Origin of the sequence: Nocardioides ureilyticus (assembly GCF_051280745.1) — a bacterium.
GTDB lineage: Bacteria > Actinomycetota > Actinomycetes > Propionibacteriales > Nocardioidaceae > Nocardioides.
Map to the genome: position 1 here is coordinate 55,409 of NZ_JBNCOG010000012.1, position 52,410 is coordinate 107,818.

General features: G+C 71.6%; 53 protein-coding genes and 1 tRNA gene (1 of these 54 running past the window's edge). 36 read left to right on the plus strand and 18 right to left on the minus strand.

What is annotated here, in order from left to right:
• The 3 genes from ACSMHG_RS08775 to ACSMHG_RS08785 form a co-directional block, all read left to right on the plus strand.
• Positions 1-30 carry the 3' portion of a hypothetical protein gene (locus ACSMHG_RS08775; protein WP_435743781.1) on the plus strand. 1,005 nt of this gene lie to the left of the window's left edge, so 30 of the gene's 1,035 nt are visible here — the last part of the coding sequence; its start codon lies off the left edge, out of view; the stop codon is at positions 28-30.
• A 2-nt stretch (positions 31-32) separates the two neighbouring features.
• Positions 33-206 (plus strand): hypothetical protein, encoded by a 174-nt coding sequence (locus ACSMHG_RS08780; RefSeq protein ID WP_435743783.1) that lies wholly within the window; start codon positions 33-35, stop codon positions 204-206.
• Between the two features lie 115 nt (positions 207-321).
• Positions 322-2,349: a fatty acid desaturase gene (locus tag ACSMHG_RS08785; RefSeq protein ID WP_435743785.1), complete on the plus strand. Its 2,028-nt coding sequence runs from the start codon at positions 322-324 to the stop codon at positions 2,347-2,349.
• Between the two features lie 14 nt (positions 2,350-2,363).
• Here the strand turns inward: ACSMHG_RS08785 and ACSMHG_RS08790 are convergent, their stop codons facing one another.
• Positions 2,364-2,891: a DNA-binding protein gene (locus ACSMHG_RS08790; RefSeq protein ID WP_435743787.1), complete on the minus strand. Its 528-nt coding sequence runs from the start codon at positions 2,889-2,891 to the stop codon at positions 2,364-2,366.
• Positions 2,892-3,011: 120 nt separating this feature from the next.
• Between ACSMHG_RS08790 and ACSMHG_RS08795 the strand changes: the two genes are divergently transcribed.
• A complete protein-coding gene (locus tag ACSMHG_RS08795) occupies positions 3,012-4,952 on the plus strand; it encodes a vWA domain-containing protein (protein WP_435743789.1) in 1,941 nt (646 codons plus the stop codon).
• On the opposite strand, the gene ACSMHG_RS08800 is transcribed toward ACSMHG_RS08795, so the two are convergent.
• The gene (locus tag ACSMHG_RS08800) at positions 4,941-5,552 is read right to left on the minus strand and encodes a hypothetical protein (protein WP_435743791.1); all 612 of its coding nucleotides are present in this window, start codon (positions 5,550-5,552) and stop codon (positions 4,941-4,943) included. The two genes, ACSMHG_RS08795 and ACSMHG_RS08800, sit on opposite strands and share 12 nt — an antisense overlap.
• A gap of 129 nt (positions 5,553-5,681) precedes the next feature.
• Between ACSMHG_RS08800 and ACSMHG_RS08805 the strand changes: the two genes are divergently transcribed.
• The 11 genes from ACSMHG_RS08805 to ACSMHG_RS08855 all read left to right on the plus strand — a co-directional run bounded on the left by ACSMHG_RS08805 (position 5,682) and on the right by ACSMHG_RS08855 (position 15,403).
• Positions 5,682-6,545: a hypothetical protein gene (locus tag ACSMHG_RS08805; protein ID WP_435743793.1), complete on the plus strand. Its 864-nt coding sequence runs from the start codon at positions 5,682-5,684 to the stop codon at positions 6,543-6,545.
• Positions 6,542-7,273, plus strand: coding sequence for a Flp pilus assembly protein CpaB (gene cpaB / locus ACSMHG_RS08810; protein WP_435743795.1), 732 nt, complete (start codon positions 6,542-6,544; stop codon positions 7,271-7,273). The genes ACSMHG_RS08805 and cpaB overlap by 4 nt, the downstream gene beginning before the upstream one ends.
• Complete coding sequence (locus tag ACSMHG_RS08815; protein ID WP_435743797.1) at positions 7,270-8,820, plus strand: CpaE/TadZ family protein; 1,551 nt, start codon at positions 7,270-7,272, stop codon at positions 8,818-8,820. The genes cpaB and ACSMHG_RS08815 overlap by 4 nt, the downstream gene beginning before the upstream one ends.
• Positions 8,817-9,158, plus strand: a complete 342-nt coding sequence (locus tag ACSMHG_RS08820) for a TadE/TadG family type IV pilus assembly protein (RefSeq protein WP_435743799.1) — start codon at positions 8,817-8,819, stop codon at positions 9,156-9,158. The genes ACSMHG_RS08815 and ACSMHG_RS08820 overlap by 4 nt, the downstream gene beginning before the upstream one ends.
• The gene (locus tag ACSMHG_RS08825) at positions 9,155-10,534 is read left to right on the plus strand and encodes a TadA family conjugal transfer-associated ATPase (protein WP_435743801.1); all 1,380 of its coding nucleotides are present in this window, start codon (positions 9,155-9,157) and stop codon (positions 10,532-10,534) included. The genes ACSMHG_RS08820 and ACSMHG_RS08825 overlap by 4 nt, the downstream gene beginning before the upstream one ends.
• Complete coding sequence (locus ACSMHG_RS08830; RefSeq protein ID WP_435743803.1) at positions 10,525-11,445, plus strand: type II secretion system F family protein; 921 nt, start codon at positions 10,525-10,527, stop codon at positions 11,443-11,445. Before ACSMHG_RS08825 ends, ACSMHG_RS08830 begins: the two co-directional genes overlap by 10 nt.
• A complete protein-coding gene (locus ACSMHG_RS08835; RefSeq protein ID WP_435743806.1) occupies positions 11,442-12,353 on the plus strand; it encodes a type II secretion system F family protein in 912 nt (303 codons plus the stop codon). Before ACSMHG_RS08830 ends, ACSMHG_RS08835 begins: the two co-directional genes overlap by 4 nt.
• Positions 12,350-13,531 (plus strand): sensor histidine kinase, encoded by a 1,182-nt coding sequence (locus ACSMHG_RS08840; protein WP_435743808.1) that lies wholly within the window; start codon positions 12,350-12,352, stop codon positions 13,529-13,531. Before ACSMHG_RS08835 ends, ACSMHG_RS08840 begins: the two co-directional genes overlap by 4 nt.
• On the plus strand, positions 13,524-14,213 hold the full coding sequence (locus tag ACSMHG_RS08845; RefSeq protein ID WP_435743810.1) for a response regulator: 690 nt from the start codon (positions 13,524-13,526) through the stop codon (positions 14,211-14,213). Before ACSMHG_RS08840 ends, ACSMHG_RS08845 begins: the two co-directional genes overlap by 8 nt.
• A 208-nt stretch (positions 14,214-14,421) precedes the next feature.
• Positions 14,422-14,625 (plus strand): hypothetical protein, encoded by a 204-nt coding sequence (locus ACSMHG_RS08850; protein ID WP_435743812.1) that lies wholly within the window; start codon positions 14,422-14,424, stop codon positions 14,623-14,625.
• Between the two features lie 88 nt (positions 14,626-14,713).
• Positions 14,714-15,403 carry a pilus assembly protein TadG-related protein gene (locus tag ACSMHG_RS08855; RefSeq protein ID WP_435743814.1) on the plus strand — a complete coding sequence of 230 codons (690 nt, stop codon included), beginning with the start codon at positions 14,714-14,716 and terminating at the stop codon, positions 15,401-15,403.
• A 46-nt stretch (positions 15,404-15,449) separates the two neighbouring features.
• On the opposite strand, the gene ACSMHG_RS08860 is transcribed toward ACSMHG_RS08855, so the two are convergent.
• From ACSMHG_RS08860 to ACSMHG_RS08875, 4 genes are all read right to left on the minus strand, one after another.
• Positions 15,450-15,995 (minus strand): hypothetical protein, encoded by a 546-nt coding sequence (locus ACSMHG_RS08860; protein WP_435743816.1) that lies wholly within the window; start codon positions 15,993-15,995, stop codon positions 15,450-15,452.
• Positions 15,992-16,633, minus strand: a complete 642-nt coding sequence (locus tag ACSMHG_RS08865) for a hypothetical protein (RefSeq protein WP_435743818.1) — start codon at positions 16,631-16,633, stop codon at positions 15,992-15,994. The genes ACSMHG_RS08860 and ACSMHG_RS08865 overlap by 4 nt, the downstream gene beginning before the upstream one ends.
• Entirely contained in the window at positions 16,630-18,009 is a 1,380-nt protein-coding gene (locus ACSMHG_RS08870; RefSeq protein ID WP_435743820.1) for a hypothetical protein, read from the minus strand. The genes ACSMHG_RS08865 and ACSMHG_RS08870 overlap by 4 nt, the downstream gene beginning before the upstream one ends.
• A 149-nt stretch (positions 18,010-18,158) precedes the next feature.
• Positions 18,159-18,554 carry a hypothetical protein gene (locus ACSMHG_RS08875; protein WP_435743822.1) on the minus strand — a complete coding sequence of 132 codons (396 nt, stop codon included), beginning with the start codon at positions 18,552-18,554 and terminating at the stop codon, positions 18,159-18,161.
• Between the two features lie 90 nt (positions 18,555-18,644).
• On the opposite strand from ACSMHG_RS08875, the gene ACSMHG_RS08880 reads away from it, so the two are divergent.
• Positions 18,645-19,031 (plus strand): DUF192 domain-containing protein, encoded by a 387-nt coding sequence (locus ACSMHG_RS08880; RefSeq protein WP_435743824.1) that lies wholly within the window; start codon positions 18,645-18,647, stop codon positions 19,029-19,031.
• 7 nt (positions 19,032-19,038) lie between these two features.
• Here the strand turns inward: ACSMHG_RS08880 and ACSMHG_RS08885 are convergent, their stop codons facing one another.
• The 6 genes from ACSMHG_RS08885 to ACSMHG_RS08910 all read right to left on the minus strand — a co-directional run bounded on the left by ACSMHG_RS08885 (position 19,039) and on the right by ACSMHG_RS08910 (position 23,593).
• Entirely contained in the window at positions 19,039-19,314 is a 276-nt protein-coding gene (locus ACSMHG_RS08885) for a hypothetical protein (protein ID WP_435743826.1), read from the minus strand.
• A 57-nt stretch (positions 19,315-19,371) separates the two neighbouring features.
• On the minus strand, positions 19,372-20,448 hold the full coding sequence (locus ACSMHG_RS08890) for an SGNH/GDSL hydrolase family protein (RefSeq protein ID WP_435743828.1): 1,077 nt from the start codon (positions 20,446-20,448) through the stop codon (positions 19,372-19,374).
• A 1-nt stretch (position 20,449) separates the two neighbouring features.
• A complete protein-coding gene (locus ACSMHG_RS08895; RefSeq protein ID WP_435743830.1) occupies positions 20,450-21,082 on the minus strand; it encodes a hypothetical protein in 633 nt (210 codons plus the stop codon).
• A gap of 84 nt (positions 21,083-21,166) precedes the next feature.
• On the minus strand, positions 21,167-22,228 hold the full coding sequence (locus tag ACSMHG_RS08900) for a serine/threonine-protein kinase (RefSeq protein ID WP_435743833.1): 1,062 nt from the start codon (positions 22,226-22,228) through the stop codon (positions 21,167-21,169).
• Between the two features lie 123 nt (positions 22,229-22,351).
• Positions 22,352-23,380: a sodium:calcium antiporter gene (locus tag ACSMHG_RS08905; protein ID WP_435743835.1), complete on the minus strand. Its 1,029-nt coding sequence runs from the start codon at positions 23,378-23,380 to the stop codon at positions 22,352-22,354.
• 124 nt (positions 23,381-23,504) lie between these two features.
• A tRNA-Leu gene (locus tag ACSMHG_RS08910) sits at positions 23,505-23,593 on the minus strand.
• Between the two features lie 78 nt (positions 23,594-23,671).
• On the opposite strand from ACSMHG_RS08910, the gene ACSMHG_RS08915 reads away from it, so the two are divergent.
• Entirely contained in the window at positions 23,672-24,997 is a 1,326-nt protein-coding gene (locus ACSMHG_RS08915; RefSeq protein WP_435743837.1) for a M20/M25/M40 family metallo-hydrolase, read from the plus strand.
• A 104-nt stretch (positions 24,998-25,101) separates the two neighbouring features.
• Here ACSMHG_RS08915 and ACSMHG_RS08920 read toward each other — a convergent pair whose 3' ends face one another.
• Positions 25,102-25,320 (minus strand): DUF5703 family protein, encoded by a 219-nt coding sequence (locus tag ACSMHG_RS08920; RefSeq protein ID WP_435743840.1) that lies wholly within the window; start codon positions 25,318-25,320, stop codon positions 25,102-25,104.
• Positions 25,321-25,335: 15 nt separating this feature from the next.
• Entirely contained in the window at positions 25,336-26,283 is a 948-nt protein-coding gene (locus ACSMHG_RS08925) for an aldo/keto reductase (protein ID WP_435743843.1), read from the minus strand.
• A 73-nt stretch (positions 26,284-26,356) separates the two neighbouring features.
• Between ACSMHG_RS08925 and ACSMHG_RS08930 the strand changes: the two genes are divergently transcribed.
• Positions 26,357-27,181 (plus strand): undecaprenyl-diphosphate phosphatase, encoded by an 825-nt coding sequence (locus ACSMHG_RS08930; RefSeq protein WP_435743845.1) that lies wholly within the window; start codon positions 26,357-26,359, stop codon positions 27,179-27,181.
• Between the two features lie 153 nt (positions 27,182-27,334).
• Here ACSMHG_RS08930 and corA read toward each other — a convergent pair whose 3' ends face one another.
• The gene (gene corA / locus ACSMHG_RS08935) at positions 27,335-28,315 is read right to left on the minus strand and encodes a magnesium/cobalt transporter CorA (RefSeq protein ID WP_435743847.1); all 981 of its coding nucleotides are present in this window, start codon (positions 28,313-28,315) and stop codon (positions 27,335-27,337) included.
• A gap of 54 nt (positions 28,316-28,369) precedes the next feature.
• Here corA and ACSMHG_RS08940 point away from each other — a divergent pair, with 54 nt between their 5' ends.
• Genes ACSMHG_RS08940 through mshC form a run of 4 tightly spaced genes read left to right on the plus strand, consistent with a single transcriptional unit; the run spans position 28,370 to position 31,732 of the window.
• Positions 28,370-29,089, plus strand: a complete 720-nt coding sequence (locus ACSMHG_RS08940; protein ID WP_435743849.1) for a histidine phosphatase family protein — start codon at positions 28,370-28,372, stop codon at positions 29,087-29,089.
• Between the two features lie 9 nt (positions 29,090-29,098).
• Positions 29,099-29,677 (plus strand): DUF3090 domain-containing protein, encoded by a 579-nt coding sequence (locus ACSMHG_RS08945; RefSeq protein WP_435743851.1) that lies wholly within the window; start codon positions 29,099-29,101, stop codon positions 29,675-29,677.
• A 27-nt stretch (positions 29,678-29,704) separates the two neighbouring features.
• Positions 29,705-30,469, plus strand: a complete 765-nt coding sequence (locus ACSMHG_RS08950; protein WP_435743853.1) for an SCO1664 family protein — start codon at positions 29,705-29,707, stop codon at positions 30,467-30,469.
• A gap of 24 nt (positions 30,470-30,493) precedes the next feature.
• A complete protein-coding gene (gene mshC / locus ACSMHG_RS08955; protein ID WP_435743855.1) occupies positions 30,494-31,732 on the plus strand; it encodes a cysteine--1-D-myo-inosityl 2-amino-2-deoxy-alpha-D-glucopyranoside ligase in 1,239 nt (412 codons plus the stop codon).
• Positions 31,733-31,777: 45 nt separating this feature from the next.
• On the opposite strand, the gene ACSMHG_RS08960 is transcribed toward mshC, so the two are convergent.
• Positions 31,778-32,635 carry a PAC2 family protein gene (locus tag ACSMHG_RS08960; RefSeq protein ID WP_435743857.1) on the minus strand — a complete coding sequence of 286 codons (858 nt, stop codon included), beginning with the start codon at positions 32,633-32,635 and terminating at the stop codon, positions 31,778-31,780.
• A gap of 196 nt (positions 32,636-32,831) precedes the next feature.
• On the opposite strand from ACSMHG_RS08960, the gene metH reads away from it, so the two are divergent.
• The 11 genes from metH (at position 32,832) to ACSMHG_RS09015 (ending at position 46,570) form a co-directional block, all read left to right on the plus strand.
• Positions 32,832-36,512, plus strand: coding sequence for a methionine synthase (gene metH / locus ACSMHG_RS08965; RefSeq protein WP_435743898.1), 3,681 nt, complete (start codon positions 32,832-32,834; stop codon positions 36,510-36,512).
• A 1-nt stretch (position 36,513) separates the two neighbouring features.
• Positions 36,514-37,203: an HAD family hydrolase gene (locus tag ACSMHG_RS08970; RefSeq protein ID WP_435743859.1), complete on the plus strand. Its 690-nt coding sequence runs from the start codon at positions 36,514-36,516 to the stop codon at positions 37,201-37,203.
• Between the two features lie 122 nt (positions 37,204-37,325).
• Positions 37,326-37,796, plus strand: coding sequence for a hypothetical protein (locus ACSMHG_RS08975; RefSeq protein ID WP_435743861.1), 471 nt, complete (start codon positions 37,326-37,328; stop codon positions 37,794-37,796).
• Between the two features lie 72 nt (positions 37,797-37,868).
• The gene (locus ACSMHG_RS08980; RefSeq protein WP_435743864.1) at positions 37,869-39,164 is read left to right on the plus strand and encodes a sensor histidine kinase; all 1,296 of its coding nucleotides are present in this window, start codon (positions 37,869-37,871) and stop codon (positions 39,162-39,164) included.
• Positions 39,154-39,780 carry a response regulator gene (locus ACSMHG_RS08985; protein ID WP_435743867.1) on the plus strand — a complete coding sequence of 209 codons (627 nt, stop codon included), beginning with the start codon at positions 39,154-39,156 and terminating at the stop codon, positions 39,778-39,780. The genes ACSMHG_RS08980 and ACSMHG_RS08985 overlap by 11 nt, the downstream gene beginning before the upstream one ends.
• Positions 39,781-39,895: 115 nt before the next feature.
• Positions 39,896-41,557, plus strand: a complete 1,662-nt coding sequence (locus ACSMHG_RS08990; protein WP_435743869.1) for an ABC transporter substrate-binding protein — start codon at positions 39,896-39,898, stop codon at positions 41,555-41,557.
• 91 nt (positions 41,558-41,648) lie between these two features.
• Complete coding sequence (locus ACSMHG_RS08995) at positions 41,649-42,677, plus strand: ABC transporter permease (protein WP_435743871.1); 1,029 nt, start codon at positions 41,649-41,651, stop codon at positions 42,675-42,677.
• Positions 42,677-43,663, plus strand: coding sequence for an ABC transporter permease (locus tag ACSMHG_RS09000; RefSeq protein ID WP_435743874.1), 987 nt, complete (start codon positions 42,677-42,679; stop codon positions 43,661-43,663). Before ACSMHG_RS08995 ends, ACSMHG_RS09000 begins: the two co-directional genes overlap by 1 nt.
• A gap of 119 nt (positions 43,664-43,782) precedes the next feature.
• Positions 43,783-44,745, plus strand: a complete 963-nt coding sequence (locus tag ACSMHG_RS09005; RefSeq protein ID WP_435743877.1) for an ABC transporter ATP-binding protein — start codon at positions 43,783-43,785, stop codon at positions 44,743-44,745.
• Positions 44,729-46,093: an ABC transporter ATP-binding protein gene (locus ACSMHG_RS09010; protein WP_435743880.1), complete on the plus strand. Its 1,365-nt coding sequence runs from the start codon at positions 44,729-44,731 to the stop codon at positions 46,091-46,093. The genes ACSMHG_RS09005 and ACSMHG_RS09010 overlap by 17 nt, the downstream gene beginning before the upstream one ends.
• Positions 46,094-46,288: 195 nt before the next feature.
• Complete coding sequence (locus ACSMHG_RS09015) at positions 46,289-46,570, plus strand: hypothetical protein (RefSeq protein ID WP_435743882.1); 282 nt, start codon at positions 46,289-46,291, stop codon at positions 46,568-46,570.
• A gap of 169 nt (positions 46,571-46,739) precedes the next feature.
• Here the strand turns inward: ACSMHG_RS09015 and ACSMHG_RS09020 are convergent, their stop codons facing one another.
• A complete protein-coding gene (locus ACSMHG_RS09020) occupies positions 46,740-47,597 on the minus strand; it encodes a RecB family exonuclease (protein ID WP_435743884.1) in 858 nt (285 codons plus the stop codon).
• A 212-nt stretch (positions 47,598-47,809) separates the two neighbouring features.
• Between ACSMHG_RS09020 and ACSMHG_RS09025 the strand changes: the two genes are divergently transcribed.
• From ACSMHG_RS09025 to arc, 3 genes are all read left to right on the plus strand, one after another.
• Entirely contained in the window at positions 47,810-48,889 is a 1,080-nt protein-coding gene (locus ACSMHG_RS09025; protein WP_435743886.1) for a M50 family metallopeptidase, read from the plus strand.
• A gap of 10 nt (positions 48,890-48,899) precedes the next feature.
• A complete protein-coding gene (locus ACSMHG_RS09030; RefSeq protein WP_435743889.1) occupies positions 48,900-49,856 on the plus strand; it encodes a tRNA (adenine-N1)-methyltransferase in 957 nt (318 codons plus the stop codon).
• 105 nt (positions 49,857-49,961) lie between these two features.
• On the plus strand, positions 49,962-51,710 hold the full coding sequence (arc, locus tag ACSMHG_RS09035) for a proteasome ATPase (protein WP_435743891.1): 1,749 nt from the start codon (positions 49,962-49,964) through the stop codon (positions 51,708-51,710).
• Between the two features lie 133 nt (positions 51,711-51,843).
• On the opposite strand, the gene ACSMHG_RS09040 is transcribed toward arc, so the two are convergent.
• Positions 51,844-52,410, minus strand: a 567-nt coding sequence (locus ACSMHG_RS09040; RefSeq protein ID WP_435743893.1) for a class I SAM-dependent methyltransferase, incomplete at its 5' end; no start/stop codon positions are given.

Genomic DNA, 52,410 nt, shown 5'->3' on the forward strand with positions numbered 1-52,410 from the left:
GGCCCGCCGACCGGGGGGACAGGCTCGTGACGATGTCCGCGGCGCTCCTCGTGGTCGCCGTTGCTGCTCCCGTGTCGCTCGCCGTGCTCACCGGGTTGGGGAGCCGCCGGCGAGGAGACGGCTGGCCGCTCGCCGTGCTGAGCGGTGTGCTGTTCCCGCTCACCTGGTTCGTCTGGTACCTCCGGGACGCGGCGCAGGGCGGCTGAGGCCCCGGCAGGTCCGCTGGGCCGCGCCACGGGGTCGTTGACAAGACCGCCGGGGCGTTGAGACAGTGGCCGCAGTGCTTTACAACTGCCGTCGATCTGTCAAGTCAGGAACGTCGTGACTGCCTCCCCCTCCGCTCCGGTCGCACCCCCCGCCTCGATGCCGCAGCCGGTCGTCGGCCTGCCCGACCCCGGCGAGCGGGTCCCGCCGCTCGCGTGGCCGACGGCCGCGCTCTACGTCGGCGCGCTCGTGCTCTTCGGTGTCGAGGTCTACGGCTACCTGGTGGCGGGCTGGAGCCCCTGGCTCACCGTCCCGCTCGGGGCGGCGGTGACGTTCCTGATGTTCAGCGTCCTGCACGAGTCGGCGCACCACGCGGTCAGCACCGACACCCGGGTCAACGACGCGTTCGGGCACCTCGCGATGCCGTTCGTGGCGGCGTACACCACCTTCCCGATGCTGAAGTTCATCCACATCGAGCACCACCGCAACACCAACGAGCCCAAGGGCATCGACCCCGACAGCTGGACCAGCGAGGGGCCGGCCTGGCAGCTGCCGCTGAGGTGGGCCACGGTCGACTTCTGGTACGTCGCGTTCTACGTCCGCCGGCTGCCCGACCGGCCCCGCGCCGAGGTCGCCGGCGTGCTGACGATGGTCGCCGCGGCTGCCGCCGCCGTCGTCGCGCTGGTGGCCGCCGGTCACGGCGCCGAGCTGGTCCTGCTGTACCTGCTGCCGCAGCGGATCGGCATGACCGTGCTGGCCTGGTGGTTCGACTACCTGCCGCACCACGGCCTGACCGTGACCCAGCGGCAGGACAAGTACCGGGCGACGCGGATCCGGGTGGGCGGCGAGTCCTGGCTCACCCCGCTGTTCGTCTACCAGAACTACCACCTGGTGCACCACCTGCACCCGAGCGTGCCGTTCTACCGCTACCTGCGTGCGTGGCGGCGCAACGAGCAGGCCTACCTCGACCGCAACGCGGCGATCTCCACGTGGTTCGGGCGCTCCCTGACCCCCGAGGAGTACCGCACCTGGCGGCGGATCACCGACGGCCTCACCGACGGCCTCACCGACGGCCGTCCCGGCGGCGCCGACGGCGAGGGACGACGCCCCGCGTTCCACCCGCTGCGGGTGCGGTCGGTCGACCCGTTGACGCCGGAGAGCGTCGTGGTGACCTTCGACGTCCCCGACGACCTGGCGGGGGAGTACCGCTACGTCCACGGCCAGCACGTCACCCTCCGCGCGGTGGTCGGCGGGGTCGACGTACGTCGCAGCTACTCGATCGTCGCGCCTGTCTCCGCGCAGACGCTCAGCGTGGCGGTGAAGCGGGTGGACGACGGCGTCTTCTCGAGCTACGTCACCGGTGAGCTCGCAGCCGGCGACATCCTCGACGTGATGACGCCGACCGGGCGCTTCACCACCGAGCTCGACGCCTCGCAGGCGCGGCGGTACGTCGCCGTGGCGGCCGGCTCAGGCATCACGCCGCTGATGTCCATCGTCAGCACCATCTTGGAGGAGGAGCCGGACAGCACCGTCACGCTCGTCTACGGCAACCGGGACCGCGCGTCGACGATGTTCCGCGACGAGCTCGGCGACCTCGCCCGCACCACCGGCCGCCTGGAGGTCCACCACGTGCTCTCCCGCGAGGCCGATCCCGACGGAAGGGTCGTCGGCCGGGTCAGCCCCGAGCTGGTCCGGGAGCTGGTCGCCGAGCCCGCCGGGGTCCACGCCTGGTTCCTGTGCGGGCCGGCGTCGCTGGTCTCCTCGGTCGAGGAAGCCGTCGCGTCCGTGCCCGGGGTCGACCCGACGCGAGTGCTGTCGGAGGTGTTCCACACCGAGCCGAGCACCTCCGCCGTGGACGTCGACGTCGAGAGCGCCGTGACCGTGAGGCTGGACGGCGCCGAGTCGACGTTCCCGTTGCGGTCCTCGGGCGACACCGTCCTCGACGCCGCCCTCCAGCAGGGCGTCGAGCCGCCGTACTCCTGCGCGGGCGGTGCCTGCGGCACCTGCCGCGCGAAGGTCGTGCTCGGACGGGCCGTCATGGACCAGAACCACGCCCTCGACGACGACGAGGTCGCGGACGGGTACGTCCTGACCTGCCAGGCCCACCCGGTCACCGAGGAGCTGCGGGTCGACTACGACGCCTGAGCGGCGAGGGTCGTTCAGAGCAGGTGCTTCACGGCGGTGAAGTGGCGAGCCGCCTCGGCCTCCGTGCCAGTGCCGTACACCTCCACCATCTCGGCCAGGCCTGGTGCCACCTCGGCCAGCACCTGGGCTGCGGCCTCCAGCTCCCGGCCCGAAGCGACGGCACGAAGCAGCTTCCGGACCACGTCGGCGGAGCTGGCGTCCGGCGCGAACTGACCGGTCGACACGGTGCCCTGGTGCTGGCGGATCTCCTCCAGGCGGCGCGTGACCGCATCCTGGGAGAGGCCCGGTGCCTCGTCGACCAGGCGGAGCAAGCCTTGGAGCCGCGCGACCGCGAGCGGGTTGCCGATCTTGACGCGGTGACCGCTGGCGAGCTGGGAGAGCATCGGCGGACTGAGACCCAGGACCTCGGCGACGCGGGACTGGCTGACCTCCAGGCCCGCGGTGACCCGGCGCACCAGCAGACCGATCGGCTCGCCGTACAGGCGGCGCTGTTGGGCGATCTTGGCGGCCTTGTCCGACTCGACGTCCAGCCCTGGCTCCATGCGCGGCCCCTTCCCGGCTGAGAGCGTACGTCGCGCGGTTCACAAGGGCAACCTTGACGTTTGCTTCTGCAAACAGCAGGGTAGGTGTCGCCGCAGTCGTTGAGGGGAAGGACGAGTCGCATGGAGCCCCGTCGTCATCTGGTCGCACTGACCTCGCTGATCGCGCTGGTTGTGTCCTCCACCGTTGGAGTGGGCGCCGCGACGGCCGGGACCGCGCCTCGCCAGGCCGCTTCGGCTGCCACGGCGGCGGCCACGGCGGCGGACGCGGAGGAGGGCGGCTACGGACGGATGATGCTGCTGCTGGACTCCTCGGGCTCGATGGCGGAGCCCGCCGGAGGCGGTCAGACGAAGATCGCGGCGGCACGCCGAGCGCTTTCGACGGTCGTGGCAGGCCTGCCGGACGATGCCCAGGTCGGCCTCCGCGTGTTCGGCGCCGAGGTCTTCTCGCGCACCGACGCCGGTTCCTGCACCGACAGCCAGCTCGTGGTCGAGCCCGGCACCGACAACCGCGAGGACCTCGAGGCCGCGATCGGCCAGTACGAACCGTACGGCGAGACGCCGATCCCGCACGCCCTGCGCGAGGCCGCCAAGGACCTCGGCAACGAGGGTGCCCGCTCGATCGTCCTCGTCTCCGACGGCGAGTCCACCTGTGACCCGGATCCCTGCGAGGTGGCCGGCGACCTGGCCGAGCAGGGCATCGACCTGCAGATCGACGTCGTCGGGCTCTCCGTCTCGGGGGCCGCACGCGACCAGCTGCGGTGCATCGCGGAACAGGGCGGAGGCACCTACTACGACGCGGACAGCGCCGCCGACATCGAGAGCAGGCTCACCCGCGTCGCCTCGCGCGCCGTCCGGCCCTTCACCCTGACCGGCGAGCCGATCGTGGGCGGCTCGGAGACGTCGCCCACGTCCATCGCCATCGGCGAGTACGTCGACACGCTGGGGGCCGGCGAGTCGAAGAGCTACGTGTTCACCCGCGAGACGGCCGGCTCCACGCTGCGGGTGGCTGCCCTGTCGCAGGGCGAGACCGGCTTCATCGACGGGCTGGTCGCCCAGCTCACCGGGCCGGAGGGCCGTTGCGACTACGCCTCGGTCAGCAGGTTCCTCGACGTCCGGCAGGTGATGGGCGCTCAGGTCACCGCCGGCACCGGTCTGGGCGCTGCGTCCAGCGAGGCGTGTGACGAGCCGGGGGAGTACGTCGTCACCGTCAGGCGCGGACGGGGAGCCCAGGAGGAGGTGCCGATCGGCCTGGTCGTCACGGAGGAGCCACCCGTCGAGGACCCCGGTCCCACCCCTCCAGCCGACGACACCGTCGTCACCGCGCCGCGGGTGAGCGGCCGCGCGCAGCCCGTCGAGGGCGTGGCGTCGTTCGCACACGCCCCCGAGATCGGCACTGGCCGCTGGTCCAGCACGGTCGTCCCGGGTGAGTCGCTGCTGTACAAGGTGCCGCTCGCGTTCGGCCAGGGGCTCCGGGTCAGCGTGGAGTTCCCGGAGGCGAGTGGAGAGCTCGCCGAGCGCTTCGGCCGGTTCCCACCGAGGGCCCACCTGGGGCTCTTCAATCCTCTCGGCGCCCAGCTCGGCTACGTCGACGGGTCGACCTGGCTGGACTCGCCCGACGACGCCACGCTGCAGACGGCGTTGCCCGCCGTCAGCCGGGCACCCTCGGAGGTCCGCGACAGCCAGTTCAACGGCGGCGCCGACGTGACGGCGGCCGGTGACTACTACGTGAGCGTGAGTGCCAACCGGCAGGACTACACCGTCGAGATCCCGTTCACGCTGAACGTCGAGGTCGTGGGCGAGCCGGCGGAGGGCCCCACCTACGCCGACGGCGTGGCGTGGAGCGTCGCGGATGGTGTCACCGGAGGAACCGTCGCGTCCCCGGATCCCACGGCGGCCCCGTCCGAGAGCGGATCGACCGACGGTGGCGACGCGGACGCCGCGCCGGCGGCGGGCCAGGCCGACTCCGGCACCGGGGACATGATCGGTGTGCTGGCCGGGGTGCTCGGCCTGGGCGCGCTCCTCACGGCGCTCCTGATGTGGCGGCGGCGCTCAGCCACCTGACTCCCGTGGCGGCCTCTTGAGCCGCCTCAGGCGCGGGCGGTCCGTCGTCGACGGGTGGACGAGGGCAGCGGCGACCAACAGCAGCACCCCGAGGATCACGATCGACGTCGCAGTGAACGGCGGTGCGTCCGAGGACGGCATCAGCCACAACGGCGCATGGTCGTCCGCGCCCGAGCAGCGGATCACGGCACCGTCCCCGGAGTGGCCGTAGAGGACGATCGCGGCGATCGGCACGCCTCCGACCACCCGCGACCCGAAGGTCGTCGGATCGTCCGGCTGGGTCGGCAGGCTCCACCCGTTGCCAGGCAGGCAGCCGACCTCCTCGGCGGACGGAGGACGCCGCGGGTCGTCGACCTGGCCGTACAGCACCCAGGGGCTCTGGAAGAACCGCGTCTGCGGCACCGGTGTCGGTCCGTCCGCGGCCACCTGGACCGGTGCCGGCGGGTCGGTGCGACCGGCCACCGCCCCGAAGCCGAGCGTCGAGAGCCCGATGACCAGCAGCAGGAGACCGGCGACACGCCGCCGCCGATGGCTCGCCGCCGTGTCGGTGAGGCGCCGCGCAGCACGCGACTCCCGCGACCGCGCGAGCGGAAAATCCACTGACCCCTCCTTGGCCGGCCGGGGGAAGGGAAGCGGTCGGCGACGATTGTGGAGCGCCCGCCAGGGTACTGGTCGAGACCGGTCGGCGTGGCGAGGTTTAACTTTACGAATCCGGGTATGACAGCGGCCATGTCCCTTGTCGTCGCACTCATGGACGAGCACCCGACCGGCTCGTTCCGCGGCGCAGCGCTGTGGGGTGGGTGGCAGATGCACCCGCTCACCGATCCCACGACGCTCGCCCTCGACTCCCGAGTTCGCACCCCGCAGACCACGCACCTGTTGGTGCTGACGCCGACCGCCGGCACGAGGAGCGCACACCTCGCTGCGTCGACCGTTGCCGCGGCGCGGCCCGACCTCCCTGTGCGGGTGCTGAGCTTCCCCGTCTCCGCGGCCGTGCTGGCCCGGGCCGTCGAGCTGGTCCCGGCCGGGACCAGCTCCGCCACGGCGGTGCACGCCTCGATCGTCGGTAGCCTGCAGTCGATGGTGTGGGGGGCCTGGCTCCCGTCGGTGGCGAAGCTGTCCCGCCCGTCACCGACCCTGCGGCAGCATGTCCAGTCCTGGTTCGCCGGCCGGGACGGATTCCTCGCCGTCCACGGTGACCCGGGTTGGGTGGCGAAGCTGCCGGTCGCCGAGGTCGAGCCCGACCGGCGGCTGCGGCGCGTCCCCGCGCCCGGGCTGACAGCCGGCTCGTACGTCTGCCATGCTTTCGGCGACATGCCCGAGGCCGCCATCTCCGCCCTCTTCTCGATGGGGTTGCCCAGCCGTCCTCTCCGTCGCGAGCCGCTCGGCGATGCGGGGACCGCCTGGGGATCGGCCAAGGCGGTCGAGTTCGTCATCTCCTTGCCGGTGTCCGCCGAGGCGCTCGCCACCACGTCGTCCCAGCGGTGCCCTGCGTGCGCGGAGCCGGTGTGGGGTGCGACCTGTCCCTTCTGTCGGGTTGCCGCCGAACGTCCCGACCGCGAGGACCACCTCGTCCGGGGAGCTGCGAGTTGAACGCTCGTCAGCGGCGCGGTGTCCTCTTCCTCCTGGCCGCGGTGGCGCTGGCCGTCGCGGTGTTCGTCGCCGTCAGTCGCTACGTCTCCCAGGTGGAGAGCCAGGTCGGGCCCATGATGACCGTCTACGAAGTCTCCGAGCCGGTCGACGCCTACGTGCCCCTCGGCGCCTCGAACGTCCAGGCCAAGGAGGTCCCTCGTCGCTGGGCCGCGCCCACGTCCGTGACCAGCCTGCGCGAGCTCGAAGGACGCCGGGTCGGGTTCCAGCTGGCCGCGGGGACCGTCGTCACCTCGGACATGCTCATCCCCTCGACCGACCTGAGCCCGACCGAGCGGGAGATCGCGATCAACGTGGACAGCGTCACGGGCGTGGCCGGCCGGGTCCGCCCCGGCGACCGGGTCGACATCGTGGCGGTCTTCGCCGACGTGCCGGGTCTGCCGAAGCAGGCGCGTGTCCTCGTCCGCGACGTGCGGATCGTCTCGATCGGCGGCCAGCAGACCGTGACCGTCGACACCGAGGAGACCATCGGCGCCAGCAAGGACGTCGTCCCCGTCACCTTGGCGCTCGAGCCCGAGGACTCCTTGTCGGTCACGTACGCCGCTGCCTTCGCGCAGGAGGTGCGGCTCGTCGCCCTGCCGGGTGACGTCGGGGCCAACCGCTCGCGGGAGGTCGACGAGTTCGACGCCGAGGACCTCGGTGGGCAGGCCGTCCCAGAGGAGGCACAGTGACCAGAGTGGTGGTCGGAGCAGCCGACCAGAACGTCCTCACCGAGCTCCGAGGCTTCCTGGCGGAGATCGAGGACGCTGAGATCGAGTCCATCCTCGAGTCCAGCCACGAGCTCTCGGCCAGTGTGGCCGGGCTGAAGCCGGACGTCGTGATCCTGCACGACTCCCTCGGCCCGCAGCCGGCTGCCGAGATCGTCCGGGAGATCGCCTTCCGCTCGCCGACGTCCGGCATCGTGGTGATCAACGCGGCGATGGACGCCGAAGGTGCCCTGGCAGCCATGGAGGCCGGCGCCAAGGGCATCGTCCGGTACCCGATGACCTTCGACGACGTGTTGTCGCGCTTCGACGCGGCCCGCCAGTGGTCGATACGGATGGCAGGCTTGATCTCGGGGGCGGTCGCGGACACCGGTCGTGACCTGGGGCGCCGCGGCCGCGTCACCGTCTTCGCTGGTGCCAAGGGTGGCGTGGGCACGACGACGATCGCCACGCACATGGCCATCGACCTGCACCGCAAGGTGGCCGGCACCAAGGTCTGCCTGGTCGACCTCGACCTGCAGGCCGGTGACGTCTCAGGCATCATCGAGGCACGTCAGCGCGTCTCGATCGCCGATGTGGCCAAGGTGGCCGAGGACCTCTCGGCCAACACCATCCTCGATGCGCTCGTGCGCCACGAGTCCGGCATCTCCTTGCTGCTCGCCCCGGTGCTCGTCCACGAGTCCGAGTACGTCACCGCCACCGCCGTGCGGTCCATCCTCGGACTGCTGCGGGAGGAGTTCGACGTGATCCTCGTCGACGGCGGCTCGCACGCCACACCGGCCCAGGCCGCCGCCGTCGAGGTGGCCGACACCGCCGTGGTGGTGGTGACGCCCGACGTGCTCGCCATGCGCTCCTTCCGGCGCACCGTGCAGGCGTGGGAGAGCCTCGGGGTCCGTTCGGAGCAGGAGATCCACGTCGTCGTCAACCGGGTTTCCCGCGAGGACGCTCTGACCTTCGACGCCCTCGGCAAGCTGACCTCCGCCAACCTGGTCTCGACCCGCCTGCCCGCAGCGTTCCGCAGGCTCGAACGTGGCGTGAACACCCGCAACCCCGATGAGGTGCGGGAGGCTCCTTGGTGGTCGGCGCTCGAGCGGATCGGGGCCGAGATCGGGGTGAGCGGGCCGGCGGCGGTCCCGGCGCCCGTGGCCGCGCCGAAGCGGCGCGGGGGCCGACGGGCGAAGGCGGAGACTGGTCAGATCGCCGTCGAGACGGTCGGACTCGTGCCGTTGGTCGCGCTCATCTGCCTCTTGGCCTGGCAGGTCGGCCTGACGGCGCTCGCCTTCGTGTGGAACGGCCACGCGGCCAACGCCGCCACCCGTGCGCAGGCGATCGGAGACGATCCGGGCGAGGCCGCCCGTGACGCCGTCCCCGACTCCATGCGCGACAGCGTCCACGTGACGGTGCTCGGGGACGGCTCGGTGAAGGTGTCGACGAAGGTGCCGGTGATGTGTCCCGGATGCGCAGCCCTGCCGACCGAGATCTCCCAGACCAGTGATGTGGTGGACGAGCCGTGAGCCGGCGTGCTGAGCGCCGGTCGCACGCGGGCAGCGTCGCCCTCGAGGTGGTCGCGCTCGTGCCCCTGCTGGTGCTGGTGGCCCTCCTGGTCCTCCAGCTCGGCGTTGCGGGCTGGTCCGCGTCTCAGGCCCAAGAGGCTGCCCGGGCGGCCGCGCGGGCGCAGAGCCTCGGCAGGGATCCCCTGGCGGCCGCCGAGGGAGCGCTTCCGGGCGCTTTGGACGTCGCCTCGATCTCGACGTCGGGCGACTCGGTGACCCTCCGCGTGAGAGTGCCGCGGGTGTCCCCGCTCCCCACCTTCACCGTGACCCGGGACGTGTCGATGGCCGTGAACCCGTGAGCGGCTACCGCGGCTTCGCCGGGGTCGACCCCAGCAGTGGCCCCAATCCAGGCTCCGGGGAGACCTCGGACGAGATCCTCGTCCGACGCCTGAAGCGTCTGCTCCTCGAGGAGGTCGATCTCCACGAGCTGGGCCGGCTGGAGGAGTCACAGCGGCGGATCCGGCTGGAGCGGGTGCTGAACCACCTGGTCTCCACCGAGGGCATCATCCTCAGCACGCGCGAGCGCACGAGCCTGGTCCGCCGGGTCGTCGACGAGGCGGTCGGGCTCGGCGTCCTCGAGCCGATCCTCGCTGACCCGGCCGTCAGCGAGATCATGATCAACGGTCACGACACGGTGTACGTCGAGCGTTTCGGCGTCCTCGAGCGGATCCCGTCCGGCTTCACGAGCGACGAGCAGCTGCTGCAGACGATCGACCGGATCGTCTCCACGGTCAACCGCCGCGTCGACGAGTCGAGCCCGATGGTCGACGCGCGGTTGCCCCCCGACACCCGGCTCCCGCGCGGCGCGCGGGTCAACGTCGTGCTGCCACCGCTCGCGCTGCGCGGTCCGACCGTGACGATCCGGCTCTTCCCCCGTCGTTACGGGATGGAGGAGCTGATGCACCGCGGCGCCGTCGACGGCCCCACCGCGGCGCTCCTGGCGGCGGCGGTGCGGGCTCGGCTCAACATCGTCGTCTCCGGCGGGACCGCGTCCGGCAAGACGACCATGCTCAACGCCCTGTCGGCCTTCATCCCCGAACGCGAACGCATCGTGACCATCGAGGACGCAGCGGAGCTGGCGCTGGTCCAGGAGCACGTCGTGCAGCTGGAGACCCGGCCGCCCAACGTGGAGGGGCGCGGCGCGATCACGATCCGCGACCTCGTCCGCAACGCGCTGCGCATGCGACCCGACCGCATCGTCGTCGGCGAGTGCCGCGGCGGCGAGGCGCTCGACATGCTGCAGGCGATGAACACCGGCCACGAGGGCTCGTTGACGACGGTGCACGCGAACACCACCGACGACGCGCTGGCCCGGATGGAGACCATGGCGTCGATGTCCGAGGTGGAGGTCCCGTTCCACGCACTGCGCGAGCAGGTCAACTCCTCCATCGACCTGGTGCTGCAGCTGATCCGCACACCGGACGGCACCCGGCGCGTCGTCGAGCTCAGCTACTTGTCCTCGCGCCGACGCGAGGAGTTCGCCCTCAGCAGGCTGGTGCACTGGGACCCGAGGGCCATCGGTGCGTCCGGGTCTCCCGGGTCGTTCGTCCGTCACGCCGTCCACCCCGACCTCGCGGACCGGCTCGAGGACCGGGGGGAGAAGCTCCCCGACGGCTTCGACCGGGCGCACTCCGGACGCGACGTCGACGAGGGTGGGGGAGTGTCGTGGTCCTGACGGTCCTCCTCTGCTCCGTCGGGTCCGCCCTGTGTGCCCTCCTCGGTTTCTCCTACCTGACGTCGGTGGCCGCGGACCGCCGACGGATGGCTGCCGCAGCGGCCGGCTACGAGCGGATCGAGGACCAGCCGCTCGTGGACCGGGCGAACCGCCGCTTCCGGCGCACGCGCCTGGGACAGCTGGTCGAGCGCGAGCTGGTGCTCGCCGGGATCGACGAGCGTCCACTGGTGGTCGTCCTCGTCGCCGCCGCTGTCGGCGCCTCGACCGCCTACATCCTGTGGACCGCTCTCGCACCCGTCTTCGGGGTCCTCGGCCTCAGCGCCGGCGGCTTCGCGCTGCGTGCGTTCATCCGGCGCGCCAAGGCCCGCCGCCTGGAGGCGTTCATCGTGCAGATGCCGGAGCTGGCCAGGGTCCTGGCGAACGCCACCAACGCGGGGCTGTCGATCACCACCGCCCTCGGCATCGCCGGCGAGGAGCTGGCTGCGCCGGCGGGCACCGAGCTGCGCAACGTCGCCAACTCGATCCGCTTCGGCACCGACCTGGTGTCTGCCCTGGACGCGATGGGTGAGCGGCTCCCCTCGCGAGAGGTCGCCGTGCTCCTCTCGACCCTCGTGGTGTGTGCGCGCAGCGGTGGGTCGCTCGTGACCTCGCTGAGGGACATCGCCGACACCCTCGAGGCGCGCAAGGAGACGCGTCGAGAGATCCGCACGACACTCGCCCAAGCACTGGCGACCGGCTACCTCGTCATCGTGCTCGGCCTGGGGATGCTGTTCCTCCTCAACGGGATCCAGCCCGGGTCGGTCGAGGCGATGACGGGCAGCTTCGTCGGCCAGGTCGCCCTGGTGCTCTCAGGTTCGCTGTTCGCCCTGGGGTTCTACCTGATCCGGCGGATGACGAGGCTCGACATATGACGCCCACCGTCCTGCTGCCTGGCCTCGCCGTCGCCACGGCGGTGCTCTTGGCGCTGCGCGGCTACCGCCTGCTCCGCTCCGATCCCACCGACGGGCTGGGCCTCGAGGAGCTCATGGTCCTGCGCCCGGAGCAGAGGCGGGCCGCCAAGGGCGAGGCCCCGCTCGGGCGCCTGGCCACCCGGCTCGCGCCGTCCCTGCGTCGTCGCCTTCCCGCCCCGGTCATGAACTGGTTGCAGACCCAGGTCGACTATGCCGGCCGACCCGACGGGCTCAACGTCGACGGGGTGCTTCGCCTGGTCCTCATCTGGGCGCTGATGCTGACCCCGGTGTTCCTGCTCAGCCTGACTTCCGGCAACCTGCTGGGCCTGGCGCTGGCAGTCGTGGCACCGGTCATGATGCCGCTCGCGCGGCTCTCCAGGCTCCGCCGGGTCAGGACCGAGGCCTTGGACCGCGACCTCCCGGACTTCCTCGACGTCCTCGCGGTGACGGTGACCGCGGGCGTCGGGTTCCGCGCCGCCCTCGTGCGGGTCTCGGAGCGGTTCGGCGGACCGCTGGCAGCCGAGATGCAGCTGGCCCTGAGCCAGGTCCAGCACGGTGCGTCGCTGCGCGGGGCGTTCGAGCAGCTGCGCGAGCGCAGTGACTCCGAGGCCCTCGGCCAGTTCGTGACGGCGTTCATCCAGTCCGACGAGCTTGGGGCTCCGCTCGTGGAGGCGCTCAACCAGATCGCCGTCGACCAGCGTCGGGAGCACGCACAACGGATGCGCCGGCAGGCGGCACAGATCGCGCCCCGCGTGACCCTGGTGACGACGCTCGTCCTCGTCCCGGCCACGCTGATACTGCTCCTCGTCGGGCTGGTCCTCGGCGCCGACGTCGACTTCGGCAGCCTGTTCGGGGGTTTCTCGGGATGACCGCTGAGGCGATCGCCACGGTGGAGGTCCGCACGCTGGTGCGGGTCTCGTTCCTGCTGCGGATGATGACGCTGCTGGCCAGCCTGGCCGGCTACGTCGACCAGACGCTGACGCCGGTGGCAGTCGGCGCGATCTTCTTCCTCACCCTGACCAGCATGGCGGGGATCGCGGTCCCGAGCGTGCCTGCCTTCCTCCAACGCCACCCCATCCTGGTCATGCTCGACGGCCTGGTCATGACCGGCCTGATGATCGCGCTGGGGACCGACAACCCCCTGGTGCTGGTCGCGCTGTCCAGCTGCGTGATCGTCGGTGTCGTGCTGCCGACCCCGGCCGCCGCCCTCTCGACGATGGCGATGGTCAGTGGCTATGTGGCGGCGGGACTGTTCGACGACCGCCTGGCCCGCACGTTCCTGGCCGACTACGGGTTCCCGGTCACGTTCGTGTGCGTGGTCGTCCTCGGGCAGGTCTTTCGCACCCTGGCCGAGCGGAAGCGCCAGTCCGAGCGGGCGTTCACCGACCTCGTGTCGAGCGCGGTCACCGCGCAGGAGCGGACCCGGCTCGCCCGGGAGCTGCACGACTCGACCGCGAAGACGCTGCAGGGCCTGGCCTTGTCGGCACAGTCGCTGCCGCACTGGATCGAACGCGACCCCCGGCGCGCGGCGAGCGAGGCCGTCGCCATCTCGAGCTCTGCCGGCGAGGCCATCATCCGCCTCCGGAGCCTGCTCTCCGCCCTGCGCCAGGACGACCTGGACCAGCCCTTCCACGAGTCCCTGGCCGCCCTGGCCCGCGACTGCACCCACGACTCGCCCGAGATCCGGCTCACCCTCGAGCTCGCGCCCGTCCCCCTCTCGGCGCCCTCGGTACGTTACGAGCTGTTGGCCGCCGCGCGAGAGGCCCTCTGCAACGCCGTCACGCACTCCGGCTCGGACCGCATCACCGTTCGCCTCTTCCTCACCGGTGAGGAAGAGGTCGCCGTGGAGGTGACCGACCAGGGCCGCGGCTTCGCACCCGGGATCCTTCCCGAGCGGGAACGGCAAGGCCACTTCGGCGTGCGCGGGTACTCCGAGCGGCTCCAGCTCATCGGCGGGCACGCTGACGTGGACACCGCGCCCGGCCGGGGGACCCGGGTGCGTCTCGTGGCGCCCCTGATGGGCCTGAGGGAGGGTGCACATGCCTGAGGACCTGACCGTCGACGCGCCGGCGACGGCCGCCGGGCCGACCCGCACGCTGATCGTCGACGACAACCCCGTCGTACGAACCGGGCTGCGCAGCCTGCTGGAGACCTCGGCGGACATCGAGGTCGTGGGGGAGGCCAGCGACGGCATCCTCGCTGAGTCCATGGTGCAGAGCCTGCGGCCCGACGTGGTCCTGCTCGACGTGCGGATGCCTCGTCGCGACGGCGTCCAGACCGCTCGGGCCATCGCGGGCCGGACGACCGTCATCATGCTCACCTTCACCGAGGAGCCGGAGCACGTCCGCGCGGCCCTCGCAGCGGGTGCGAGCGGCTACCTCGTCCACGGCACCTTCGACGCCTCGACCCTGGTGCACACCGTCCGACAGGCAGCGCTCGGAGCCGGCGCCTTCTCGCGTCAGGCCCTGGAGGCGATCCGCGACACCCGGGCGGCCGCGGACTCGGGCGAGGAGCTGCGCAGGCGGCAACGGCGGTTCGAGCTCAGCGACCGACAGGGCGAGCTGATGGAGCTGATCGCGCAGGGACGGACGAACGCGGAGATCGCCCGGGAGCTCTACCTCGCCGAGAAGACGGTCAAGAACCACGTCAACGCCATCTTCGCCAAGCTCGTGGTGAGCAACCGGAGCGAGGCGATCGCGGTCTGGCTCGGCACGCGGTCCGAGGCCTAGGCGCCATGGTCGTGGCTGGGCCCGGAGGGGTCTCGTGGTGGGTCTCGGAATGGGCCTGCGCCTGGGCCCCGGGACCCCCGCTCACCGGCCGCGGCCGGCATAGATTCCTGGTCGTCGGAAGGGAACACCACACCGGCACCGACCACAGGCTTGCGGCCCGCTCCGGGGGCGGGCCGCCGTACCACCCCACAGGAAGAGGTTGATCAGGATGAACAAGGTTCTCGAGGCTCTGCTCGCTTTTCAGGCCTACGTGCTCACCGCTCGCGACGACGAGCGTGGCCAGGGCACCCTGGAGTACGTCGGCATGATCATCGTCGCCGCCGGCATCGTCGTCCTGGTGCTCGAGGCGGCCAACGCCATCGACCTGGGCGCGGTCTTCAGCGAGGCCGTCAACTCCGTCACCGGGGGCTGACCTGAAGCACGACCGCTCCTCGACGCGGGTCCCGGGCACCCCGGGGCCCGCGTCGCCGTGCGTCCGGACCGGCGCAGGAAGGCTCGACATGCTGACCGACCACCTCCGCCGTTCCCGACGCGACGGGTTCGGCCAGATCACGACCGGGCTGGTCATGGTGGTGAGCGTCGCCCTCATCGCCGTCGCGTTCTCAGGCGTGGCCCTGCTCTCCCGCGGCGTGGACGAGAAGTCCCAGGCCCAGAGCGCCGCGGACGCGGCAGCACTGGCCGGAGCCGGTGCACTGCGGGACCTCATCGGTGAGCTGCTGGACCTGGTCACCAGCAAGGGCGGCCTCGGTGGCACGGCCGGTTGCGCCCTGGGTCGTGACCTTGCGAGCACCTACGCCGAGAAGAACGACGCGACCCTCACCGACTACTGCTTCGACCTGGCCAGCGGAGAGGTGCGGGCCTCGGTGCGGATGCAGGAGCCGGTCAGCGACGAGGTCGACGCCGCGGAGGCGAGCGCGGTCGCCTCGACCGGCCTCGACCTCTCCTCCTGCACCTGGCAGGACGAGGAGCCGCCTCCGCCGAGCCCGACACCCACGGCGACACCGAGCGCCACCGCCACGCCCTCCGACGGCCCGACCGCGAGCCCGGAGCCGCCGCCGCCACCGCCGGACCTCGGCACCACGCTCAGCTGCGGGCCGCTGACCGCGGAGTTCGTCATCGACGGCGAGACCGGGCTGTTGTCGCTGGCCGGCTTCGAGCTCGGCGGCCTCACCCCGAGCCTGGTCGAGTAGCGCCGCCCGACGTCGTCCCGAGGGCCCGCCGGACGTCACCCGGATGTCAGCGACGCCGGCGGAGCGCCACCAGCCCGCCCAGCCCGACGCCCAGCATCGTGAGCGAGGCGAGGGCGGCGGCCCCCCGTACGACGAGCCCGGCGGTCCCGAACGTGGAGGGCGCGGAGATCGCCAACGGAGCGATGCCCGCGGCGCCTGAGCAGGCCAGCACCGACCCGGACGGGTACGAGTCGACGCTGAACAGTGGATCGAGGTTCTCACCGTCGAGCGTGATCGCAGGGGTCGACAGGACCCTGAGCTCCGACATCTTCGCGGTGCTCTGCTCGGTGCCGCGCCGGCTCAGCAGCCGGCAGCCCAGGTCCGACGGAGCGACGCCGGCCTCGCCCGAGGCGCCGTAGACGATCACCTGCGAGCCGAAGAGGCCGGGGTCGGGCAGGGGGACCTCGCGCGGATCGGCGGCGACGACGGCCCGACCTCCGTCGGGCGGAGCCGAGTCGATGGTCACCGCGAGGTACGCCGCGACGACCGCGCCGACCAGGCAGGCCACGGCGCCCAGACGGAGGACCAGGACCTGTGCGGGGCTGATCCTCATGCGGCGGCGGAAGCGTCCACGGCGAAGGTGCGTAGGATCCGACTGACCTCGGACGTCTCGAACTCAGCACTCGGCGCGAGCGCGACGACGTTGATGATGAGGTCGTCACCGGCCTGCTGGAAGAGCTGCCAGTACGTCACCTCGACGTCCTCGGTGCCGCTGCCGGGACGCACCTCCTTCCACGTCACCAGGTACGCCGGGCCGAGGTCCTCGTCGGTGGCCGGCAGCTGTGAGCGCTCGACCTCGGCACCCGGCCCGGCCGCCGACTTCGCGGTCTCGAGGGCGAAGGACTGCTCGGCAGCCGACGAGGTCGGATCGACGTCGCGGATGATGGCGACCCGCTGCGGGAGCGACTCGACCTCCGAGGGCTTCTCCAGCACCAGCATCGGCTCACCGTTGGAGCTCTGGGTCCGCTGTTGCTGGAACTCACCGGGCGCGCCGATGGTGAAGCCCGTGCCCTCGATGGTCGAGTAGTCGGCGGGAAGGTCGATCATCGTGACCCCCATCGAGGGACTGTCGGTCGGTTCGTAGACCGCGCCGGCCTCCTCGGACGGGTCGGAAGCGTCACCTCCGCAGGCCGCCAGGCCGAGCGCGAGGGCGGCCACGAGGACCGGCGTGGTCAGGAGCTGACGTGTCACAGGCCGCAAGCCTCCCAGTTCACCCATTGCGTGCCGTCCCAGTATTGCGCCCCGGTGGTGGACATCGAGTCCGTCGAGACGCTGGCGGAGACGCCGAGCTGGATCCCGAGCTTGCCCGCGGCATCGAGGCCGAAGACGGTGTTGCTCTCGGTGTCGTAGTCCTGCTGCGTGACGGTGCCGTTGTCCAGGGCTGCCTGGATGAAGCCTGGGACGGCGAGAGCGCCGACGCTGGAGAGGGCCGGGTTCACCCAGGGGCCGAGGGTCCCCACGCCCTGCGCCAGCAGGAACTGCTGGGCTGCCGAACGGTTGATCGCGTTGTCGGTGTCGAGCGTCGCCTGGTAGATCCGCAGCCTTCCCTCCTGGTTGCCGAGGTCGGCATCGGCGTCGCCCCCGAAGAGCGCGGACGCGACGCCGGAGGAGGAGCCCGCGGCCGTCGCCGTGGTGGACACCCGGACCATGTTGCCCTCGGAGTCGAAGGTGACGGCGGTGACGACCTCGGCGGAGCCCGAGAGGTCCGCGCCCTGGAACTGCGGGTTGCCCTCGGTGTCGACACCGAGGCTCTGCAGCCCGGCCTTTCCGGAGACGGTCGACTTCAGATAGATCGTGACGGACCCGTCGCGGTTGGTGCGGGTGCCGAGCATCTGTGCCGCGCTCACACCGGCGGACGCCCGGTCGAGAAGTCCGGTGGCCTCTGCGCTCGCGTTGAGGGAGACACCGCCCTCGGCGTAGACCTCGTCCGGCTCGGGCAGGTCGTTGCTGATCCCGATCACGTCCGTGGCCCGGTCGGCGAGCCAGCGGATCGGCCCACCGTCGCCGGCCACGGTGTCCTTGACCTGGTCCTGGGTCAAGGCGTCCAGCACGTCGTCGATGTCGTCCTCGTCGGCGTAGTACACGTCGCCGTTGCGGATGCCGACCGAGGCACCAGCCTGCGCGGTGGCGCTGCCGCCGGCGGTCCTGTCGTTCACGGTCACGGTCAGGCCCCCGCCCACGCCGACCTCCGCGCCGGCTGCCTCGCGGTCGGTCACCGAGACGCGGTACTCACCGTTGCTGAGCTTCTGGATCTCGATGCGGCGACCGTCCTCGGCCGTGACGACGACGACGGAGATCTTCTGGTTGCGCTCGACGCCGTCCTGGGTCAGGACGCAGGGATCGGTGGGCTCACGGGACTCTGCGGCGGACGGGGGCGCGCAGCTGCCCTGGCCTGCCGTGACGACCAGGCACATCCAGTACGCGTAGGTCTCACTGATCCTCTTGCCCTGCGGAAGCGCCGCCATCAGCACCCCGAGGATCACCAGGGCGGCGATGATGGTGACGCCGACCGTCTCGAGCGTGGCCGCGCCACGCTCGTCCGGCCGACGTCCGTCTGCAGCCCCCATGGTCCTGCCTTCCCTGCTGGGGCGCCGGTCGGCAGCCCTCGTCCACGACGACGTCCAGCCAATCGGTCCCGTGGAGCCTTCGTCTAGGTCCCCGGGCCCGCGTGCGGGCCCATCCGTCGGAACGCTCGTCGGCGCTGCTGCGCGGCCGCTCAGCTCCACTGGTACGGCACGGCCGCGCGCACGCTCTCGCGGAGGTCGGCAGTGCGCGCGCTCACGGTCACCACGCCGACCCACAGCACCAGATCGATGACGAAGGTCGCGGGTCCCGGGTCGAGCACCAGCTGGCCCAGCAGCGCCCGGCCGGACCAGGCCGCGGGAGAGACGAGATAGGCGAGCGCCCCGGCGGCTGCGGCTCTGACCACCACACCGGGGCCGTCGTACGCTCGCCGCATGACGAGGCGGGTGAGCAGGACCAGGACGACGGCGGTGAGCAGCGTCCTGAGCACCACGGTGGCGGTGGCGCTGCCGGCCGGCAGGGTGAGGACCAGGGCGGCGAGCCACGCGACCAGGGCCCCGAGGGCCAGGGTGAGGGCGAGTCGCCCCATCAGTCGAAGGTCCATCGGCAGCCTCTGTCGTCCTTCCGTCCGTGTGGTGCCTGGGAATGGTCCCACCTCGACGGCCGGCGCAAACCTCAGATGACGCGGCCGCGCCGGGTCCTCGGCCCGGGCGACCGGGTGCTGCTGTGCGATGGTCGGCCCGTCGCGCCGCTCGAGGTCGCCGAGACGACGCGAGCCCGCCGGCGCGGTCTCCTCGGGACCGACGCGGTGGTCGGCGCCCTGTGGATCACGCGGTGTCCCTCGGTGCACATGGTCGGGATGCGCTATCCGATCGACGTCGCCGTGGTCGACCGCCGCGGCCGGGTGCTGACGGTGGCCACGCTTCGTCGGCACGTCGGGATGACCCGTCCCCGCCTCCGTGCCAGCGCGACCATCGAGGCCGCAGCCGGTGCGATGGACGCCTGGCGGGTCCAGCGGGGCTCTGTCCTGGCGATCGGAGAGGTGACGGCGGCCGACGCCGGATGACCGGACGTCACCAGAGCAGGTCGACCACCAGCGCCGCCGCGCCCAGGACCAGGGCCACGAAGGCGACACCCGGCGCCCACCGTCGTCGGGCCCCGAGCAGTGCCACCGTTGCGAGGAGCCCGCCGAGGAAGGCCGGGTAGCCGACCGCCTTGCCCCGGGCGGCGTCCTCGAGCGCTCGAGGCGTGTCCTCGAAGTGCAGGCCGAGGATGAGGGCGTGGAGCACCAGCAGGACGCAGCCCAACAGGCTGGCCGTCGCGATCGCGCGGACCGTGCCGGTGCTCATCGCCGCACTCCCTCCTCGCCTGGCAGGACCGCCAGCGTAGCGACGAGTGCCACCGGCTCAGGGATAGCGCGGGTTCTCCAGCTGCTGCTGGACGAGCTCGGCGATGGCGGCGTGACCGGCGGCGTTCGGGTGGAAGCTGCTGGGGTCGGCGACCGAGAACCCGGGACCCCCGAGGTCGAGGTCGTTGATCCACGGCTCGTCACTGCCGATCCCGTGCCCCTCGAAGGCCGACGTCGGGTCGACGAACTCCACGCCCGCCTCCGCGGCGGCTGCGGCGAGCATCGCGTTGAGATCGGCGCCCATCTGGTTCATCCACCGCTGGTCCTCGGCGAAGAGCAGGTTGTTGAAGCTGTCGGAGGGGTTCTCGACGAAGAGTGGCGGATAGCCGATGATGATGACCCGAGCGTTGGGCGCGCGCTCTTGGATCTCCCGGTAGCGCTGGACGAGGTCGTCGCTAAGCCGCGGGAGATCGTCCCGGATCCGCTGGTCGTGCTTCTCCTGACAGCTGTCGAGGAAGCCGACGCCGCGCTCGCCGTTGACGATGCAGTCCTTCACGACGTCGGCGAACCCGAGGTCGTTTCCGCCCATGGTCATGGTCACGAGCGAGACGCCGTCGTCCAGGCTGTCGTACTGCGGGTCCTCTCCTGAGTTGCTGTGGTTCGGGTGGTCGAGGTCGTTGGCCACCGCCCCAGAGCACGCGACGAAGGAGAACCCCCCGGCGAAGTCGTTGTCGCCCGCGACGACCTGGGAGTAGGCGCTCTCCGAGCGGTGGCAGCGGTTGTGGTCCTCCTCGTGGTCGTTGAAGGGCCAGAGGTCGTCACGGTCGTCGAAGTCCGTGCCGTCCTCGTAGTCCCAGGCGCCCTCACCGGAGGAGTAGCTGTCGCCCAGCGCGACGTACTGGCCGCTGGTCGCCTGCTCCAGCGGCGTCTCACCGACGCCGGGGACGGTGCACCCGTCCCGCTCGACGACGCTGCAGACGGCAGCCGAGAACGCATCGCGCACCGAGCTGCCGACCGGGGTGACCAGGAGGGCCAGGACGAGGAAGGCGGCGAGGATCGTCCCGCCGACGTACTCGACGGTGCCGGCACCGCGCTCGTCGGCTCGGGCGCCGCGGAGTGGGGGAGTCGCCCGCATCTCACGGAGCTTCCGGGAGCGCGGCGACCGCGTTGGCGAGGACCTCGGGGTCGGGCGTTGCCCGGAGTGCGTACGACATGAGCAGGACCGCTGCGTCGCCCCGCGGGACGAGCAGCACGTCCGCGGTGACAGGCAGGTCGCCTTGGGAGGTCTGGCGCCATGCCACGCTCTCGGCCGGGGCCCCGTCGACGGTCAACGGCTCGACGGCGAAGCGGGCCTCCGGGCTGTCCGGCCGGCTGCCGGTCGCCGCGTACTCCGTGCAGTCGGTCAACGCCGCACGCAGGTTCGCGACCACCCCGGAGGCGACATCGGAGCGGTAGACGCGAACATGCTGCTCGAGGAACGGGCCGAGCGGACCCCGGGAGAACCGGATGCTCGTCGCCCGGACAGGGTCCTCCGGCTCGAGGTCGACGCCGCAGACCTCGACCCGGTAGTCGAGGCCCTGTGAGTTGCTGTCGCTCCAGCCTGGTGGGAGGTCGTCTGCAGAGATCAGCAGGTCGGTGCTGCGCAGCGGCGGCTCCTCGGCGACGCCGCGTTCGCCTTCCCCCGTGCCGCAGGAGCTCAGCAGGATCGAGACGCCGAGGAGTGCAGCCAGGGGGCGGGAGAGGAGTCGGGGGACGAGGGAGCCGGTCACGCGACCGACGCTAGGACCGCGCCGCGGTCCTGCCGTGGGTCCGAGGTCCCAGCTGTGCGCCCAACCGGCCGGGCGCTCGATCCGTCAGCGGAGCAGCAGCACCCCGGAGAGCGCGAGCAGCAGCAGGCCGAGACCCGTGAGGGCGGCCACCGCGAGGACCGACGGTGGCGAGGACGTGTTGTCGGACGGCGCCGCCGACGAGACCGGGGACGAGACGGATGGGCCGGCCGACGACGGAGCCCCTGCGCCCAGCGGAAGCGCGGTGGTCGCCGGCAGGACCGCGGTCCCGGAGAGGACCGTCGTGGCAGCCGTTGGCGACCCCGCTACCGCCGGATCCCCGTGTCCGGAGAACTGGTCGAGCACCTCCACCTCGCCCGGGTCCCAGGCCTCGGCCAGGCCCTCGCGGACAGCGCGCAGGTCCTCGAGCAGCGCATCGGCGGTGGGCGGGCGCCGGTCCGGGTCGGGATCGGCAGCCGCCTCCAACAGTGCGCCCAGCGGGGTTCGCGGGACCTCGGCAGCGGAGAACGGCGGCGGGTGCCCGAGCAACATCTCGAGCCCGACCATCGCAGCTGCGTAGAGGTCCTGCCTCGGGTCTGGATCCGCACCGGAGCGCTGCTCGGGAGGCATGTACCCCGGCGTACCCAGGGTGGTCGACGACAACGTCATCCGCGGCTGGTCGACCGGGATGGCGATGCCGAAGTCGGTGAGCCGCACGTGCGGGGGGTTGCTGCCCGTCGGTTCGAGCAGGAGGTTCGCCGGCTTCACGTCTCGGTGCACGATGCGGGCGGCGTGGACGGCCGCCAGGGCAGACAGGGTCTGTTCGAGGACCGTCACGACCCACGTGTCCGACAGCGGCCCCCAGTCACCGACCAGCGTGGCGACGGACCCGCCTCGGACGAGCGGCATGGTGAACAGCACCGAGTCGTCCTCGCCGCACCAGTTGAGGGGCGTGACGACGTGGGGATGGTGGATGCGCGTCGCCTGCTCGCGCATGAACCGCAGCAAGGAGCCGGCATCGCTGTGCCGCAGCACCTTGGCAGCGCGGACCTGCCCGTCCAGCTGGTCCCGGACCACCCACACCGAGCCCATCCCGCCATCGGCGATCGGCGCCAGCATCTCGTAGCGGCGGGCGAAGATCGCGTTCATCGGGCCAGGCTCCGGGCTCGCTCGCCGCACTGGCGGGAGTCCGGCGGCACCATGGCGCGTATCGTACGCACCGGCGGCCTTCCGCGGGGCAGACCGCACGCCGGGGCCGCGCTGGCCGGTCGGTCAGCCGGTCGCCACGACCGTCACCACGCCTCCGATGTAGAGGACGAAGAGCGCGACGCTCTCGAACCCGATGCCGCCCGGCCCGCGTTCCTCGCGGCGGATCAGGCCCATCAGCAGGACCGCGGTCATCAAGGCGCCGAGCGCGGTCCAGAACACCACGCTCTCCGAGACGGCCTGGTAGATCGAGCCGTCCAGGTAGGCCACGTCGGAGAAGGCGGCGAACAGGGTGTCGTACGCGTTGCCACCGATGATGCCGGCCACGGCGAGGGTGAGGGCGCCGTTGCGGACGGCGGCGATCGTCGTCACGAGCTCGGGGAGGGAGGTGGCGGTGGACGTGAAGAGGGTGCCGACGATCGCCTGGCCGAGGCCGGTCTCGGCGGCGATCACGCCGGCACTGCGCTCGAGGAGCCAGCCGGTGACGCCGAGGGCGGCCGCGAGGCCGAGGAAGACGACGACCAGGCGTCGCAGCGACTCGCGCTTGTTCTCCTCCTCGGGCTCGTCGACGCGCGTCTCGCGGGTCGACGCCGGCGCCCACATCGCCTCGGTCTGCGTCCTGCGGACCAGGTGCACGCCGTAGAGGTAGGAACCGAGCAGCAGCGGGGTCACGACGTGGACGTGGGCGATGGTCCACCCCGGCATCGCGAAGGCGACGAGCAGCCAGGACATCTGGGCCATCAGCAGGGCGCCCTGCATCATGTTGCCGATCGAGGCGGCGGCATGCTCGAGGTTGGCCCGGCGGTAGGCGAGGTCGGCGATCGCGAGGAACAGCGTCTGCACCGCGATGCCGCCCACCGCGTTCGACACCGCGAGCTCGGGACGGCCGGACCAGGCGGCGCTGACCGACAGGACGCTGCCGCTCAGGGAGGTGACCGCGCCCATGAGGACCGCGCCGGCGACGGCCTCCCCGATGCCCGTGCGGTCGGCGAGGTGGTCCACGACCCCGGCCAGCCGGGTCCCGGCGACCCCGATGACCGCTGCGCAACCCGCGAAGAGGACCCACGCGACGGTGAGCGGCATGGTCGCGAGCACGAGGTTCCTTCCGGTCGGGCGCGGGTTCGCCGCCTCGGTGCCCCATCCGTCCGCCACCTACGCGGTCGACCATCGGGAACGACGAAGCCCCCTCGCGGCGTACCGGAAGGGGGCTTGGTCGAAGTGGTGTCCGAGGGGGGACTTGAACCCCCACGCCCTAATACGGGCACTAGCACCTCAAGCTAGCGCGTCTGCCAATTCCGCCACCCGGACGAGTGCGGAGAAACCGTACTACAGAGCTGTCGTCCCCACGGAATCGGGCCGTGCCCGCGTCGGTGTCATGCTGGCGCCATGCCGAACGAGGACCGGACGACCGACCCCGCCCGCGAGGTCGTGGAGATCTGCCGCGACCTGATCCGCATCGACACCTCCAACTACGGCGACCAGGAGGGCCCGGGGGAGCGCAAGGCCGCCGAACTCGTGGCCTCGCTGCTCGACGAGGTGGGCATCGAGCCGCGGCTCTACGAGTCCGAGCCCGGGCGCACGTCGGTGGTCGCGCACTGGGGCGGTACGCCGGGGGCCTCGGCCGAGCAGGGCGCGCTGCTGCTGCACGGCCACCTCGACGTGGTGCCTGCCGCGGCTGAGGACTGGCAGGTCCACCCGTTCTCGGGCGAGGTCCAGGACGGCTACGTGTGGGGCCGCGGCGCGGTCGACATGAAGGACTTCGACGCGATGCTGCTCTCGGTCGTCCGCGACCGCCAGCGCTCCGGCCGCGTGCCGTCCCGGCCGATCGTGCTCTGCTTCACGGCGGACGAGGAGGCCGGCGGCCACAAGGGCGCCGAGGTCCTCGTCGAGCAGCACCGTGAGGAGCTCGAGCACTGCACCGAGGCGGTCGGCGAGGTCGGCGGCTTCAGCACGACGGTGCGCGGGCGCCGGGTCTACCTCATCGAGGCGGCCGAGAAGGGCATGGCCTGGATGCGCCTCACCGCCCGCGGTCGCGCCGGGCACGGCTCGATGATCAACCCGGAGAACGCGGTCACCCGGCTGTCGCAGGCCGTGGCCCGGATCGGCGCGCACGAGTGGCCGGTTCGCCTGACGCCGACCATGGAGGTGCTGCTCGCCACCGTCGCGGACATCGCCGGGACCGAGGCGACGCCCGAGAACGCGCGCGCCCTGATCGAGGAGTTCGGCGGAGCAGCCCGGATGCTCGGCGCCGTCATCGGCAACACGACCAACCCGACGATGCTCTCGGCCGGCTACAAGGTCAACGTGATCCCGACCGAGGCCACCGCGCACGTCGACGGCCGGTTCCTGCCCGGCTTCGAGGACGAGTTCTTCGCGACGCTGGCGGAGCTCACGGGCGAGGGCGTTGAGATCGAGCACGTCTCCCACCAGCAGCCGTGGGAGACGCCGTACGAGGGTCGCCTCGTGGACGCGATGACGCGGTCCATCCTCGCGGAGGACGACGAGGCCGTCGTCGCGCCGTACCTCATGAGCGGCGGGACCGACGCCAAGCACTTCCGCAAGCTGGGCATGCGCTCCTACGGGTTCGCGCCGCTCCGGCTGCCGGCCGACCTCGACTTCACCGCGCTCTTCCACGGCGTGGACGAGCGGGTCCCGGTGGACGCGCTGGAGTTCGGGGCCCGCGTCTTCGATCGGTTCCTCGACCAGGTCTGAGCCTGCGAAGACCTGGTCAACGGTGGTCGAGCAGCGGCACGGCCGAGCCTGCGAAGCCGAGACCGAGCGTGTCGAGGCCTGGTGGGACGGCCAGCGACCCGTCGTCAGGCGGTCCGCACCGCCCGGATGATCTTGCGGCGCAGCACGACACGACGGGTGCCGTCCGGCGTGATCCGGACCCGGTCCAGCTCCCACCCGCCGTGCTCGGCGCGCTCGACCAGGAGCTTGGTGACGACGTTGCGGGGGAACTCGCGGGAGAACGTCACCTTGTCGAACTCCCACTCGACCCCACGACCCAGCGGAACGCGATGGACTCGGGACATGGGCCCCATTCTCCGCTACTCCGCCGACACGTCGTCGAGGGCCTCGATGATCTCGGCCGGGAGCGTCAGCTCCTCCACGGTGAGCGCACCGCGCAGCTGCTGAGCGGTCCGCGCACCCACCACCGGAGCCGTCACGCCGGGCTGGTCGCGGACCCACACCAGCGCCACCTCCAGCGGGCTCCACCCCAGGCCGTCGGCGGCCCGGGCGACCGACTCGACGATGCCGGCCGAGCGCTCACCGAGGTAGGCGCCCACGAACGAGGCGAAGTGCGAGGACGCGGCGCGGGAGTCCGACGGCGTGCCGGAGCGGTACTTGCCGGTCAGGACCCCACGGCCCAGCGGCGACCACGGCAGGACGCCGAGACCCAGCGCCTGGCAGGCCGGGATGACCTCCGCCTCGACCGCGCGGTTGAGCAGCGAGTACTCCACCTGCGTGGAGGCGAGGGGCGTGCGGCCGGGAACGGCGCGCTGCCAGGTCGCGGCCTGCGCCGTCTGCCAGCCGGAGTAGTTCGAGACGCCGACGTACGACGCACGCCCCGACGTGACCGCGAGGTCGAGGGCGCTCAGCGTCTCCTCCAGTGGCGTCTCGTCGGACCAGATGTGCACCTGCCAGAGGTCGACGTGGTCGACGCCGAGCCGCCGCAGCGACGCGTCGAGGGTCGAGAGCAGGTGTCCGCGGGAGGTGTTGTACTCCCGGCCGCCCCGGCGGGCGCTGATGCCCGCCTTGGTCGCCAGGACCACCTCGTCGCGCGCCACCACGTCGCCGATGAGCGTGCCGATGAGCTCCTCGGACGCACCGTTGCCGTAGCCGGCCGCGGTGTCGACCAGCGTCCCGCCCGCCTCGGCGAAGGCGATCAGCTGGTCGCGCGCCTCGTGCTCGTCGGTGTCGCGACCCCACGTCATCGTGCCCAGCCCCAGACGCGAGACCTTCAAGCCGGTGGCACCCAGAGACCTGTGCTGCATGGCGACAACGTAGTGGCCGACGCCCCGCGGGCGGTCCCCGGCTCGCGGGCGCCGGTCCGTAGGATCACCGCCCGTGTGGGATCTCCTCAAGGCCGTCGTCCTCGGCACCATCCAGGGCCTGACCGAGTTCCTGCCGATCTCCAGCAGCGCGCACCTGCGGATCTTCCCCGAGCTCTTCGGGTGGGGGGACCCCGGCGCGGCGTTCACGGCCGTCGTCCAGATCGGGACCGAGCTGGCCGTCCTCATCTACTTCCGCCACGACATCTGGCGCATCGCCACCACGTGGCTGAAGTCGCTGGTCCGGCCGGAGTACCGCGGCCACCTGGACGCGCGGATGGGCTGGTTCATCATCATCGGCTCGCTGCCGATCGTGATCCTCGGCATCGCGCTGAAGGACGTCATCGAGTCGGACTTCCGGAGCCTGTGGATCATCGGCACGACCCTGGTCGTCCTCGGCATCGTGCTCGGCGTGGCCGACCGGTTCGGGTCGACGCACAAGTCGATCAAGCAGCTCTCCCTGCGCGACGCGGTGCTCATGGGGCTGGCCCAGGCCTGCGCCCTGGTGCCGGGCGTGTCGCGCTCGGGGGCGACCATCTCGATGGGGCGTGCGCTCGGCTACGAGCGCGAGGCCGCCACCCGCTACGCGTTCCTCCTGGCCATCCCCGCCGTCGTCGGCGCCGGGCTCTTCGAGCTCAAGGAGATCCCGGGTGGGGACAACACCTACGGGTGGGCGCCCACGCTGACCGCCACCGTCGTCTCCTTCATCGTGGGGTACGCCGCCATCGCGTGGCTGCTGCGGTACATCTCCACCCACTCCTACCGGCCGTTCGTGCTCTACCGGGTCGTTCTCGGCTCCGCCGTGCTGATCCTGCTCAGCACGGGCGCCTTGACGCCCTGACGCCGGGCGGGGGGCGGTCGTCGGACGTGCACAACCGCGACCTGAGACGGCGTTTCCGCAGGTCGTTCTCTCCGGACGAGGCGTTCTGTACGTTCGACGACGACCGGTGCCCGGCGATCACGCCGGTTCGGGGCTCCTCGTCGGATCCTCGGGCTACAGCCAACCGGAGCGCTTGAAGAAGATCCACAGGGCGCCGGACGAGCCGAACATCAGCGCGAGCGCGAACGGGTAGCCGAGCAGCCAGCCGAGCTCGGGCATGTGCTCGAAGTTCATGCCGTAGACGCCCGCGATGAGGGTCGGCACGACGACCAGCGCCGCGCCGGCGGAGATCTTGCGCATGTCGTCGTTCTGCTGCACCGAGATCCGCGCGAGGTGGGCGTCGAAGGCGGACGACAGCAGCGACTCGAGGTTGTCCACGACCTCCGCGACCTGGCCGAGGTGGTCGTGGACGTCGCGGAAGAACGGCGCCGACTCGGGGACGATCCCGTCGATCTCGCCGTCGGCCAACTTCCGCATGGGGTCGCGCAGCGGCTGGACGGCACGCCGCACCTCGGCCAGCTCCCGCTTGAGCGTGTAGATCCGCACGGAGTCGTTGGTGCGGTCCGGGGAGAACACCGACTCCTCCACCTCGTCGACGTCCTTCTGGAGCTGGCCCATCACCTCGCGGTAGGCGTCCACGACGGTGTCGCAGACGGCGTACACGACGGCGGAGGGGCCGTGGTCGAGGACCGTCCGCTTCGCCTCCAGCGACCGGCGGGCCGCGGTCAGCTCCGAGCCCGCCCCGTGACGCACCGTGACGACGAAGTCCGCGCCGACGAACATGCTGATCTCGCCCGTCTCGACGGCGTCCTCCTCGTCGACGTACCAGAGCGGCTTGAGCACCAGGAACAGGCTCTCGGCGTACCGCTCGAGCTTGGGCCGCTGGTGTGCCTTGACGGCGTCCTCCACCGCGAGCGGGTGGAGGCCGAACGCGTCGGCCACGTTCGCCAGCTCCTCGGCCGTCGGGTCGTGGAGGCCCAACCAGACGAAGTCGCCGGGCTGCTGCACCCCGCACCGCAGCTCGGCGAACTCGTCGGGTCCGCAGTCGACCGGCACCCGGCTGCCGGCGCGGTACAACGCGCTGTCGACGATCACACGAGCACGGTAGCCGCAGGGGACCCGACCACGGTGGGACTAGGGTCCCAGGCCATGGCCACCGTCATCCTGGTCCGGCACGGGCGCACCACCGCCAACGCCAGCGGCATGCTGGCCGGGCGCATGCCGGGGGTGAAGCTCGACGAGGTCGGGCAGCAGCAGGCGAGCTTCGCGGGCGAGCGGATGAAGGACCTGCCCGTGCACGCGATCGTCAGCAGCCCGCTCGAGCGGTGCCGCCAGACCGCGAAGGCGATCATGCAGGCCCAGCGGCCTCCGCTCACGCTGGTCACCGACAAGGGCATCACCGAGTGCGACTACGGCGAGTGGCAGGGCCGCCAGCTGCGCGACCTGGCCAAGGAGAAGCTGTGGGCGACGGTGCAGTCGCAGCCCTCCGCCGCCGAGTTCCCCGGCGGTGAGTCGCTGGCGGCGATGCAGGCGCGGGCGGTGGCGACCGTGCGCCGGCACGACGCGCTCGTCGAGTCGGCCCACGGCGCCGGCGGCGTGTGGGTGGCGGTGAGCCACGGCGACATCATCAAGTCCGTGCTCGCCGACGCCCTCGGGATGCACCTCGACCTCTTCCAGCGCCTCAACGTCGACCCCGCCTCGATCTCGGTGGTCCGCTACACCGGGTCGCGCCCCTACGTGCTGGCGACCAACACGCACGCCGGTGACCTCTCCTGGCTGGCGGCGAAGCCGACCCGCAAGGGGCGGGGGTCCTCCCGACCGGCGGACGCCGCGGTCGGCGGGGGAGCCGGTCCTTCGGCGGCCCCCTAGGGTGAGGTCATGGCACCACTCGTCCACGGGTTCGACCCGCCGGAGCGCTTCGTCGCCGGCACCGTGGGACCCCCGGGTTCCCGCACCTTCTTCCTCCAGGCACGCAGCGGCTCGCGGCTGGTGAGCGTCGCGCTCGAGAAGCAACAGGTCGCGGCCCTGGCCGAGCGCGTGGACGAGCTGCTCGACGAGGTGATGCGGACGACGGGCAACGAGACGGTCGTCCCGGCCGTCGCCCCGCTGGACCTCGAGGACACCGACCCCCTCGAGCAGCCCATCGAGGAGGAGTTCCGCGCCGGCACGATGACGCTGTCGTGGGACCCGGACGACGAGCGGGTCGTCATCGAGGTGTTCCCGTTCACCGAGGCCGCCGTGGTCGCCCCCGACCAGGTCGACCAGGACTTCGAGGAGCCGGACCCCGAGGAGGTCTTCCTCGTCCGGGTCCCCGCCGGCGTCGCGCGGGCCTTCGTCAAGCGGGCCGCGCACGTCCTCGAGGCGGGCCGGCCCAGCTGCCCGTTCTGCGGCGGCCCGATCGACCCCGACGGCCACCTGTGCGTGCGTGCCAACGGCTTCCGGCGGCGCGACCCCTGAGCCGGCCCACGCACGCCGGGAGCTCGCATGAACGAGGTTGACCTGGAGGGCGCGGACCTGCTCCTCCACGGGAGGATCATGCCCGCGAGCAACGCGACCTTCGTCGGCACCGTGGGCGAGGTGAAGGTCGTCTACAAGCCGGTCGCGGGGGAGCGGCCGCTGTGGGACTTCCCCGACGGCGACCTCGCGTCGCGGGAGGTCGCGGCGTATGCCGTCTCCGAGGCCACCGGTTGGAACGTGGTGCCGCGGACCTGGCTCCGCGACGGGCCGCACGGCCCGGGAATGGTCCAGTGCTGGCAGGAGCCGGAGCCGGACCAGGCGGCGGTCGAGATCGTCCCGCACGGCGAGGTGCCCGACGGCTTCCGGCACGTCTTCGACGGTGTCGACGCGCGGGACCTGCCGGTGAGCCTGGTGCACGAGGACTCCGTGGCGCTGCGCCGGATGGCGGTCTTCGACGTCGTCGTCAACAACGCCGACCGCAAGGGCGGGCACGTCCTCGAGATGGCCGACGGCCACCGCTACGGCGTCGACCACGGGATCACCTTCCACCACGAGCACAAGCTCCGCACCGTGCTGTGGGGCTGGCTGGGGGAGCCGCTGCGCGCGGAGGAGGTCGAGGTGCTGCACCGCCTGGTCACGGCGGTCGGCGGGGATCTGGGCGAGCGGCTGGCGCCCCTGCTCACCGACCTCGAGATCGACGCCTTCGAGCGCCGGTGCCGTCGGCTGCTGGACCGCGGGGTGATGCCCGCGCCGTCGGGCGAGATGCCGGCCATCCCGTGGCCGCCGTTCTGAGCGCGGGTCGTTAGGCTGCCCGGCATGCGTGCCTGGCCGTCCCCGGAGATCCCCACCCTGCCCGTGACGGGCCCCCCGGTGCGGGTCCACGACACCCCGAGCGGGTCCCTGCTGGACGTCACGCCCGACGGGCCGGCCCGCCTGTACGTCTGCGGGATCACGCCGTACGACGCCACCCACCTCGGCCACGCCGCGACGTACGTCGGCTTCGACCTGCTGAACCGCGCCTGGCGCAACGCCGGCCACGACGTGACCTACGTGCAGAACGTGACCGACGTCGACGACCCGCTCCTGGAGCGTGCCACCAAGGTCGGCACCGACTGGACCGAGCTGGCCGAGCGGGAGACCGAGCTGTTCCGCCAGGACATGGCCGCGCTGCGCGTGCTGGCGCCCGACCACTACGTCGGCGCCGTCGAGTCGATCCCGCTCGTCATCGAGCTCATCGAGCGGCTGCAGTCCGCCGGAGCGGTCTACCGCGTCGAGGACGACTGGTACATGTCGGTGACCGCCGACCCGGCGTTCGGCGAGGAGTCCGGCTACGACCGAGAGCGGATGCTGGCGCTCTACCCCGAGCGGGGCGGCGACCCTGACCGGCCGGGGAAGAAGGACCCGCTCGACTGCATCGTGTGGCGCGGCGAGCGCGAGGGCGAGCCGTCGTGGCCCAGCCCGTTCGGACCGGGGCGACCCGGCTGGCACGTGGAGTGCACGGCCATCGCGCTCGAGCACCTCGGCGGGGCCTTCGACGTGCAGGGCGGCGGCAGCGACCTGGTCTTCCCCCACCACGAGATGTGCGCCGGCCACGCCCAGGTGGTGGCGCCGGGCACGCCCTTCGCGCGCACCTACGTGCACGCCGGGATGGTCGGGTACGACGGCGAGAAGATGTCGAAGTCGCGGGGCAACCTCGTCTTCGTCTCGGCCCTGCGCAACAGCGACGTCGACCCCGCGGCCATCCGGCTGGCCCTGATGCGCCACCACTACCGCGCGGACTGGGAGTGGACCGACGGCGAGCTCTGGGACGCCGTCGACGCCCTCGCCGACTGGCGGCGCGCTCTCTCGCTGGGCGCGGGCGCCCCGGCGGGACCGGTCGTCGCCGAGGTCCTCACGGCGCTCGCGGACGACCTCGACGCCCCGCGCGCGGTCGCTGCGGTCGACGGCTGGGTCCGGGCGACGCTCGGCACCGACGGGCTCGCCGACACCACCGACCCCGACGCCGCGGTGACGATGCTCGCCCTGCTCGACGCCGCGCTGGGCCTCGCGGTCTGATCCTGCCGGCCGCCGGGTAGTCGGCCCCAGGTCGGCCGGCTCGGCTCAGCCGACGCCGCCCTCGTCGCCCCGGCGCTTGAGGTAGCGCTCGAACTCGCGGGCGATCGCCTCACCGGACGCCTCGGGGAGGTCGGTGGTGTCGCGGGTCTCCTCGAGCGCGCGGACGTAGTCGGCCACGTCCTCGTCCTCCTCGGCGAGCTCGTCCACGCCGCGCTCCCACGCCCGCGCGTCCTCCGGGAGGTCGCCGAGCGGGATCGAGACCTCGAGCAGGTCCTCGAGCTGGCCGATCAGCGCGAGCGAGGCCTTCGGGCACGGCGGCTGCGCGACGTAGTGGGGCACGGCGGCCCAGTAGGACACCGCGGGGATGTCCAGGCGGACGCAGGCGTCCTGGAAGACACCGACGATGCCGGTCGGGCCCTCGTAGGTCGACTGCTCGAGCTTGAGCCGGTCGACGAGCTCGGGCTCCGTCGCGGTGCCGGTCACCGGGATCGGCCGGGTGTGCGGCGTGTCGGCGAGCAGCGCACCGAGCGTGACGACCAGCTCGCCCCCGAGCTCGTCGCAGGTGGCCAGCAGCTCCGCGCAGAACTGCCGCCACCGCATGTTCGGCTCGATGCCCCGCACCAGGATCACGTCGCGGGCCAGGTCGGGCGGCGAGGCGACGGCGATCTGGGTGGTCGGCCAGGTGATCCGCCGGTGGCCCAGCTCGTCGGTGCCGACGACCGGCCGGTTGACCTGGAAGTCGTAGAACTCCTCCGGGTCGATCGCGGCGACGATGCGCGCGCCCCAGACCTTGATCAGGTGGTCGACGACCGAGGAGGCGGCGTCCGCAGCGTCGTTCCAACCCTCGAAGGCAGCGATGACGATGGGGTCCACCAGCTCGGGCGTGTCCTCGATCTCGATCACCTCCCCAGCGTAGTCAGCGGTCGCGATTTCGCCGGGCCCGACGCCCGGTGTCACGATTCGGGCACCCTGTCCAGCACTCGGACGCCGTTCCTACGCTGGCGGGGCCGACCCGGCCCACCACTCGGAAGGAGCTGGCGTGCCCGACGACTCCGCGACGCCGTCCCACCGCCCCGACGCCACCGAGGCACTGACCGCGATGCTGCGCGAGCGGATCATGGTCATTGACGGCGCGATGGGCACGGCGATCCAGCGGGACCGTCCGGACGAGGCCGGCTACCGCGGGGAGCGGTTCGCCGACTGGCCCAGCGACGTGGTCGGCAACAACGACCTGCTCACCCTGACCCAGCCGCGACTGATCGAGGGCATCCACCGCGAGTACCTCGACGCCGGCGCCGACATCATCGAGACGAACACCTTCAACGCCAACGCGGTCTCGCTCGCGGACTACGGCATGGAGGAGCTGGCCTACGAGCTGAACGTCGCCGCGGCACGCCTGGCCCGCGAGGCGTGCGACGCGGTGGCCACTCCCGACCGCCCCCGGTACGTCGGGGGAGCGCTGGGCCCGACGACCCGCACCGCCTCGATCTCGCCGGACGTCAACGACCCGGCCGCCCGCAACGTCAGCTACGACCAGCTCGTCGCGGCGTACCTCACCGCGGCCCGTGGCCTGGTCGACGGCGGCGCGGACCTGCTGGTCATCGAGACGATCTTCGACACGCTCAACGCCAAGGCCGCGATCTTCGCGGTCGAGACGCTCTTCGAGGAGCAGGGCCGCCGCTGGCCGCTCGTCATCTCGGGCACGATCACCGACGCCTCGGGCCGGACGCTGTCGGGGCAGACCACCGAGGCGTTCTGGAACTCGGTGCGCCACGCCCGCCCGCTGGCGGTGGGCCTCAACTGCGCCCTCGGGGCCAAGGAGATGCGCCCCTACATCGCCGAGCTGAGCCGGGTCGCGGACACCTTCGTCAGCTGCTACCCCAACGCGGGGCTTCCCAACGCCTTCGGGGAGTACGACGAGGCCGCGGAGGAGACCGCCGCCGTCGTCCAGGAGTTCGCCGACGCCGGCTTCGTCAACCTCGTCGGAGGCTGCTGCGGCACCACGCCCGCGCACATCGGCGCCATCGCCGGCGCGGTCGCCGACCGCTCGCCCCGGGTGCCGCCCACCGTGGCGCCGGCGATGCGGCTCTCCGGCCTGGAGCCGTTCACCCTCGACGAGGACTCGCTCTTCGTCAACGTCGGCGAGCGCACCAACATCACGGGGTCGGCCCGCTTCCGCAACCTGATCAAGGACGGCGACTACGACACCGCCCTGTCGGTCGCCGCGCAGCAGGTGGAGAACGGCGCGCAGATCATCGACGTCAACATGGACGAGGGCATGATCGACGGCGTCGCGGCGATGGACCGCTTCCTCAAGCTGATCGCGAGCGAGCCGGACATCAGCCGGGTCCCCGTGATGGTCGACTCCTCGAAGTTCGAGGTGATCGAGGCCGGCCTGAAGAACATCCAGGGCAAGCCGGTCGTCAACTCGATCTCCATGAAGGAGGGCGAGGACCCCTTCCGCGCCCAGGCCCGCCTGTGCCGCAAGTACGGCGCCGCCGCGGTCGTCATGGCCTTCGACGAGGACGGCCAGGCCGACAACCTCGAGCGACGCAAGGCGATCTGCGAGCGCGCGTACCGGATCCTGGTCGACGAGGTCGGCTTCCCGGCCGAGGACATCATCTTCGACCCGAACGTCTTCGCCGTCGCGACCGGCATCGAGGAGCACGCGTCGTACGGGCGCGACTTCATCGAGGCGACCCGGTGGATCAAGGAGAACCTGCCGGGGGCGAAGGTCTCCGGGGGCATCTCCAACGTCAGCTTCTCCTTCCGGGGCAACAACCCGGTGCGCGAGGCGATCCACGCGGTCTTCCTCTTCCATGCGATCGAGGCAGGCCTCGACATGGGCATCGTCAACGCCGGCGCCCTGGTCGTCTACGACCAGGTGGAGCCCGAGCTGCGCGAGCGCATCGAGGACGTCGTGCTCGACCGCCGGCCCGACGCCGCCGAGCGGCTGCTGGAGATCGCGGAGTCGTTCAACAAGAAGGGCGAGGCGGCCGAGGCGGCTGCCGAGGAGTGGCGCTCGCTGCCGGTCGGCGAGCGGATCACGCACGCCCTCGTCAAGGGCATCGATGCCCACGTGGAGGCCGACACCGAGGAGCTGCGCCAGGAGATCGCCGCCCGCGGCGGGCGCCCCATCGAGGTCATCGAGGGTCCGCTGATGGACGGCATGGACGTCGTCGGAGACCTCTTCGGCTCCGGGAAGATGTTCCTTCCGCAGGTGGTGAAGTCGGCCCGGGTGATGAAGAAGGCCGTCGCCTACCTCATCCCCTTCATCGAGCAGGAGAAGATCGACAACCCGGCCCTGGCGACCGCCAAGGACACCAACGGCACCATCGTCATGGCGACCGTGAAGGGCGACGTCCACGACATCGGCAAGAACATCGTCGGCGTGGTGCTGCAGTGCAACAACTTCGAGGTGATCGACCTCGGGGTGATGGTGCCGCCGCAGAAGATCCTCGACACCGCCCAGGAGGTGGGCGCCGACGCGATCGGCCTCTCCGGCCTGATCACGCCGTCGCTCGACGAGATGGTCACCATGGCCACCGAGATGCAGCGCCTGGGTCTGGAGATCCCGCTGCTGATCGGGGGTGCGACCACGTCTCGGGCCCACACCGCGGTCAAGGTGGACCCCCGGTACGACGGCCCGGTCGTGTGGGTCAAGGACGCCAGCCGGTCGGTGCCGACCGTCGCGGCTCTCCTCCACGCGGACCGGCGCACCAAGCTGCTCGCCGACGTGAAGGCCGACTACGACGCCCTGCGCGCACGGCACTCGAACAAGTCCGACCGCCCGCAGCTGACCTACGAGCAGGCGCGCGCCAACGCCACCCCGATCGACTGGGACGGGTACGTCCCTCCGGCGCCGAAGCAGCCCGGCGTCCACGTGCTCGACGACTACGACATCGCCGAGCTGCGCGAGTACATCGACTGGCAGCCGTTCTTCAACGCCTGGGAGATGAAGGGCCGCTTCCCCGACATCCTGAACAACCCGGCGTCGGGGGAGACCGCCCGCAAGCTGTACGACGACGCGCAGGCGATGCTGGACACCGTCGTGGCGGAGAAGTGGCTGACCGCCCGGGCCGTCTACGGCTTCTTCCCGGCCGTCGCCGACGGCGACGACACGGTGCTGTACGCCGACCCCGAGCGGTCCCAGGTCGCGGCGACGCTGCACCACCTGCGCCAGCAGGGGCAGCACCGGCACGGCATCCCGAACCGCTCCCTGGCCGACTTCGTCGCGCCCCGCGAGACCGGCCTGACCGACCACGTCGGCGCCTTCGCCGTGACCGCCGGGATCGGCCTGCCCGAGCGGATCGCGGCGTTCAAGGCGGACCTCGACGACTACAACGCCATCCTGCTGGAGTCGTTGGCCGACCGCCTCGCGGAGGCCTTCGCCGAACGGCTGCACGAGCGTGTCCGCACCGAGTTCTGGGGCCACGCGCCGACCGAGTCGCTGACCAACGAGGACCTGATCGCCGAGAAGTACACCGGCATCCGGCCCGCGCCCGGGTACCCGGCCTGCCCGGACCACACCGAGAAGCGGACGCTGTGGCGGCTGCTCGACGTCGAGGCCAGCACCGGGATCGAGCTCACCGAGTCGATGGCCATGTGGCCGGGTGCCTCGGTGTCCGGCTGGTACTTCAGCCACCCGCAGTCGCAGTACTTCGTCGTCGGCCGGCTCGGCCGCGACCAGGTCGCGTCGTACGCCGAGCGGAAGGGCTGGACCCTCGCGGAGGCCGAGCGCTGGCTCTCCCCGAACCTCGGCTACGACCCGGAGGACTGAGGTGGCGGACCTCCCCGCCGCCGTCCTGTGGGACATGGACGGCACGCTCGTCGACACCGAGCCGTACTGGATCGACACGGAGTTCGAGCTCGCCGAGCGGTACGACGGGACGTGGTCGCGCGAGCACGCCCTCGCCCTGGTCGGCAACGACCTGATGGTCTCGGCGCGCTACATCCGCGCGCACATGGGCATCGACCTGGCCGCCGAGGAGATCGTGGAGGCGCTCCTCGACGGCGTCGTCTCGCGGGTGGAGCGGTCGGTCCCGTGGTGCGCTGGCGCCCGGGAACAGCTGGTCGCGCTCGCCGAGGCCGGTGTGCCGTGCGCCCTGGTGACGATGTCGTGGCGCCGCTTCGTCGAGCCGATCCTGGCGGAGCTGCCCGCGGGCACCTTCGCCGCCGTGGTGACCGGCGACCAGGTCACCCGTGGCAAGCCGCACCCCGAGCCGTACCTCAACGCGGCCGCCCTGCTGGGCGTCGAACCAGCGGACTGCCTCGCCGTGGAGGACTCGGCCACCGGTGCCACATCGGCGGCCGCCGCCGGGTGCCGGGTGCTGGTGGTGCCGAACCACGTCGAGGTGCCGCCCGGCCCGCGGCGTGCGTTCGCCGCCTCGCTCGTCGGCCTCGACCTCGCCGCGAGCTGGCACGCCGCCCTCGCCGCCACGGACGAGGAGCCCGGACGGGCCACCAGGTGACTACGCCTGCGGCCGGGAGGTCCTAGTACCACCGGACGATAGCGGGCTGCCCCCGAGGGGCGGCAGGATCGTGATCGCTCGGGAGCCTCGGATCTCCCCGGTACCACCAGGAGAGGTTCCTCATGTTCGTCCGACGTAGTCCCGTCATCGTGCTCGGCCTGGTGTTGAGCGCAGCGGCCCTCGTCCCCGCCCCCGCGGTGGCGAGTGATGGCGGGACTACGAAGGGCGGGACCTCCTCCTCGGACCTGACGCCGGTCCGCAACGCCGACCCGGCTCCCAAGCGGATCGACGACCCCGTCATGGAGTTCAGCTCCTGCGAGGGTTCCAGCAAGGTCAAGGTCCGGGCGACGCTCATGTCGAACGGCGAGATCGAGACCGTCGGCGTCGTCTTCAGCGACGACGACGACCTGTGGGACTGGAAGTTCAAGCACAACGGCGACTTCTCCTTCATGGGTGACGTCAAGGCCAAGGACAAGGACCGCTCGTTCCGGATCGTCCGGTCCATGGCTGACCTGGCCGGACCCGACGACGTGCTCTTCCGCGCGCAGAACACCCGGACCGGCGAGGTCTGCAAGGTCGAGACCACGGTCTGACCCGCCATCGGCGGCCACTCCTTATCCTGAGGGGGCACCGGCGTCCCGGTGCTGCTCAGAGAAGGAAGTCGTGTGCCAGCCCTGCGGAGCCCGGTCGTCCAGTTCCTGCTGCTGTCGGTCGTGACGATGGTCGCGATCATCGGGGGCACGAACGTCATCGCCGAGCGGGTCGCCCAGCAGGAGGCGATCGCCGAGGCACGGAACACCACTGAGGTCCTTGCCAACTCGGTCGCGCGTGCCGAGATCAACGAGCTCGACGAGCGTCTCCTCGAGGGGCGTGCGGGCGCGATCGACCGGTTCTACGGCTTCGCCGACCGAGCACTCCTGGTCGACAGCCCTCGAGCCGTCCGGGTCAACCTGTGGCTCTCGGACGGGACGCTGCTCTTCACCAACCGCTCTGGCTTGATGAAGTCGACGTTCGACCTCGGGAGCGACCGGCTCCGCGTGCTGCGTGAGGGGGGCACCGGCTACGAGCAGGTGGGCCGTCACGAGCCGGAGAACGCCGAGGAGGACCGGGGTCTCGACCTGGTGCGTGTCTACACCCCTATCAAGGTGCGCGGCGAGACCCTCCTCTTCGAGGTCTACTACTCGCTCGACCGCATCAAGGAGCGCCGCGAGGAGATCCTGCAACCGTTCCGCTGGCTCACGATCGGCTCGTTGGCCGGGCTCCTCCTGGTCGTGACACCGATCCTGTGGCTGCTGACCCGGCGCCTCACCGGCGCGGCCGAGGACCGTGAGCGGCTGTTGACCGCGGCCGTCGACGCCTCCGACGCCGAACGCCGACGGATCGCCCGGGACCTCCACGACGGGGTCGTCCAGGACATCGCGGGCACGACCTTCTCCATCACGGCGCTCTCCCGGGACGGCGCCATCCCCACCAGCGCCCGGCGGATGCTGGACGGAGCCGGTGACTCCCTGCGCGACAGCCTGCGCGCCCTGCGGTCGCTGCTCGCGGAGATCCACCCGCCGGACCTCCACGCCGCCGGCCTCGAGTCGGCCCTCGAGGACCTGATCGCGCCCGCGGCAACCGCCGGCATCGCGGCCTCGGTCAGTGTCGAGGGGATCGGCGACGCCTCCGACGCCGCGGTGGCACTGGTGTGGCGGGTGGCTCAGGAGGCGGTGCGCAACGCACTGCGGCACTCGGGCGCGTCGACCCTGACGGTCGCCGTGCGCGGCGGGAACGGCCACGTGGAGCTCGAGGTGGTCGACGACGGTGTGGGGTTCGACCCCACGGTCAGCGACCCCGACCGCTACGGTCTGAAGGGCCTGCGGAGCCTGGTCAAGGACATCGGCGGAGAGATCGACGTGGTGTCAGCGCCCGGCGAGGGGACGACCGTGCGGATGGAGGTGGCGAAGGGTGAGCGGTGAGCGGATCCGCGTCGTGCTCGTCGACGACCACGCCGTGATCCGCGCGGGCCTCGCCCAGCTGCTGGCCGGCACCGACGACATCGAGGTCGTCGGCGAGGCGGACAACGGCGCGACGGCGCTCGAGGTGGTCCGTGCCACCGCACCCGACGTGGTGCTGATGGACCTCCAGATGCCGGGCGTGGACGGCGTGACGGCGACCCGGAACATCCGCGCGGCCGGTCTCTCCGCCGACGTGCTGGTGCTGACGTCGTACTCCGACAGCGAGCGGATCGTCGGCGCGCTCGACGCCGGTGCGGTCGGCTACCTCCTCAAGGACGCGGAGCCGGACGACGTGCTGCACGGCATCCGAGCGGTCAGCCGCGGTGAGTCGCCGATCCATCCCCGCGCGGCCCGCGCCCTGCTCGGCGCTCGATCCGGTCCCGCCCCGGTCCAGCTCACCAGCCGGGAGTCCGAGGTGCTCGCGCTCGTCCGGGAGGGACTGGCCAACAAGCAGATCGCGCGCCGGCTCGGAATCAGCGAGCGCACGGTGAAGGCCCACCTCACCTCCGCCTTCGCCCGGATCGGTGTCACCGACCGCACCCAGGCGGCGTTGTGGGCGGAGCGCAACGGGATCTGACCGGCATCGTTGCCGTATCGCAACCTCCGAGACGCTGGCGGACACCGGACCCCGGGAGTACGTTCACGCGTCATCAGGGCCCCGGATCTTCAGAAGGTGGGTCCGCTCGAGAGAGGTGACGGACGTGGTGCTGGGTGCGGGCAAGACGAACAGGAAGACCGATCGGCCCCAGCGCCGCGCAGCCGGCAGGGGGGCGGCGACCGGACTCGCCGTCGGTCTCGTCGCCGCGACGCTCGCCGCGTGTGGCGGGGACGACGGCGGCGGGGGCGCGGGCGGCGGCGAAGCCGCCGGAGAGCCATGGATCCTCGGCACCACCGACAAGGTGACCTCGCTGGACCCGGCTGGCGCCTACGACCTGGGTTCCTGGACGCTGATGTACAACACGTACCAGACACTGCTCACCATCCCGGCCGGCGAGAACGAGCCGGCCGGTGACGCCGCGGAGTCGTGCGAGTACACCGACCCGCAGACCTACCAGTGCACCTTGCGCGAGGGCCTCACTTTCGCCAACGGCAACGAGCTGACCTCCAGCGACGTGAAGTTCAGCCTCGAGCGCAACATCAACATCGCTGACCCCAACGGCGCTTCGGGGCTGCTGGCGAGCCTCACCGACGAGAACGGCGAGCTGGCATCGAACGCCATCGAAACCCCCAGCGACACCGAGATCATCTTCAACCTCTCCAAGCCGGACACGACGTTCCAGTTCGTGCTCACCACGAACGCCGCCGCGATCGTCGACGAGGACAGCTACCCCGCCGACTCCCTGATCGAGCCGGCACAGGCCGTGGGCTCGGGACCCTTCATGATCGAGCAGTACGAGGACGGGCAGCAGGCCGTGCTCACCGCGAGCCCCGAGTACGAGGGCATCAAGGAGCCGCAGTCCGAGCAGGTCTTCGTCCAGTACTTCCAGCAGCCGGCTCAGCTCAAGCAGGCTGTCGAGAACGGCGACGTGGACGTCGCGTGGCGCTCGCTGAGCCCGACCGACATCAACGACCTCCGGGGCACCGACTCCGTCGAGGTGGTCGAGGGCGAGGGCTCGGAGATCCGCTACTGGGTCTGGCAGCTGGGCACCGAGACGGGCGAGCAGGCGGCGGTGCGTCGCGCAGCGGCGGCCATCATCGACCGGGAAGCGATCGCCGAGAACGCATACGCCGGCACGGTCGATCCGCTCTACTCCCTCGTACCGCCCGGCTTCCCGGGCCACATCGAGGCATTCGCGGATGAGTACGAGGGTGCCAGCGCAGAGGAGGCGCGGCAGATCCTCGACGAGGCGGGCGTGGACGTGCCGGTCCAGCTGACGCTCGGCTACACCCCGTCCCACTACGGGCCGAACGCCGTCGACGAGGCGACCGAGCTCGGCCGGCAGCTGGAGGACAGCGGTCTCTTCGAGGTCGAGACCAAGAGTGCGGAGTGGACGCAGTACCAGGACCTCTACAAGGAGGGGGCCTACGACCTCTTCCAGCTCGGCTGGTTCCCCGACTTCCTCGACGCTGACAACTACCTCGCGCCGTTCCTGGTCGACGGTGGCTTCTACGCCAACAACTACTCCAACCCTGCCGTCAACGAGCTGGTCGCAACGGAGCAGGCCGCCTCGGACCCGGTCGAGCGTGAAGAGGCCTTCCAGGAGCTGCAGCGCATCGTCGCTGAGGAAGTCCCGCTGATCCCGAGCTGGGTCGGTCAGAACCTCGCGGTCACCGCACCGGGCATGAGCGGGGTCGAGGAGACCCTCGACCCGTCGTTCATCTTCCGGTTCTGGACGGTCGCCAAGGAAGGCTGAGGACGGTCGGTGGGGCGACGGGCGCGTCGCTCCACCGGCCGGCCGGCCGCCGCCCTGCTCGCTGACCGTCGACCCACCCAGGAAGGACACGATGGCGTCCGCCAGCGGCTCTCTCGCCCGCTACGTCGTGCAGCGCCTGCTGCTGATCATCCCCATGGTCTTCCTCCTGACGACCATCGTCTTCCTGCTGCTGCGGGTGGCTCCCGGTGATCCGGTGTCGGCGACGGTCGGAGGCCGGCTGAGCGAGGACGCCCTGAACTCGCGGCGTGCCGCACTCGGGCTCGACCGCCCGCTGCTGGTGCAGTACCTCGAGTACCTCAAGGACGTCGCGACCCTGAACTTCGGCCAGACCATCACCGACAACCGCGCCATCATCGACATCGTCCAGGAGAACGGCGGCGCGACGCTGACGCTCTCGGTGGCGGCGTTCCTCGTGGCGCTGATCATCGGACTGCCGTTGGGCCTTCTCGCCGGCCGGGTGCGCGACACCTTCCCGGATCTGGTCATCCGGATCTTCGGCGTGGTCACCTACGCCGCACCGGTCTTCTACTGGGGGCTGCTGTTCCAGCTGTTCTTCGCCGGGAGGTTGGGCTGGTTCCCGGCGAGCGGAGCCGCCTCGCCCCGGACGATCTTCGAGGTCGAGGAGGTCACCCACATCCTGCTCGTCGACGCGCTCATCTCGGGGAACATGGAGGCAGTGCTCGACGTGCTCGAGCACCTCGTGCTCCCCGCGATGACGCTGGGTCTGCTGCTCAGCGGAATCTTCATCAGGCTGGTGCGGGTCAACGTGATCCAGAGCCTGCAGGGCGACTACGTGGAGGCGGCACGGGCCAGGGGCATCCCGGAGCGCCGGGTGATGCGAACCCACGCCTTCAGGAACGCCCTGGTGCCGGTGGTCACCGTGATCGGACTGCAGGTCGCGCTGCTGCTCTCCGGTGCGATCCTCACCGAGGCGACCTTCAACTGGCCAGGCCTCGGCAACGAGCTGGTGCAGTACATCAACAACCGGGACTACGCCGCGGTGCAGGGCATCATCACGCTCTTCGCCGTGGTGGTCGTCGTGGTCAGCATCCTCATCGACATCGTCAACGCCCTCATCGACCCGAGAGTGCGGTACTGATGGCCACCACCCGCGGCGCCATGGTGCGCATGCTCAAGACCACGACCTCGCCGTTCCGGCAGACCACCGGCCTGGCCCGGTGGATCCTGCTGACCGGCGCCGTCCTGCTCGGCCTCTTCGTCGTCATGGCGCTGTTCGCGCCGTGGATCGCGCCGTACGACTTCGGCCAGGTGCGGGCCGACGGGGAGCGCTTCCCCCGGTCGGCACCGCCGGGCGGCAGCTTCTGGTTCGGGACGACGACGAACGGGTCCTACGACGTCTTCTCACGGGTCGTCTGGGGGGCCCGCACGGCCCTCGAGGTCGTCATCATCGCCGTCACGCTCTCGCTCGCCCTCGGTGCGCCGCTCGGGCTGGTCTCCGGCTACGTCGGCGGTGTCCTGGACCGCGTGCTGGTGCTGCTGATGGATGCCCTCTACGCCTTCCCCTCGCTGCTGCTCGCGATCGTCTTCTCGTTCCTGCTGAGCGACCTCTTCGGCGGCGGTGTGACCGCCGCGGGAGTCGCGTTGACCGTCATCTACGTGCCGCAGTACTTCCGCGTGGTGCGCAACACGACCGTCAGCGCCCGGGAGGCAACCTACGTGGAGGCCGCCCGCGCCATCGGTGTGCCGAAGCGCACGATCATGTCGCGCTACCTCTTCGGCAACGTCATCCAGAGCGTGCCCGTCATCGCCACCCTCAACGCAGCCGACGCCATCGGGACTCTCGCCGCCCTGGGCTTCCTAGGCCTCGGCATCCAGCCGAACGAGGCCGCCGAGTGGGGCTACGACCTGCAGCGGGCGCTGCCGGACGCTGGGGCCGACATCTGGTGGACCGGCGTGTTCCCCGGTGCCGCCATCGTCCTGCTTGTCACCGGCCTCACGCTGGTCGGCGAGGGCCTGAACGAGACCGTCAACCCGACCCTGCGAAAGCGGCGGATCCGGCCGTTCACCCTGCCGGAGCGCGGAGCGGTCACGATGGAGACCGGGAAGGGACAGGTGGACCTGTGAGCGCGGAGGCCCACCGCCCGGACCTGCTCGCCGGAGGACGGCCCGTATCCGACGACCCAGTCCTCGAGGCCCGCGGGCTGCGGATCTGGTACGGCGCGGAGCGGGGTCCAGTGCGCGCCGTGGACGGTGTGGACTTCACCGTCCGCCGCGGGGAGACCCTCGGACTGGTGGGGGAGTCCGGCTGCGGCAAGTCGTCCCTGGGCCGGGCCCTGATGGGCCTGCTGCCGCCGGGCGCCCAGATCGACGGTGACCTGCGCTTCAAGGGCCAAGACCTCCTCTCTCTCTCGCCGCGCGAGCGGTTCGCCCTGCGCGGCGAGGAGCTGGGGATGATCTTCCAGGAGCCGCTCACCCGGCTGAACCCGCTGATGCGGATCTCGGAGCACTTCGCCGAGACACTGCGCGCCCACCATCCCGAGCTCGAGAAGGAGGAGGTCGAGCGACGCTCCCGCGAGGTGCTCCGGGTGATGGGCATCCCACCGACCCGTTTCCGGTCGTACCCGCACGAGTTCTCCGGCGGCATGCGCCAGCGCCTGATGATCGCACTCGCCCTCGTCCTGCGGCCGGCCTTCGTGGTGGCCGACGAGCCCACGACGGCGCTCGACGTCCTGGTCGAGGCGCAGATCATCCGGGTCCTCGCCGATCTCCGCCGCGAGTACGACACGGCGCTGCTCCTCATCACCCACAACCTCGGCATCGTGGCCGAGGCGTGCGACCGGGTCGCCGTCATGTACGCCGGGGAGATCGTCGAGATCGGCGATGCCCGGGCGGTCTTCACCGACCCGCAGCACCCGTACACCCGGGAGCTGCTGCGTTCCACGATCTCCCTTCGAACCACGGGCCTGGATTTCATCCCGGGTGCGCCGCCGGACCTGGTCGCGCCGCCACCCGCGTGCCGCTTCCACCCCCGGTGCCCCGACGCGATGCGCATCTGCGCCGACCAGCACCCCGTGCAGCGGGAGATGCCGACCGGCACCCGCACCCAGTGCTGGGCGGCCGACCAGCGGAACGGCCTGGTCGAGCTGGACCCGGCGGAAGCCACGCCCCTGGAACGTGAGGAGGTGTCCCTTGCCGACGAGGCCTGAGACGACAGCGACCGGCACGAGCGTCGACAACGTCCTCGACGTCGAGGACCTGCGCGTGCACTTCGACCTCAGCGGTGGCGCCCTGTCCCGTCTCCTCGGACGCCGTCCGAAGGTGGTCAAGGCGGTCGACGGCGTCGACCTCCACCTGCGCCGCGGTGAGGTCCTCGGGTTGGTCGGCGAGTCGGGGAGCGGCAAGACCACGCTGGGCCGCGCGCTCCTCGGGCTCGTCCCGGCCACCAGCGGACGGATCACCCACCACGGCCGCGGCGAGGGCTCCGGGCGGAAGGACACCGTCGTCACGGACCTCTCGGAGGGGCGACTGCGGTCGCTGCGCACCCAGGTGCAGATGGTCTTCCAGGACCCGAACGCCGCGCTGAACCCCTCGATGGACATCCAGACGGCCGTCGGCCACCCGCTCAAGGTGCACGGCCTCGCATCTGGTGACGAGCTACGGCGCCGCGTGGTCGATGCACTCGAGCGGGTCGGCCTGAGCCCCGTCGACCGGTTCCTCGAGGCGATGCCGAGCGACCTCTCCGGCGGCCAGAAGCAGCGGGCCGTGATCGCCCGGGCCATCATCCTCGACCCCGAGCTCGTGGTCGCCGACGAGCCAATCTCGATGCTCGACATGAGTGTCCGCGCCAAGATCCTGCAGCTGATGCTCGACCTCAAGCAGGAGCTCGACCTGACCTACGTCTACATCACCCACGACCTGGCGAGCGCCAAGTTCTTCTGCGACCGGATCGCCATCATGTACCTCGGCCGGATCGTGGAGATCGGACCGACCGAGGAAGTCTTCGCCGATCCCAAGCACCCCTACACCCGCGCGTTGCTCCGCGCGATCCCGGAGCCGGACCCGGACCGGTCGCTGCCTCGCGACCTGCCGCGTGGGGAGATCCCAGATGCGGCCAGCCCCCCGCTCGGCTGCGCGTTCCACCCCCGCTGCCCCGATGCGACCCCCGTCTGCGGATGGGAGGCCCGCGACCTCCGGGCGCTCCTCGAGGCGCACTGGGTGCGCTCACCCCCCGAGGAGTTCGAACGGGAGCAGGCCCTGGTCGGTGATCTCGACGTGCTCGACGCACCGGCCAAGACGGTGCGGCTCGCACCGGGGTCCGGGCGGCCGGCCGGAGAGGTCCGCGACCTCATCGAGCGGGTGCGTGCGGAGGACGAGGAGGACCCGTTCTGGCGCGGGGTCGCGCGGGTGGAGGAGGTGGCTGGCGGCGTCGAGGTGGAGTTCCACGACGGTGTCGACCCGCTCCTGCGGCGGACTGGAGGCGTGGACGTGGCTTGCGTGCTGCACCCCGAGCCGGTCACCACGGACCCCTGTCGGCCGGACGTCGAACGCGCCTGAACCGTCCTCGCTCCTCGGTGGTCGAGCTCGTCGAGGCCACGGCGCTCCTCGGTGGTCGAGCCTGTCGAGACCACGGCTCCTTGGTGGTCGAGCTTGTCGAGGCCACGGCGGCCTCCCCGTGACCGCCAGCTCGTTCGACCGACGCCGATAGCGTGGTGTCCCATTTCCGGGTCGCGGGGCTACCGTTCCAGCGTGATGAGCCTGCTCGACGCCGTGGCTGTCGTGGTGCTGCCTGCGCTGCGCTCGGTCTTCGACGACGACGAGGTCTCATCGGCCGAGCTGGCCTACTCAGACGACGGCGGCGGCCCGCTCACGCTGGCACTGACCGCTCGAGGTGAGACGTTCCACGACCTGGTCGTCCAGGAGGACGTCCCTCATACGACGGCGGAGGAGTGGCGCGAGCGCTTGCGCTCGAACCTGGTCGACTTCGTCGCGGAAAGCCGTTTCGGTTGGGGCGAGAACAGGGACGCCCGCTGAGCGCGACGCACCGCCATGCCGGTCACGGACCGAGGCAGTCCTGCCGGGAGGCGCGGACGTGGGCGGCCACCAGCATTCCTGGGCCGGAATGCACGGTGGGCTCCCGCACGCCCTGGTGACGCGGCCTGATCGCCAGGATGGCGGAATGCGCTCGCGGTCACCGACAGGATCAGGGCTCGACGGTGGGCAACGGCGGGGGAGTGCCGCCGAACTCCGGGCACAGCGAGCGGTGGTGGCACCAGTCGCACAACCGGCTCACCCGGGGACGCCAGTCACCGCTCTCCTCGGCGGCACGGATGGCGCGCCACACCGCCTCCACCTTCCGCTCCGTGGCGAGCAGGTCCGCCTCGTCGGGGGTGTAGCGCAGGATCTCGCCACTGCCGAGGTAGACCAGCTGGAGGACGGCGGGCACCACGCCCCGAGCACGCCAGAGCACGAGGGCGTAGAACTTCATCTGGAACAGCGCCCGGCCCTCGAACCCGGGCCCCGGCGCACGGCCGGTCTTGTAGTCCACCACCCGCACGGCGCCGTCCGGCGCGACGTCGAGCCGGTCGATGAAGCCCCGCAGCAGGAGCCGCGAATCCAGCAGGCTCTCGACGTACTCCTCCCGGGCTGCCGGCTCCAGCCGGCGCGGGTCCTCGAGCGTGAAGTACCGGTCGAGCGCCTCCGCGCACGACGAGAGCCATCCCGCCACCTCGGGCCCCTCGTCGCCGAAGAGCTCGCCGAAACCGGGATCGGCGTCGCGCAGCCGGGCCCAGGCGGGCTCGAGCATCTGGCGTGCCTGGGCCGGGGTGCGCTCCCCGGCGGGCAGGTCGAAGAGGTCCTCGAGCACCTTGTGCACGACCGTGCCACGCACCTGGTCCCGCGAGGACGGCTCGGGCAGCCGGTCGATGCTGCGGAAGCGGTAGAGCAGGGGGCAGGTCAGGAAGTCGCCGGCGCGACTGGGCGACAGCGCGCCGAGCACCTCGACGCCGTCGACCGGTGTCGACACCCGGTCGGCGGGGGAGAGGACCTGCTGGGCTTCCATGGGAGTGACCCTAGGTCAGCCCACCGACAACCGCCGGCATCCGCTGGCGTGCCGCTGGCGTGCCGCTGGCAGCCGGCGGCACGCGTGTGCCGCCGGCTCGCGTCGCGGGACCCCAGTAGCCTGATGCTGTGGCGGACCCCCAACCTCCCGGCGACGGCCCGGCTCCTCGACGTACTGCTGACCGCCCCCCGGGCACCTTCAAGGTGGGGACCGTGGCCGGCGCCGACGTCCTGGTCTCGTCGTCCTGGTTCCTGGTCGCGGCCCTCATCGCCGTGGTCGTCGCGCCGCGCGTGGAGGCCGTCGAGCCCGGCCTGGGCGGGCTGAAGTACGTCGCGGGGTTCGCCTTCGCGGTCGTGCTCTACCTCTCGGTCCTCCTGCACGAGGCCTCCCACGCGGTGATGGCCAACCGGTATGGCTTCCCGGTCAGCTCGATCACGCTGCACTTCCTCGGGGGGATGACCACCGTGGAGACGGAGGCCGTCCGTCCGCGGCAGGAGTTCCTCATCGCCGTCGTGGGACCGCTGACGTCGATCGCCGTCGGCGCCGCCGCCCTCGGGTTGTGGTTCGTCATGCCCGAGGGGCTGCTGCTGCTCGCCGTCGAGGGACTCGCCGTCGCCAACCTCCTCGTGGGTGTCCTCAACCTGGTCCCGGGCCTCCCGCTCGACGGCGGCCGGGTGCTCAAGGCTGCGGTGTGGGGTGCCACGGGCAGCGCCCACCGCGGCACGATCGTCGCGGGGTGGGGCGGCCGCGTGACCGCCGGGCTGGTGCTCCTGTGGCCGCTGGCGATGGAGGCGTGGGGCCTGCAGCCCGACCTGCTCGACCTCGTCCTGGCGCTGGTCGTCGCCCTCTTCCTCTGGTCCGGCTCGACCGCGGCGATCACCTCCGCCCGCATCCGGCAGCGGCTGCCCCGCCTCGTGGCGCGCGAGCTCGCCCGCCGTACCCTCGCCGTCCCGGCCGACCTGCCGCTCGCCGAGGCGGTGCGCCGGGCCCGCGACGCGGAGGCGGGCGGCATCGTGACCGTGACCACCGGCGGCGAGCCCGTCGGCCTGGTGAGCGAGGCGGCCCTGGCGGCCACGCCGGAGGACCGCCGGCCCTGGGTGGCGACGTCGACCGTCGCGCGCACCCTGGAGTCGGGCATGCGGCTCCCGGCGGACCTCGCGGGGGAGGACCTGGTGCGTGCGATCGGCCGCCACCCCTCGGGCGAGTACCTGCTGGTCGAGCCCGACGGCTCGGTGTACGGCGTGCTGTCGACCGTCGACGTCGATCGCGCGTTCCGGGAGTCGCCCCACTAGGGTCTCGCGCATGTCCGACGCCCTTCCCGACGTGCCCCGCGACGCCTGGTCCGGCGTCCACCGAGGTCCCCTCCGCGAGGGGGAGTGGGTGCGCCTGACCGACCAGAAGGGGCGCCGCCACAACTTCGAGCTGGTCGCCGGCAAGCGCTTCTTCTCCAACCGCGGGCACCTCGAGCACGACGACCTGATCGGCCGCGAGGAGGGCTTCACCGTCGCCTCGTCGGCCGGCGGGGAGTACCTCGTGTTCCGGCCGCTGCTCTCGGAGTTCGTCGTGTCGATGCCCCGCGGCGCGGCCGTCGTCTACCCCAAGGACGCCGCCCAGATCGTCGCGATGGCCGACATCTTCCCCGGCGCGCACGTCGTCGAGGCCGGCGTCGGCTCCGGGGCGCTGACCTGCTCGCTCCTGCGCGCCGTGGGGCCGTACGGCCGGGTCACGTCCTACGAGCGTCGCGAGGAGTTCGCCGACGTCGCCCGTCGCAACGTGCACCAGTTCTTCGGCGTCCCCGACGGGGAGACGCACCCCGCGTGGCGCCTGGAGCTGGGCGACCTCGCCGAGGCCCTCCTCGCCTCCGGCGACCGGTGCGACCGGATCATCCTCGACATGCTGGCCCCGTGGGAGTGCCTCGACGCCGCGGCCGGAGCCCTGCTCCCCGGCGGCATCGTCTGCGCGTACGTCGCCACCACCACCCAGCTCTCCCGGTTCATGGAGACCGTGCGGGTGCACGGCGGGTTCACCGAGCCCCAGGCGTGGGAGTCGCTCGTCCGCGACTGGCACGTCGAGGGCCTCGCGGTCCGGCCCGGTCACAAGATGATCGGCCACACCGCCTTCCTCGTCACCGCGCGGCGGATGGCGCCGGGGCAGCGGCCACCGCTGAAGAAGCGGCGTCCGGCCCCCGGCGCCTACGGTCCGGACTACGCCGGACCCCGCCCGCCCGGCGTACCGGTCGAGGACCCGGCGGAGGACTGAGCCGGCACGCGGCGACCGCGTCCGAATCGTGACCTCCCCAGCGGGTTGTCGCCTTCCGTTGTCGGATACCACGGGTAGGGTCGCTGAACACCAGGAGGTGTGCCGATGACATCTGAAGGTCCCCGCTCGGGCAGCCGCAGCCCCGAGGAGCTCGCCAGCCATGTCCGATTCCTCGAGGCCGAGGTGGCCGACCTCCGTCGCCGCCTCAGCGACTCGCCCTCCCACAACCGTGGCCTCGAGCTGCGGCTGGCCGACGCCCAGCGCTCGCTCGCCGCGGTCACCTCGCAGAACGAGCGCCTCGCCGGCACCTTGCGCGAGGCCCGCGACCAGATCATGAAGCTCAAGGAGGAGGTCGACCGGCTGGCACAGCCGCCGGCCGGGTTCGGCACCTTCCTCACCCGCAACGACGACGACACCGTCGACGTCTTCACCGGCGGGCGGAAGCTCCGGGTCACCGTCAGCCCCAACGTCGAGCTCGACGGCCTGCGCCGCGGCCAGGAGGTCATGCTCAACGAGGCGCTCAACGTCGTCGCCGCGCTCGACTACGAGCAGGTCGGCGAGGTGGTGATGTTCAAGGAGGTGCTCGCCGACGGCGACCGGGCCCTGGTCATCGCCAACGCCGACGAGGAGCGCGTCGTGCGGCTCGCCGAGCCGCTGCGCGGGGAGACCATCCGGGCCGGCGACAGCCTGCTGCTGGACTCCCGGGCCGGCTACGTCTACGAGAAGGTCCCGAAGTCGGAGGTCGAGGAGCTCGTCCTCGAGGAGGTCCCCGACATCGCCTACGAGTCGATCGGCGGCCTGCGCGGCCAGATCGAGCAGATCCAGGACGCGGTCGAGCTCCCCTACCTCTACCCCGAGCTCTTCAAGGAGCACGAGCTCAAGCCGCCGAAGGGCGTGCTGCTCTACGGTCCCCCCGGCTGCGGCAAGACGTTGATCGCGAAGGCCGTGGCGAACTCGCTCGCCAAGAAGGTCGCCGCCCGGACCGGCCAGGAGGGGAAGTCCTACTTCCTCAACATCAAGGGCCCCGAGCTGCTCAACAAGTACGTCGGCGAGACCGAGCGGCACATCCGGCTGGTCTTCCAGCGGGCGCGCGAGAAGGCCAGCACCGGCACTCCGGTGATCGTCTTCTTCGACGAGATGGACTCCCTGTTCCGCACCCGCGGCTCCGGGGTCTCCTCCGACGTCGAGAACACCATCGTGCCGCAGCTGCTCAGCGAGATCGACGGCGTCGAGCTGCTCGAGAACGTCCTGGTGATCGGTGCGTCGAACCGCGAGGACATGATCGACCCCGCCATCCTGCGACCCGGCCGGCTGGACGTGAAGATCAAGATCGAGCGGCCCGACGCCGAGTCGGCGCGCGACATCTTCTCCAAGTACCTCACCCCCAGCCTGCCGCTGCACGCCGAGGACCTCGCCGAGTTCGGCGGGGACCGTGACGCCACGGTCGCCGCGATGATCCGGGCGACGGTCGAGCGGATGTACGCCGAGACCGAGGAGAACCGGTTCCTCGAGGTCACCTACGCCAACGGCGACAAGGAGGTCCTGTACTTCAAGGACTTCAACTCCGGCGCGATGATCCAGAACATCGTCGACCGGGCGAAGAAGATGGCGATCAAGGACCTGCTCGAGCAGGAGCAGCGCGGTCTGCGGGTCGCCCACCTGCTCCAGGCGTGCGTCGACGAGTTCAAGGAGAACGAGGACCTCCCGAACACCACGAACCCCGACGACTGGGCGCGCATCTCCGGCAAGAAGGGCGAGCGGATCGTCTTCATCCGCACCCTCGTCACCGGCAAGCAGGGCACCGAGCCCGGCCGGTCGATCGACACGGTCGCCAACACCGGCCAGTACCTGTAGTCAGCACCGAGGAGGAGCGCTCGATGAAGTACGTCGTCATGATCGTCCTGGTCATCGCCGTCCTCGCCGTCGCGGCGATGGCGATGCGCAAGCGTCCCTGACCCCCCACCACCCCCGTCGGTCGCCCGCGGACTCAGTCCGCGGACGCGGCGGCGCGCCCGACGAAGCCGTGCAGCCAGGGCCGCGCCGCGGCAGGTCCCGGCAGGTCGGAGACCCGCAGCTCCGCCAGCTCCAGCCCCGCGGCCTCGACCAGCCGCGGGACGTCACGGCTGAGGTGGCAGCCTCCGGCCACCCGCTTATGCACCGGGTCCAGCCGCCGCTGCCACCGTGCCACGGTGGGATCGTCCGCGAGCCCGTGCTCGAGGAAGTGCACCGACCCGCCAGGGCGCAGCACCCGCCGCACCTCGGCGAGCGCCTGGGCCGGGTCGGGGATCGTGCACAGGGTGAACGTCGAGAGCACCGCGTCGTACGACGCGTCGCCGACCGGCAGGCGCTGGCCGTCCAGCCCGATCCGCTTCACGGGCACGGTCGCCCGCGCCCGGCGCCCGGCGGACATCTCCCAGGCGAGGTCGGAGGGCTCGACGACGTGCAGCGCGGTCACCCTGGCCGGCAGCAGGGCCAGGTTGCGACCACTGCCCGCGCCCAGCTCCAGCACCCGCCCGGCGAGGCCCTGGCAGGCCCCCCGGCGCAGCGCGGTCAC

Excerpts from the sequence above, each read along its gene's own strand:
- ACSMHG_RS08780 (WP_435743783.1), top strand. The coding sequence starts at position 33 with ATGTCCGCGGCGCTCCTCGTGGTCGCCGTTGCTGCTCCCGTGTCGCTC.
- ACSMHG_RS08790 (WP_435743787.1), bottom strand. The coding sequence starts at position 2,891 with ATGGAGCCAGGGCTGGACGTCGAGTCGGACAAGGCCGCCAAGATCGCC.
- ACSMHG_RS08795 (WP_435743789.1), top strand. The coding sequence starts at position 3,012 with ATGGAGCCCCGTCGTCATCTGGTCGCACTGACCTCGCTGATCGCGCTG.
- ACSMHG_RS08805 (WP_435743793.1), top strand. The coding sequence starts at position 5,682 with ATGTCCCTTGTCGTCGCACTCATGGACGAGCACCCGACCGGCTCGTTC.
- ACSMHG_RS08835 (WP_435743806.1), top strand. The coding sequence starts at position 11,442 with ATGACGCCCACCGTCCTGCTGCCTGGCCTCGCCGTCGCCACGGCGGTG.
- ACSMHG_RS08840 (WP_435743808.1), top strand. The coding sequence starts at position 12,350 with ATGACCGCTGAGGCGATCGCCACGGTGGAGGTCCGCACGCTGGTGCGG.
- ACSMHG_RS08845 (WP_435743810.1), top strand. The coding sequence starts at position 13,524 with ATGCCTGAGGACCTGACCGTCGACGCGCCGGCGACGGCCGCCGGGCCG.
- ACSMHG_RS08850 (WP_435743812.1), top strand. The coding sequence starts at position 14,422 with ATGAACAAGGTTCTCGAGGCTCTGCTCGCTTTTCAGGCCTACGTGCTC.
- ACSMHG_RS08855 (WP_435743814.1), top strand. The coding sequence starts at position 14,714 with ATGCTGACCGACCACCTCCGCCGTTCCCGACGCGACGGGTTCGGCCAG.
- ACSMHG_RS08860 (WP_435743816.1), bottom strand. The coding sequence starts at position 15,995 with ATGAGGATCAGCCCCGCACAGGTCCTGGTCCTCCGTCTGGGCGCCGTG.
- ACSMHG_RS08870 (WP_435743820.1), bottom strand. The coding sequence starts at position 18,009 with ATGGGGGCTGCAGACGGACGTCGGCCGGACGAGCGTGGCGCGGCCACG.
- ACSMHG_RS08875 (WP_435743822.1), bottom strand. The coding sequence starts at position 18,554 with ATGGGGCGACTCGCCCTCACCCTGGCCCTCGGGGCCCTGGTCGCGTGG.
- ACSMHG_RS08880 (WP_435743824.1), top strand. The coding sequence starts at position 18,645 with ATGACGCGGCCGCGCCGGGTCCTCGGCCCGGGCGACCGGGTGCTGCTG.
- ACSMHG_RS08885 (WP_435743826.1), bottom strand. The coding sequence starts at position 19,314 with ATGAGCACCGGCACGGTCCGCGCGATCGCGACGGCCAGCCTGTTGGGC.
- ACSMHG_RS08890 (WP_435743828.1), bottom strand. The coding sequence starts at position 20,448 with ATGCGGGCGACTCCCCCACTCCGCGGCGCCCGAGCCGACGAGCGCGGT.
- ACSMHG_RS08900 (WP_435743833.1), bottom strand. The coding sequence starts at position 22,228 with ATGAACGCGATCTTCGCCCGCCGCTACGAGATGCTGGCGCCGATCGCC.
- ACSMHG_RS08915 (WP_435743837.1), top strand. The coding sequence starts at position 23,672 with ATGCCGAACGAGGACCGGACGACCGACCCCGCCCGCGAGGTCGTGGAG.
- ACSMHG_RS08920 (WP_435743840.1), bottom strand. The coding sequence starts at position 25,320 with ATGTCCCGAGTCCATCGCGTTCCGCTGGGTCGTGGGGTCGAGTGGGAG.
- ACSMHG_RS08925 (WP_435743843.1), bottom strand. The coding sequence starts at position 26,283 with ATGCAGCACAGGTCTCTGGGTGCCACCGGCTTGAAGGTCTCGCGTCTG.
- ACSMHG_RS08940 (WP_435743849.1), top strand. The coding sequence starts at position 28,370 with ATGGCCACCGTCATCCTGGTCCGGCACGGGCGCACCACCGCCAACGCC.
- ACSMHG_RS08945 (WP_435743851.1), top strand. The coding sequence starts at position 29,099 with ATGGCACCACTCGTCCACGGGTTCGACCCGCCGGAGCGCTTCGTCGCC.
- ACSMHG_RS08950 (WP_435743853.1), top strand. The coding sequence starts at position 29,705 with ATGAACGAGGTTGACCTGGAGGGCGCGGACCTGCTCCTCCACGGGAGG.
- mshC (WP_435743855.1), top strand. The coding sequence starts at position 30,494 with ATGCGTGCCTGGCCGTCCCCGGAGATCCCCACCCTGCCCGTGACGGGC.
- metH (WP_435743898.1), top strand. The coding sequence starts at position 32,832 with ATGCTGCGCGAGCGGATCATGGTCATTGACGGCGCGATGGGCACGGCG.
- ACSMHG_RS08975 (WP_435743861.1), top strand. The coding sequence starts at position 37,326 with ATGTTCGTCCGACGTAGTCCCGTCATCGTGCTCGGCCTGGTGTTGAGC.
- ACSMHG_RS08995 (WP_435743871.1), top strand. The coding sequence starts at position 41,649 with ATGGCGTCCGCCAGCGGCTCTCTCGCCCGCTACGTCGTGCAGCGCCTG.
- ACSMHG_RS09000 (WP_435743874.1), top strand. The coding sequence starts at position 42,677 with ATGGCCACCACCCGCGGCGCCATGGTGCGCATGCTCAAGACCACGACC.
- ACSMHG_RS09015 (WP_435743882.1), top strand. The coding sequence starts at position 46,289 with ATGAGCCTGCTCGACGCCGTGGCTGTCGTGGTGCTGCCTGCGCTGCGC.
- ACSMHG_RS09020 (WP_435743884.1), bottom strand. The coding sequence starts at position 47,597 with ATGGAAGCCCAGCAGGTCCTCTCCCCCGCCGACCGGGTGTCGACACCG.
- ACSMHG_RS09030 (WP_435743889.1), top strand. The coding sequence starts at position 48,900 with ATGTCCGACGCCCTTCCCGACGTGCCCCGCGACGCCTGGTCCGGCGTC.
- arc (WP_435743891.1), top strand. The coding sequence starts at position 49,962 with ATGACATCTGAAGGTCCCCGCTCGGGCAGCCGCAGCCCCGAGGAGCTC.